The following is a 57,671-nucleotide window of genomic DNA, read 5'->3' on the forward strand; positions in this document are numbered from 1 at the left end:
TGAGCGGGCCGCTCAGCGGGATGACCTTTGCCGTCAAAGATCTGTTTGATGTTGCGGGCTATCCCACCGGCGGCGGTAACCCGCATTTACTGGCGCTCTCCGGCATTAAACGCCGCACTGCTCCGGTGGTGCAGCGCCTGCTGGATAACGGCGCACGTTTTATCGGTAAAACCCACACCAGCGAGCTGGCCTACTCGATGAGCGGCCACAATGTGCATTACGGGACGCCGCGCAACGGCGCCGCGCCGAACCATATTCCCGGCGGCTCGTCATCCGGGTCGGCGTCGGCGGTGTCGAACGGCGTGTGCGATTTTGCGCTGGGTACCGATACCGGCGGTTCGGTGCGTACCCCGGCAAGCTACTGCGGCTTGTTTGGTCTGCGCCCCACGCACGGGCGCATTTCGCTCGACGGCTGCCAGCCGCTGTGCGCCACGATGGACACCTGCGGTTTCTTCGCCCAAACGCCGGAGGTCTTTCGGGCGGTCGCTGATTGCCTGCTGGACGCGAAGCCTCCGGCAATTGCCGGCGTGGCGCTGGCGTGCCATGACACCCTCTTTTCCCGCCTGCCGTTGCGCAGCCAGCAGGCATTGTTGCCCGTTCGGCAGCGGCTTGAGCGCGCGTTTGGCGCCATCACGCCGCTGAATGCGCCGCTGCCGGACATCGATGAGATCTATCTCGCCTTCCGGCAGATTCAGGGATTCGAGGCCTGGCAGGCGCAGGGGGAGACGATAGAACGCTATGGCCTGCAGTTGGGACCGGATGTGCGTGAACGCTTCTTATGGGGAAAAGCGGTGACGCCGGCGCAGTATGAGGCCGCCTGCCAGCGGCGGGAGCACGTTACCCACTGGTGGGATGCGCTGTTGGGCGACGCGATACTGGTTCTGCCCACCGTGCCCGACGGCGCACCGCTGTTGACGGCGCAGGCTGAGGAGATTGAGACCACCCGGCGTCTTTCCCACGATTTATTGTTGATTTCGGTGATGACCCGGCGCCCGCAGGTGACGCTGCCGGTCGCCCAGGCCGGCGGTCTGCCGCTGGGCATCTCTTTTTTAGGGCCGCGCGGCAGCGATCGTCTGCTGGTGGAGCTGGCCGCTGCCTTCGCGCAAGGAGACAAAAATGAGCAGTGAGGTTCTTTTCACCCCGGTTGCCGAGGCGACGGGTTGGCGTATTAACGGTGAGCGGTTATGGGATTCATTGATGGCGCTGGCGGAAATCGGCGCGACGCCGAAAGGAGGCTGCTGTCGCCTGACGCTCACCGATCTCGACCGACAGGGACGAGATTTAGTCATCGGCTGGGCGCAAGCGGCGGGGATGAGCGTTACCGTTGATAAAATCGGTAACGTGTTTATGCGCCGGGAAGGGCGCAATCCGCTGCTGCCGCCGATTGTCTCCGGCAGCCATATCGATACTCAGCCTACCGGCGGGAAATTTGACGGCAACTACGGGGTGCTGGCGGCGCTGGAGGTCGTGCGTACGCTGAACGACCTCGATATTGAAACCGAAGCGCCGATTGAAGTGGTGTTCTGGACCAATGAAGAAGGTTCGCGTTTTGTGCCGGTGATGATGGGGTCCGGCGTTTTTGCCGGCGTATTCCCGCTGGAAACCATCTATGCCGCGCAGGATGCGCAGGGAAAAACGGTGGGCGAGGAGCTGGCGCGTATCGGCTATATCGGCAGCCAGACTCCCGGCGATCATCCGATCGGCGCCTACTTTGAAGCCCATATCGAGCAGGGACCGATCCTTGAAGATGAAGAGAAAATCATCGGCGTGGTGCAGGGCGTGCTGGGGATCCGCTGGTACGATTGCGTGGTGACGGGGCAGGAGTCACATGCCGGGCCGACGCCGATGCGTCTGCGTCAGGATGCCTTGCAGGTGGCGACGCGGATTATGCAGGAGGTGGTGGCGATTGCCGGGCGGAGCGAAGAGGGGCGCGGCACCGTCGGGATGGTGCAGGTCTATCCCAATAGTCGCAACGTGGTGCCGGGCGAGGTGACGTTCTCTATTGATATGCGCAATCTCAGCGACGCGGCAGTGGATGATATGGACCGCCAGCTGCGCGCCTTTATCGCGCGCGTGCAGCAGGAGAGCGGGCTGACGGTACAGTTGAAAGAGGTCAGCCACTATCCGGCGGCGCCGTTTCATCCCGATTGCCGGCAGGCCATTGCCGAGGCGGCGGCACAGCTTGGCTATCCATCGCGGGAGATTGTCTCCGGTGCCGGGCATGATGCGGTGTATATGAGCTATCTGGCGCCGACGGGAATGATCTTTATTCCCTGCAAAGACGGGATTAGCCATAACGAAATCGAATATGCCTCGCCGGAACACGTTGCTGCCGGCGCAAACGTGCTGCTGCAGGTCATGCTGCAATACGCGCAGGTGGCGTAACCCGGAAGCGGGATTCCCCGGCTGGCGCTACGCTTAGCCGGGCTACGGACTGCAATATACGTAGGTGGCGTAACCGCTGAGACGGCGGTTGCCCGAATAAACACAGGCGCCGCCATACGCGCGATGACAACGACAGTAACCCGGAGTCGGAATTCCCCGGCTGGCGCTACGCTTAGCCGGGCTACGGCGTTGTGCTGCCCCAGACCACGGACCGGTGGGGATGGTAGCCCGGATAAGGCGCAAGCGGCACTACCCGGGGGAGGGCAGGCCATGGAGCCTGCCTATTCCAGCTGCGCCAGCTGGTGGCACAGCACCTCGACGCCGGGCGCAATCGCATCGGGATTGATGGCGTGAAAGCCCATGCGGAAAAAGTTTTCCGGCGGCGTGGCGTTGAGGAAATGGCGCGCGCCGGGTTCAATCAGCACCCCGGCATGGGCGGCACGCCAGGTCAGCTGCTGCGTATTGATCTGTTTCGGTGTCGCCAGCCAGAAAGCATTGGCATGTTCGCTCCCGGGAATAATTCGGCACTCCGGCAGGTAGCGGTGCAGCGCATTATTCAGCCGCTCCCAGCGCTGGGCGGAGTCATAGTGGTAGCGGCGCAGGTGGGTTTCATAGTGCCCCTGGGCGAGAAAATGGGCCATCTGATACTGAATATTGGTGGGCGGGTGGCGGTAAATCAGCCGCCGCAGCGCGCGGGCTTCATCAATCAGGTCCGGGTCGGCCACCATAAATCCCAGCCGCAGGCCGGGAGAGAGCGCCTTCGACAGGCTGCTGACGTAAATCACCCGCCCGCTACGGTCGCTGGCTTTCAGTGCCGGTAGCGGGTTGAGGGTAAAGTTACTTTCCGAGTCGTAATCATCTTCAACGATCACCGCATCGTAGCGGGCCGCATGTTCCAGCAGCTGGTTGCGCCGCGCCTGGCTCATCGCCACCCCCGTCGGCACCTGGTGGCCGGGGGTGACGTAGTAGTAATCGCAGGGAGCATCGTCGAGCACGATCCCTTCTTCGTCCACCGGGTGCGGCACGATGTCGGCGTCCGCCAGCAGGAAGGTATTAATCGCTTCGCGGAAGCAGGGATTCTCCACGCCGACCCGGGTTCTGGACGACATCAGCAGGCGGGTGAGCAGGTAGAGCGCGTTCTGCGAGCCGAGCGTAATCAGGATCTCATCCGCTGCGGCGACGATGCCGCGCTTGGGCAGCACCCGGGTGCGGATCTGCTCAATCAGCATCGGGACGTCCTGGTCGATATGATCGACGACCCAGGCCGGATCGCGCACGCCGCCGTGCAGCCAGTTGGCCGCCGAACGCCAGGTGGTCAGCGGGAACTGGCGGGTATCCGGCTGGCCATAGATAAACGGATAGCGATAGTTCATCCAGCCGGCGGGTTTCAGAATCGACTCCTGCTGGCTGGGGGTGATTTGCAGTCGTGCGCCCCAGCGTGGTGCAGTACGCTCGTCATCCGGTGCACCCTGCACGGCAACCGTCGCGGCGGAATGCTGATAGTCGGGATGCAGATAGTATCCGCTGCGCGGGCGGCTGATGAGATACCCTTCGCTGACCAGACTCTCAAATACCAGCGCCGTGGTATTGCGCGACACCCGCAGCTGGCTGGCCAGCTGACGACAGGATGGCAGCGGCGTGTCGGCGGAAAAGATACCGCTCAGAATGGCGTTAACCAACGTCTCCCGCACCTGTTCCTGTAAACCGCGACGTTGGTCGAACTCGACGTGCAAAAGGTGACGGATCATGCGGGGCTCCTTAGGTGAATACTCTGTCTACCCTGCAGCAAATTCCATACCACCCTGAAAAAGTCTGACACACGGACGCAACGAAACTGGCTCTATCCGGAAAACAAAAACGCTCCCTACAGTAAAAACGCATTCATCAGTCGCGGAACGGAACTTCCGTCGGCACAAGTTTTGCAAAACCTTTTCATGTTCGGGAATGAACACGTCTGGCGAATTAATTAGGGGTGGATTGATGAACAAATCGTTGGCTTCAATGTGTCTGGGCGCCGTTATGGCACTGGCTTTCTCTTATCACGCAGCGGCAGCAGATCTCCCGGAAATTGAAAAATCCGGCACCCTGAAAGTCGCGACCGAAGATGATTACGCGCCGTTTAACTTTATGAGTAACGGCCAGGCCGATGGCTTTAACAAAGATATGCTGGAGGAGCTACGCAAGTATGCGAAATTCCACGTCGACCAGAGCATCCTGCCGTGGACCGGCCTGTTAGCGGCGGTCTCCACCGGCCAGTACGATATGGCGTTAACCGGCGCGGTGATCACCGATGACCGTCTGAAGGTCTTTGACTTCACGCCGCCATGGGCTTCGGCGCAGCACTACTTCGTAAAACGCGCCGGGGATAATTCACTCGATACCATCGCCGACCTGAGCGGCAAAAAAGTGGGCGTCCAGGCGGGCAGCGCGCTGCTGGCGCGACTGCCTGAGCTGAAAGCGATGCTGGAAAAAACCGGCGGCAAGCTCGGGCCGGTGGTGGAGTATCCCTCTTACCCGGAAGCCTACGCCGACCTTGCCAATAAGCGCCTCGATTACGTGATTAACGTGGTGATTTCAGTCAACGACCTGGCGAAAGCCAAACCGAAGGTCTTTGCCAAAGGGCTGGCGGTGTCCGGTCCGGGCTATATGGCGTGGCCGATTCCGAAAAACTCCCCGCAGCTTTTGGCTTACATGACCAAGTTTATCAACCATATGCGTGAAACCGGCAAGCTTGCGGAGCTGCAGAAAAAATGGTTTGGCGAAACCTACGATAACCTCCCGACGGAAGCGATTACCAGCCCGGAACAGTTCCATAAACTGGCTGGTTTGTAACAGTTTGCGGCGGGTCACCGCCGCGTTTTTAATCCACAGGAGGGCCATATGGATGCAATTTCCTGGCAGTTATTGATTGAAGGCGCATGGACGACCCTCTGGATTTCGGCTATCGCTATCGCCTTTGGGGTGGTGATTGGCCTGCTGATCGCGCTGGTGAGGATGCTGCGTCTCCCGATTGTCGACCAGCTGCTGGTGGTCTATATCAGCCTGGCGCGCGCCACGCCGCTGGTGACGCTGGTGCTGTTTCTGTTTCTCTCGCTGCCCACGGTGGGAATTAATCTTGATAAAAACGTGGCGGCAATCGTGGCGCTGACCCTCAACACCTCGGCTTTTAACGCCGAAATCTGGCGCAATGCGTTTCGCACCTTCCCGCGCGAGCAGCGCGAGGCGGCAGAATCCGTGGGGATGCGCCGCTGGACCTATTTTCGCTACATCATGCTGCCGCAAATGTGGATCGAAAGCCTGCCGGCGCTGGTGAACGAAATGTCTTTCCTGATTAAAGGCAGCCCGGCGATTGCGGTGATCGGCGTGGTCGATTTGACCCGCGTGACCAACCGTATCTCATCCGTCACCTATGAGCCCCTGTCGCCGATTCTCGCGGCGGGTCTGCTTTATGTCGTGATCATCGGCATGCTGCTGAAGCTGCAGGGACTGGCGGAACGTAAAGCAAAACGCCTGGCACGATAACAACAGGAGGATCTATGAGTCAGTGGGCCATTATCTGGTCAGCGCGCGACAGCTTTATTGCCGGCCTGATTGCCACTCTTGAGCTATTCATTGTGGCCGCCGTTGTGGGGTTAGCCATTGGCATTGTGCTGTGCTATTTGACCGAATATCAAAAGCGCTGGCTTAACCGCGTGATTATCGGTTTTGTTAGCCTGATGCGTGCAATTCCGTTCTTAATCCTCGCCTATCTGCTCTATTACGGCCTGCCGGAAGTGGGGATCAGTATGGACGCCTGGAGCGCAGGTCTGGTAGCGCTGATGATTTACCACGGCGCCTATTTCTTTGAAATCCTGCGCAGCCAGCGCCGGGTCTTCTCCGCCGGATATATCGAGGCCGCGGTGGCGCAGGGTTTTTCTCGCTACCAGATATACCGGCGGATTATTTTGCCGAATATCGTCTCATCGGCGCTGCCGCTGCTCGGCAACCAGCTGATTATTTGCCTGAAGGATACCGCTTTTCTCAGCATTATCACCGTTCAGGAAATTACCGCCGCGGCCAACAGCGTGCAGGCGACCTGGTTCATCCCGTTTAACGCTTTTATCGTCGCGATTGCACTCTACTGGGCGATCAGCATTTTGCTGGAGTTGCTGATTAAGCGACTGAGCGCCCTCGGAGCTAAAAGAGGAATGAGTCATGCCTGATACCACCGCAGTAAGCATTAAAAACGTCTCTAAACAGTTTGATAATATTGAAGTTCTGCGAGACATCAATCTGACCGTCGAAAAGGGGTCGGTGGTCAGTATCCTGGGGTCGTCAGGTTCCGGTAAATCGACGCTGCTGCGCTGCATGAACTGGCTGGAACAGCCGGACCGCGGGGAGATTCATATCGGCGGCCAGCGGCTGGGGATTGATGAACAGAACGGCAAAGCCATGTCCCACCGCCAGCTGTCGAAGATTCGTGAGCGGGTGGGGATGGTGTTCCAGAGTTTTAACCTGTGGCCGCACCTGACCGTGCAGCAGAATGTCAGCGAAGCGCTGCTCCACGTCAAAGGGATGAAGCGCGATGCAGCCTCTGCAATAGCCATACAGCAGCTGGAAAAGGTCGGGATGGCGCACAAGGCCGACGCCTGGCCGATTACCCTCTCCGGCGGGCAGAAGCAGCGGGTGGCGATAGCCCGTTCGCTGGCGATGTCGCCGGAGGTGATTCTGTTTGATGAGCCGACGTCGGCGCTGGATCCCGAGCTGGTCAACGAAGTGTTGGGGGTGATGAAGGCGCTGGCGGCGGAGGGCTACACCATGGTGGTGGTGACTCATGAGATGGACTTTGCCCGCCAGGTATCGGATGAAGTGGTGTTTCTCGAAAAAGGGTTGTTGATTGAGAAAGCGCCGCCGGAGAAATTTTTCACCAACCCCGACTCTGAACGCGTACGCCAGTTTCTGCAGAGCCGCCGCTAATAAGAGGGGGCCCGCTCGCCTGCGGCCGCTCTCCCCGGTGGCGCTGCGCTTACCGGGGCTACGGGGTCGTGCGATCGGATAGACCGCATAAGGCGCTGGTGCCGCTAGCCGGGAAAATCCCCGCTGGCGCTGCACTTACCGGGGCTACGGGGTCGTGCGGTCAGGTAGCCCGCATAAGGCGCTGGTGCCGCTAGCCGGGAAAATCCCCGCTGGCGCTGCGCTTACCGGGGCTACGGGGGCATGCGGTCAGGTAGCCCGCATAAGGCGCTGGCGCTGCTAGCCGGGAAAATCCCCGGTGGCGCTGCGCTTACCGGGGCTACGGGGTCGTGCGGTCGGGTAGCCCGCATAACGCGCTGGCGCCGCTAGCCGGGAAAATCCTCGCTGGCGCTGCGCTTACCGGGGCTACGGGGGCATGCGATCGGGTAGCCCGCATAAGGCGCTGGCGCCGCTAGCCGGGAAAATCCCCGCTGGCGCTGCGCTTACCGGGGCTACGGGGTCGTGCGGTCGGGTAGCCCGCATAAGGCGCTGGCGCCGCTAGCCGGGAAAATCCCCCACTGGTGCTGCGACCCGGGGAGATGTTCCGGCAGCAAGGTACATGGTTCCGTTCGTCATCAATCGGCAAAACAGGTTTGTGGCACATCAACGGAAACAGGGGGAGTCCTCTTTACAATCCCCGCTTGCGCGCAAAGAAATCGGCCGCCCGGCGCTCAGCCTGCGGTCGGCATCAACTCGATGCTACTGGTCCCGTCCCTGGCGTCCAGCCCCTGCTTTCCGACCTCCGTTTCGCCGATTTCAGCGGATACCAGAGCATCGCGTAAGTCTTGTTATTGCCGAATGACTACAGCTGCCGTCAGCGCTTTTCCCTGGCTGCAGACGGCTGGAAACAGGTAGCCCCGGTAAGCGCAGCGCCACCGGGGAGGGGGAGATAAATTGCGTTGGTCTACAATCAATCCCGGTCAATCGCGAACGGCTGCCAGGCCTGGCGCACCGGCATCACTTCTACGCGGTTGATATTCATATGATCCGGCAGGGTGGCGATGTAGAACATCTGCCCGGCGATATCCTGCGCGCTCAGAGGAGTGGTGCCGCGATACAGATTATCGGATGCCGCCTGGTCGCCTTTAGTGCGCACGAGAGTGAATTCGGTCTCGGCAATGCCCGGCGCCAGATCGGTCACCCGCACCCCGGTACCGAGTAGATCGCAGCGCAGGTTGTAGCTGAACTGCTTCACAAACGCTTTGCTGGCACCGTAGACGTGGCTGCCCGGATAGGGCCACTGACCGGCAATGGAACCGACATTGATGATACTGGCGCCGGCGCCGTGCTGAATGAGCGTCGGCAGCAGCGCGTGGGTGACGTTAACCAGACCGGTAACGTTGGTGTCGATCATCGTTTTCCAGTCCTGCAGGTCCACCTTCTGCGCCGGCTGCGGCGCCAGCGCCAGCCCGGCGTTGTTAATCAGCGTTTTGATATCGGCAAAGGCGGCAGGCAGCTCTGCCACCGCGGCGGCAACGGCCTCGCTGTCACGCACGTCCAGCTCGATAATATGTACCGGCACCAGCAGGCTCAGCCGGTCATACAATTTTTGCAGGCGCGCCAGACGACGCCCGCTCAGCACCAGCGACCAGCCCGCCTCGGCAAACACCTGTGCCGCTGCCTCCCCAAAACCGGAGGTGGCCCCGGTAATAAACACTACGTTGTTGGTGGTCATTTCACTCTCCTGTGCGCATTGTTGCCCTCACTATAAAAACGCCGTGCACGACCACACAGGGCCAGTTGTCAGGTGGCGTTGTGACACGGTGTCACAACTTTTTCGACCGACTGGCTCTATCCCTTTTTCCGCCGGGCGACCAATGATGGGGGGAACAACAATGACATCAGAGGGCAGGGTATGAAGCTGGCAATACAGAACGATGTAACGGTAAGCAACGATGACGTTCGCCAACTGGATCGCGCTTATGTTTTCCATTCGTGGTCGGTACAGGGCAACATCAACCCGCTGGTGATTGCCGGGGCCAGGGGCTGTGAACTGTGGGATTATGAAGGCAAAACCTACCTTGATTTCAGCAGTCAGCTGGTTAACGTCAATATCGGCTATCAGCACCCGCGCGTGCTGGCGGCGATGAAAGCGCAGCTGGAGGAGCTGGTGACGATTGCGCCGGCGACCGCCAACCTCGCCCGCGGCGAAGCGGCGAAACGCATCGTCGAGCTGGCGCCGGAAGGCTTCAGCAAAGTGTTCTTTACCAATGCCGGAGCCGACGCCAACGAGAATGCCATTCGCATGGCGCGGCTGTACACCGGACGCGACAAGGTGCTGTCGGCCTATCGTTCATACCACGGCAATACCGGCAGCGCGATTGCCGCCACCGGCGACTGGCGCCGCGTGCCGAATGAGTACTCCCGCGGCCACGTGCACTTTTTCAACCCCTACCTCTATCGCAGCGAATTTAATGCGGTGACGGAAGAGGAGGAGTGTCTGCGCGCGCTGGCGCATCTACGCAGAATCATTGAGTGTGAAGGCCCTGGCGCGATTGCCGCCATTCTGCTGGAGTCGATTCCCGGTACCGCGGGTATTCTGGTGCCGCCTGACGGCTATATGCAGGGCGTACGGGCGCTGGCCGATGAGTTTGGTATTGTGCTGATCCTCGATGAGGTGATGGCCGGGTTTGGCCGTACCGGCAGCTGGTTTGCCTTCGAGCAAGATGGCGTGGTGCCGGATCTGGTGACCTTTGCCAAAGGGGTTAACGCCGGGTATGTGCCTGCGGGCGGGGTGCTGATTAGCGATCCGATTGCCCGTTATTTTGACGACCATTTCTTTGCCGGTGGCCTGACCTACTCCGGCCATCCGCTGGCGATGGCGGCGATTGTGGCGACGATCGATGCCATGAAAGAGGAAAACATCGTCGAAAACGCGGCGCAGATGGGGAATCACGTCCTGCGTCCGGGGCTGGAGGCGCTGGCGGAAAAACATGCGATTATCGGTCATGTCCGCGGCCGTGGCCTGTTCCAGGCGCTGGAACTGGTCAGCGACCGCGAAGCTAAAACGCCGTTAACCGCGGCGGATATGGCGGCGATTAAGGGGGCGTTAACCGAAGCGGGTCTGCTGGCCTTTGTGGTGGAAAACCGCATTCACGTGGTGCCGCCATGCACCATCAGCGCTGAGCAGATTGCGAAAGGGCTGGCGATTTTTGACAGCGTATTCGCCCGCTTCGCCACTCTGGCGAAATAAACCAACCTTATTCCCGGCTGGCGGCGCCAGCGTCTTATGCGGGCTACCTGACCGCACGACCCCGTAGCCCCGGTAAGCACAGCGCCAGCGGGGATTTTCCCGGCTGGCGGCGCCAGCGCCTTATGCGGGCTACCCGACCGCACGACCCCGTAGCCCCGGTAAGCGCAGCGCCAGCGGGGATTTTCCCGGCTAGCGGCGCCAGCGCCTTATGCGGGCTACCTGACCGCACGACCCCGTAGCCCCGGTAAGCGCAGCGCCACCGGGGATTTTCCCGGTTGGCTGGCTATCACGCCATCCGGTGTTCGCCCTGTATCAGCGCCTCGCGATTGAAGAAGCGCTGAATTACCCCCTCGGCCATAAACGCCGCCCGATCCGACATATGCGCAATCACATCGGCATCATGACTGACCAGCAGATAGGTCATACCGTGCTCCTGTTTCAATCGGTTCAACAGATTGAGAATTTCCGCCTGCACCGACATATCCAGCGCCGAGGTGGGCTCATCTAACAGCAGGAGCTGCGGGCGCAGCAGCAGCGCGCGCGCGATTGCCACCCGCTGACGCTGGCCGCCGGAAAGCTGATGCGGATAACGACGCGCGGCGTCGGCGGGGAGCCCCACCTGTTCCAGCGCGGTGTCGACCCGCTGCCGGATGGCGTCGAGACCGTGGATTTTCAGCGGTTCGGCAAGGGTACGCCACAGCGTATGGTTGGGGTGCAGAGAGGCATAAGGATCCTGAAACACCATCTGCACGTTGCGGCGCAGCTCGCCCTGAAAACGAACTCCGGGAGCTATCGCTGTGCCAAACAGCTGAACGCCGCCGCGCCACTCGCGCTGTAGCCCGGCGAGAACCCGCAAAATCGTCGATTTTCCGCAGCCGGAGGCGCCGATCAGACTGAAAGTTTCCCCGGCCTCAACGCTGAAGCTGGCGGCGGAAACCGCCGTTTTTTCCGCAAAAATGACCTGTAATGCATCGAGATTAACGACTGCCATGCGCCGCCTCCGTAAAGTCCTGGGTTCTGTCGAGAGTGGGCAGCATCTGGCCGTAGGTGCTCGCATCGGGACGACAGGTCCACAGCGTACGGGTGTAGGGATGCATGGCCTGAGGCAGCTCGCGGGCGGGCATTTCATCGACCTGCGCGCCCTGATACATCACCAGCACCCGGTGGCAATGCTCCGCCACCAGCGGCAGATCGTGGCTAATCAGCAGCATCGCCATTTGCCGCTGCTCGCACTGTTCCACCAGCAGTTCGAGGATCTGATTGCGCAGGCGGGAATCGAGCGCCGAGGTCGGCTCGTCGGCAATCAGCACCTTCGGGTTGTTCAACAGCGCAATGGCGATCATCACCCGTTGCCCCATCCCGCCGGAGAGTTCGCCGGGGTAGCGGCTGAGTACGGGTAAATCGAGACCGACGGCAGCAACGGCGGCTTTCACCGCCTCCAGTCGCGCGCGGCGGCTCAGGCGCTGATGCAGCGTTAATGCCTCTTCCAGCTGTGCCTGAATGTTCTGTACCGGATTCAGCGCATAGCGCGGATCCTGCAGCACCATGGCGATATCGTTGCCGCGCAGCGCGCGCCAGCGGCGTTCGTTGAGGGTCAGAAGATCGTGGCCCAGCACGTTCAGCGTTTCTGCGCTGACCACGCCCGGACGACGCACCAGCCCCATCAGCGCGCGGGCGGTCATCGATTTGCCGGAACCGGATTCGCCCACCAGCGCCAGCCGCTCGTTGCCGAGCGTAAAGTTGACGTTATTCACCACCCGGGCAGAGGGGTAGTCGATGCACAGCCCTTGAACGGTGAGTCGGGTATCAGTCATGTTGCGGCTCCAGAACATCGCGCAGGCCGTCGCCCAGCAGGTTAAAGGCAAGGCTGGCTATCAGGATCACCGCTCCGGGCGCGGCGGCAATCCACCACTGATCGAAAATGACCTGCATTCCGTCGGCGATCATCGCGCCCCATTCCGCCATCGGCGGACGTGCGCCGAGGCCAAGGAAGCCCAGTCCGGCGGCGGCGAGAATAATGCCGGCCAAATCCAGCGCCAGGCGCACGATGGCGGAAGGCAGGCACAGCGGCAAAATATGGCCTATCAGCAGCCGCCAGCCGCGAATGCCCATCATCTCCGCCGCGGCCAGATAATCGCTATGACGCAGACGCTGAATTTCGCTCCGCGCCTGGCGAGCGTAGGCGGGCCAGGTGGTGAGCGCCAGCGCCAGCGCACCGTTGACCAGCCCAGGCCCCAGCATGGCGACAAAGGCAAAGGCGAGGATCAGGCGCGGCATTGACATCACCACGTCAGTAAACCGCATCAGAATACGCTCCAGCCAGCCGCCGTAATAGCCGGAAAGAATCCCCACCAGCAGGCCGGCGGGGAGCGTAATCAGAGTGACTAACGCCACCAGCCCCAGCGCCGGGCGCGCGCCGTAAATCAGGCGGGAGAGCAGGTCACGGCCATAGCTGTCGGTGCCGAGCCAGTGCCGGGCATCGGGGCTTTGCAGGCGAGCCGCCGCATCCTGCCAGTTGGGATCGAGCGGCGCCAGCCACGGCGCGAACAGCGCCACCAGCAGGAGCAGCGCGATAACGATCAGCCCGCAAAAGGCGGCGGGGGAGCGACGCAGACGACGCAAAAACAGATAAGCCGGCATCAGCGCACCCTCGGGTCGGTCAACCGCACCAGCAGGTCGGTGAGGTTATTAATGAAAACAAAGCTGGCGCCAATCAGCAACGTACCGCCCATGATCGCCGTGGTATCCCCGGCAAATAGCGCGGTAGTCAGATAGCGGCCAATTCCCGGCCACGAGAAGACGGTTTCCGTCAACACCGCGCCTTCCAGCATCGAGGTCCAGGCCAGGGCGATGACCGTCAGCAGAGTGCCGCGAATGTTGGGGAGCACATGATGCAGCAGAATCGTCATTTCGCTGGCGCCTTTGGCGCGCGCCAGCAGGATGTACTCTTTGTTCATCTCGCTGAGGCAGGCGGAGCGGGTCAGGCGGGTGATGCTGGCCAGCGAATAGTATCCCAGCAGCAGCACAGGCAGCAGCAGATGGCCGATGGCGTTTTTGAAGGCCTCTTTATCGCCGGAGAGCCAGGTATCAATCAGCACGAAGCCGGTTCGCGGTTCGACGGTATATTGATAGATATCGTCCAGTCGCCCGGGGCCCGGCGTCCACTGCAATTTGGCATAGAACAGCGCCAGCATCAGCAGCCCGAGCCAGAAGATGGGAACCGAGTTGCCGATCAAGGTCAAGGTGCGTACCGCCAGATCCCACGGGGAACCGGCGTAGCGGGCGCACAGCACGCCGGCAATCACCCCGAACAGCGCCCCGACGATCAGCGCCAGGGTGGCCAGTTCGAGGGTGGCGGGAAAGGTAGCGAGCAGGTCGTGCAGCACCGGCTGGCCGGTGGAGCTGGCCGTGCCGAGGTCGCCGTGGGCAAGGTTAACCAGATAGTGCCAGAACTGCACCGGCAGCGGGCGATCGAGTCCGAGCTGGTGGCGAACCTGATCGTAGGTCGACTGGCTGGCATGATCGCCGACGATTTGTAGCACCCGATCGACAGGTGAAAACGCGGAGAGCGCGAACGTGACGAGCAAGAGCCCGAAGAGCGTGAGTAGCAGGGTAAGCAGCCCCTGAAGCACGCGCGTGGAAAGATGTGGCATGGGAAGTCTCTTCATGCCGGGGGGCGGCTTCGCCTGACCCGGCCTACAAAAAACGAGAACCCGTGCCGGGTAAGCGTAACGCCACCCGGCAACAAGGGAAATTACTTGGTGACGTTATCGTACCAGACCATATCGGCGTTGAGGCCCTGCTGATAGCCTTTGACGTTATCGCGGACCACGATCTGCGTTTTCCCCTGATCAACAAACACATACGGCGAACTGCGCTGCAGCTCTTCCTGCATTTTTTTGTACAGATCGAGGCGTTTTGCCGGATCCGCTTCGGCGACCGCCGCCTGGGTTTCTTTATTCAGCTGCGGGATCTGCCAGCCGTTCAGACCGGCGACGGTGCTGGATTTGCCATCATTCCACGCGAAGGCGCTGGCGTTGGAGTGGGCGTCAAAATAGTCCGGGATCCACAGGCGAATAGCTGCCTGGTGCTGCCTGGCACGCACGCGGGCATACACCTGGCTGCCCGCTGCCGGCAGCAGGTCAATCTTCACGCCGCCCTGGGCAAAGCTGGCCTGCATCGACTGGGCGATAGTAATGAACGGCGGTTTGTTCTCGACATCAAGAGTGAAGTGCGCGTCCTTAATCCCCGCTTTGGCGAGAATCGCTTTGGCCTTCGCCGGGTCAAATTTGAACGGATTATTATCCAGCGCGCCCGGCAGACCAACCGGCAGGAAGCTCTGATGCACAAAATACTGGCCTTTAAGCAGATCTTTGGTGATCCCGTCGTAGTCCACCAGCCAGCGCGCGGCTTCCCACAGGGCCGGGTTTTTCAGCAGCGGGTTCGCGCTGTTGCCGGTGTTGAAGGCCAGGTAATTCTGCTCGGCGGAGGGAATGCTCAGCACGTTAACGCCGGGTTTCCCCTGCAGGGCGGCTATCTGATCGGCGCCGAGATCGCGGGCGATATCGGCATCACCCTGTTGAATCAGCAGGCGGCGAGAGGCCGGATCGGGGACGTTTTTAATAATGATGCTTTTCAGCTTCGGCGCACCGGTAGGCGAGCTGTCGTTGGCCTCCAGCACGATGGCCTGATGCGGTTGATAGACGCGCATTTTGAACGCGCCGCTGCCCGCGGAGTGCATTTTCAGCCAGCTGTTACCGAAATCGTTGCCTTTGACGTTCGGCGCCACCAGCTTTTCATCCACGATGGAGGCGATCGGCGTGGAGAGGATATTCAGCGCCACCGCCGGACTGACGTCAGCGGTCCAGTGCAGCTGCAGCGTATGGTCATCGACCTTTTTCAGCTGGCTGGCAATGTTGTCCGGCTGCCAGCCGAGGACGTTGAGGATAAAAGCGGGGGACTTATTCAGCGTCACCGCGCGGGTATAGGAGAAAATAATATCTTCCGGACGCAGCGGATTGCCCGAGGCGAATTTGGCATCAGGCTTCAGCTTGATGGTCAAGGTTTTCGCCGCCGGGTCGGCCTGCCAGCTTTCAGCCAGAATCGGGGTGATTTTTTCAGGGTTGTCGCGATCTGGCTGAACCAGGCGCTGGTAGAGGCTTGGTACCGTCTGAATACTGGAAAGCTCATTGGCTTCTGCCGGGTCGAGGCTGACGATGTCGTCAAGGCCCTGGGCAACGACCAGGGTGGAGGGCGGCGTCGCGGCATGGACGGCGGCGGAGAGTGCGGTCAGCACCAGTAAAGACAGCAGTTTTTTGGTCATGTGCAATCCCTGAAAAAATGTTGTTTTGATTATTTATGCTTCGCTACGTTAGGCCGCTTCCCCGCAGTCGTAAAGTCAAAATACGGATAAGCTTATGCATAAAAAGAATAATTCATAGCGCTGGGTTATTAATGAAAAAAAGCGGCGGCGCGCTTTCTGTCCGCTGCGCTTCTTGATATAACAATTTCATTACAATTCAACGGGGTGCGGGCATGCCGGAAATCAATCAATATGGTCAGGTGGTGAATGATGTTGTCGCAGACTGGCAGGGGGCCAGGATCCTGAAACGCACGCCGTTAAGCGGGCGCTTTTGTCGGCTTGAGCCGCTGGAGGTGCAGCGCCATGCCGCCGATCTGTTCGCCGCCTACGCGTTGGGAGATGAGAGCGACTGGACATGGCTGGCCAGCACCTGCCCGGCAAGCGTGGAAGCGACGACCCACTGGGTGGCCGGTAAAGTCAACGATGATGCGCTGGTGCCGTTTGCGGTTATCGATCTGCGGACCGAGCGGGCGGTTGGGTTGGTTAGCTATATGGCCATCGATCGGGCAATGGGGACCGTTGAAATCGGCCATGTTACCTGGTCGCGGAAGATGAAGAATACGCCGCTGGGTACGGAAGCGGTGTGGCTGTTGCTGAAAAACGCCTTCGAGCAGGGCTATCGCCGGCTGGAGTGGAAATGTGATTCGATGAATATCGCCTCACGGCGGGCGGCGGAGCGTCTGGGTTTTACCTGGGAAGGGTGTCTGCGGCAAAAAATGGTGCGCAAAGGACGCACCCGCGATAGCGACCAGCTGTCGATCATTGATAGCGAATGGCCGCAGCGTGATGCGGCGCTGCGCGCATGGCTGGCGGCGGAGAATTTTGATGGTGACGGGAGACAGGTGAAGCGGCTGGAGGATTTTCGCTAATTGCAGCCTGCTGACAAAGTGCGTGCATCCGGAATTATCTGCGTTGCTCGGTGATTTGCCCGGCGGCGCTTCGCTTGCGCGGGCCTACGGGACTGGTGCCGGTTTGCAGAGCGGGCCTACGGGACTGATGTCGGTTTGCAAACCGGATTCTACGGGATAGCTTCCGGTTTGCAGAGCGGGTTTACGGGACTGACTCGCTGTCGTAGGCCGGGCAAGGCGTCAGCCGCCGCCCGGCAGAGATGTCAGGACACTAGCCAGAGCAGGCTTGCTATCGGACCTTATATTTGTGGTGCTCCGGGATTTGCCCGGCGGCGCTTCGCTTGCGCGGGCCTACGGGACTGATGTCGGTTTGCAAACCGGGTTCTACGGGATCGCTTCCGGTTTGCAGAGCGGGTTCTATGGGGCAGACTCGCTGTCGTAGGCCGGGCAAGGCGTCAGCCGCCGCCCGGCAGAGATGTCAGAACGCGAGCCAGAGCAGGCTTGCTATCCAGCAGCCTGACGACGCACCGGCGCGCCGTTGGCCACATAATAGCGCGCCGTGCTGCGCGGCAGCGGCTGGCGGCCGCGAATGGCATCGGCTATTTTCTCGCCAATCATGATGGTGGTGGCGTTGAGGTTGCCGGTGATGATCTGCGGCATAATTGACGCATCCACCACCCGCAGACCTTCCAGACCGTGCACCCGGCCTTCGCCATCCACTACTGCCATCTCGTCGTCGCCCATTTTACAGGTGCCGCACGGGTGGAAAGCGGTCTCGGCGTGATTACGCACGAACTCATCCAGCTCGGCATCGCTCTGGCAGTCGAGGCCGGGGCTGATTTCGCGTCCGCGATATTTATCCAGCGCCGGCTGGTTCATGATGTCGCGAGTGATGCGTATCGCATCGCGAAACTCCTGCCAGTCCTGCTCGCTGGACATATAGTTGAACAGAATCGCCGGATGCTCGTGCGGGTCGCGTGATTTCAGGCGCACGTGGCCGCGGCTGGGCGAACGCATGGAGCCGACGTGGCACTGGAAGCCGTGCTCTTTCACCGCATTCGAACCGTTGTAGTTAATCGCCACCGGCAGGAAGTGGTACTGAATATTTGGCCAGGCGAACTCTTCCCGGCTGCGGATAAACCCGCCGGCTTCAAACTGGTTGCTGGCGCCGATACCAGTGCCGCCGAACAGCCATTCGGCACCGATTTTCGGCTGATTCCACCACTGCAGCGCCGGATAGAGCGACACCGGCTCTTTGCATTCATACTGCAGATACATCTCGAGATGGTCCTGCAGGTTTTCGCCGACGCCGGGCAGGGCGTGAACCAGCGGGATATCAAACTGGCGTAGCAGATCCGGGTTGCCGACACCGGAACGTTGCAGGATCTGCGGCGAAGCGATGGCTCCCGCGCACAGCAGTACTTCTTTACTGGCCGTCGCTTTTGACGGCGCGGTGCTGTCGCCCTCCAGCCATTCGACCCCAACCGCGCGCTTACCGGCAAAAATAATATGGTCGGTCAGCGCATGGGTGCGAATCGTCAGATTTGGGCGCCCGCGGGCCTGGTCAAGATAGCCGCGGGCGGTGCTGGCCCGGCGCCCCTGGGGAGTGACGGTACGATCCATCGGCCCGAACCCTTCCTGCTGATAGCCATTCAGGTCCTCGGTGCGCGGATAGCCGGCCTGCACACCCGCTTCCACCATCGCATGGAACAGCGGATTATTATTCTGCTTCGGCGTGGTGACGCTCACCGGGCCATCGCCGCCGTGATAGTCATTCGCGCCGATGTCGCGGGTTTCCGCTTTACGGTAGTAGGGCAGGCAGTCGAGATAGCTCCAGCTCTCCAGGCCTGGCGCGGCGGCCCAGTTGTCGAGGTCCATTGCATTACCGCGGATGTAGCACATGCCGTTAATCAGCGACGAGCCGCCGAGACCTTTGCCGCGGCCGCACTCCATGCGGCGGTGATTCATATACGGCTCAGGTTCGGTCTCGTAGGCCCAGTTATAGCGTCGGCCCTGTAATGGAAAAGCCAGCGCGGCGGGCATCTGGGTGCGGAAATCAAAACGATAATCCGGGCCGCCGGCTTCCAGCAGCAGGACGGTGGTGTGCGGATCTTCCGTCAGTCGTGTCGCCAGTACGTTGCCGGCAGAGCCGGCGCCAATAATGATGTAGTCAAATTGCAAACATGACCTCCTGGTTAAAATATGGAGTGAAACTGAGCCATCTCAACCTGGATGGATTTTACCTGGGTGTAGCTCTGGAGCGTCATCACGCCGTTTTCGCGGCCGATACCGGAGTGCTTATAGCCGCCGACCGGCATCTCCGCCGGGGATTCGCCCCAGCTGTTGATCCAGCAGATCCCGGCTTCAAGCTGATGAATCACGCGGTGGGCGCGATTTAAGTCCGGGGTGACCACGCCTGCCGCCAGACCGTATTCGGTGGCGTTGGCGCGGCGAATCACTTCCGCCTCGTCTTCATAGGTCAGAATCGACATCACCGGGCCAAAGATCTCTTCGCGCACGATGGTCATCTCGTCATGGCAGTCGCTAAAGACGGTCGGGGCCACCCACGCGCCGCTGGCGAAGGCGTCACCTTGCAGCACCCCGCCGCCGCACAGCAGACGCGCGCCTTCCTGCTTACCGCTCTCGATATAGCGCAGGACGTTGTCGCGGTGCGGGAAGCTCACCAGCGGGCCGAAGTTGGTCGTTTCATCAAACAGGTCGCCGGGACGAATTCGCGCCACGCGGGCGAGGATTTTCTCTTCGAACGCCGCTTTCGCGCGCGCCGGGATAAACACCCGGGTGCCGTTGGTGCAGACCTGGCCGGAGCTGTAGAAGTTGGCCATCATCGCGATATCGGCGGCGAGGTCGAGGTCGGCATCGTCGCAGACGATCAGCGGCGACTTGCCGCCCAGCTCCATGGTGACTTCCTTCAGCGACGAAGCGGCGGAGTTAGCCATCACTTTTTTGCCGCTGGCGACGCCGCCGGTGAACGAGACTTTGGCGATATCCGGGTGTTCAGTCAGATACCGTCCGGTTTCGGCGCCGATCCCCGGCAGGACGTTAAAGACGCCGTCCGGCAGGCCGGCTTCGCGGTAGATCTCCGCCAGTTTGAGGGCGGTCAGCGGGGTCACTTCGCTTGGCTTAAAAATCATCGCGTTTCCGGCGGCCAGCGCCGGCGCTGATTTCCACAGCGCGATCTGGATCGGGTAGTTCCACGCGCCGATCCCGGCAACCACGCCGAGCGGTTCGCGGCGGGTATAGATGAATGAACTGTCGCGCAGCGGGATCTGGCTGCCTTCCAGCGCCGGGATCAGGCCGGCGTAATACTCCAGCACGTCGGCGCCGGTAACGATATCGACAGCGGCGGTTTCGCTCAGCGGTTTACCGGTATCCAGCGTCTCCAGACGCGCCAGCTCGTCGTTACGCTGGCGCAGAATATCCACCGCTTTACGCAGGATCCGCGAACGCGCCATGGCGCTCATCGCCGCCCACACCTTTTGCCCCTGTTGGGCGCTTTTTACCGCCCGGTCGACGTCTTCGCGACCCGCGGCCTGGACTGTCGCCAGCACTTCCCCGGTGGCAGGGTTGAGGGTCTCGAAGGTTTTCCCGCTGGTGGCAGGGACGTAACCACCGTGGATATAAAGCTGCTGTTCGGCCATTCGGGACATGGTTTCCTCCATTATTGAGAAGTCGGTGGCAGATACTGGCTGATGAAATGGTCGGCGAGCGTTTCGGCGCGGGCTTTGTCGAGCGGTTTACCGCTCAGCGCCGCGCGTAGCCACAGTCCGTCGATTAAGGCGGCAAGGCCATAACCGGCCTCCTGCGCCTGCTGGCGCGGCAGCTCGCGCTGAAATTCATAGACGATGTTCGACAGCAGACGCCGGCTGCTGACCTGCTGCAGGCGATAGAGCATCGGTTGATGCATGCTGCTGGCCCAGAAGGCAAGCCAGGCTTTCATCGCCGCGCTGCTTATCTGGCTGTCATCGAAATTACCCGCCACGATGGCCCGCAGCCGCCGTTCGGCGCTGGCGCCCGGCAGCGCGTGCAAACGGCTCAGTACCGCCAGCCGCAGCTGGCCGGTGATATCGCGCATCGTCGCTTCCAGCAGACCGTTCTTATCCTTGAAATAGTGACTAATGATGCCGGTCGATACGCCCGCCCGTCGGGCAATTTGCGCGATGGTGGCATCGTGCATTCCCACCGCGTTTATCGCCTCGAGGGTCGCGTCAATGAGCTGCCGCTGGCGTATCGGTTGCATCCCCAGTTTGGGCATTTCGTTGGTTCCATTCATCAGATTTGTTTATCTATTAAAGCGGTTTTTGATTGGACGTTCAATATAAAATGTGTCTTAATTGTTGCGGTTTTGGATTTTAATAGTTACAAAAACAGTGGGGATACTGGATGACAGACCTTTCGCCGAGCAGAGAAAAGGACAAAATCAATCCGGTGGTTTTTTATACTTCCGCCGGACTGATTTTGTTGTTTTCCCTGATGACTATCTTCTTCAGCGATTTTTCAGCGGCCTGGATTGGCCGTACCCTGAACTGGGTTTCGACGACTTTTGGCTGGTATTATTTGCTGGCGGCCACGCTGTATATCGTGTTTGTGGTGTGCATTGCCTGCTCGCGCTTCGGTTCGGTGAAGCTCGGGCCTGAGCACTCCAAACCGGAGTTCAGCATGCTGAGCTGGGCGGCGATGCTGTTTGCCGCCGGTATCGGTATCGACCTGATGTTCTTCTCGGTCGCCGAACCGGTCACCCAGTATATGCAGCCGCCGGAAGGGGCCGGGCAGACCATGGAGGCCGCGCGCCAGTCGATGGTCTGGACCTTGTTCCACTACGGGCTGACCGGCTGGTCGATGTATGCTCTGATGGGCATGGCTCTGGGATACTTTAGCTATCGTTATAATTTGCCGCTCACCATACGCTCCGCCCTCTATCCCATCTTCGGTAAAAAAATCGATGGTCCAATTGGCCATAGCGTCGATATCGCGGCGGTGGTCGGGACAATTTTTGGGATTGCCACCACGCTGGGGATCGGGGTCGTGCAGCTTAATTATGGCCTGAACGTGCTGTTTGATATTCCGGATTCGCTGGGGGCGAAAGCGGCGCTGATTGTCCTGTCGGTGATTATCGCCACGATTTCGGTGACCTCCGGGGTCGATAAAGGGATTCGTATTCTCTCCGAGCTGAACGTGGTGCTGGCGCTGGGGCTGATTCTGTTCATCTTGTTTATGGGCGATACCGAGTTTCTGATGAACGCGCTGGTGCTGAACGTTGGCGACTACGTGAACCGCTTTATGGGCATGACCCTCAACAGCTTCGCTTTCGATCGCCCGGTCGAGTGGATGAACAACTGGACGCTGTTTTTCTGGGCCTGGTGGGTGGCCTGGTCACCGTTCGTGGGGCTGTTCCTGGCGCGTATCTCGCGCGGGCGCACCATTCGTCAGTTTGTGCTGGGGACGCTGATTATTCCGTTTACCTTCACCTTACTCTGGCTGTCGGTGTTCGGTAACAGCGCGCTGTACGAGATTATTCATGGCAATGTCGCCTTTGCCGAAGAGGCGATGGCCCATCCGGAGCGCGGCTTCTATAATCTGCTGGCGCAGTACCCGGCCTTTACCTTCAGCGCCTCGGTCGCCACCATCACCGGGTTACTGTTCTATGTGACCTCCGCTGACTCAGGGGCGCTGGTGCTGGGGAACTTCACCTCGAAACTCAAAGATATCAACAGCGATGCGCCGAACTGGCTACGGATCTTCTGGTCGGTCGCTATCGGTCTGCTGACCATCGGAATGCTGATGACCAACGGGATTTCGGCGCTGCAGAACACCACGGTGATCATGGGGCTGCCGTTTAGCTTCGTGATCTTTTTTGTGATGGCGGGGTTGTATAAATCATTGAAGGTCGAAGACTATCGCCGCGAGAGCGCCAGTCGCGATACCGCCCCGCGCCCGCTCGGCGTGCAGGATCGGTTGAGCTGGAAGAAGCGTCTGTCGCGGTTGATGAACTATCCGGGAACCCGCTATACGCGCCAGATGATGGAGACGGTGTGCTACCCGGCGATGGAGGAGGTGGCGCAGGAGCTTAAATTGCGCGGCGCCTATGTGGATCTGAAAAGTTTACCGCCGGAAGAGGGGGATAATCTGGGCCATCTCGAACTGCTGGTGCATATGGGCGATGAACAGAATTTTGTCTATCAGATCTGGCCGCAGCAGTATTCGATTCCGGGCTTCACCTACCGGGCGCGCAGCGGTAAATCAACCTACTATCGTCTGGAGACCTTCCTGCTGGAGGGCAGCCAGGGCAATGACCTGATGGACTACAGCAAGGAGCAGGTGATCACCGATATTCTCGATCAGTACGAGCGTCACCTGAACTTTATCCACCTGCACCGGGAAGCGCCGGGGAACAGCGTCATGTTTCCGGGGATGTAGGGAGCAGAAGGCTGCATGAGTAAAAAGGCGCCCCGTGGGCGCCTTTTTTCGAGCGAATGTCGCCATGCGCTCCGCTTACCAGCAGATAAATCCGCCATCAACGACCAAATCAACGCCGGTACAAAATGAGGCGGCGTCGCTGGCGAGAAACAGAGCCGGTCCCGCCATCTCTTCAACTTTTGCCATGCGCTGAATGGGCGTCTGGTTTTCAAACTCACGGGTCTGATGGACCATTTCAGGACGGGTATTCATCGGCGTTGCGGTGTAACCCGGGCTAATTGAGTTGACGCGAATCCCTTTGCCGACCCACTCCATGGCAAGGCTTTTAGAGAGATGAATCACGCCGGCTTTGGCGCTGTTGTAATGCGCCTGTTCCAGCCCGCGGTTAACGATAATTCCGGACATCGAGGCAATATTAATAATCGAGCCGCCGCCGGATTCCAGCATCAGTTCCGCTTCCGCTTTACAGGAATTCCACACGCCGGTGAGGTTGATATCAATAACCCGCTGCCACTGTTCCGTCTCCATCTCCAGCGCCGGGTTGGCGTTGGCGATACCGGCGGCATTGACGGCGATATCGAGACGACCGAAGCGGCTTTTGGCCAGCGCGACGCCGGCGCGAAGATCGCTTAGCTGGCGCACATCCCCGGTGTAAAAGCAGGCTTCGCCGCCTATCGCTTCAATATGACTCACGGTTTCGGCCAGTCCCCCGTCTTCGCGCAAATCAAAACCGACGACGCGCGCGCCCGCGCTGGCGAGCCCGTAGGCGATCATCTGGCCAATACCACTGCCCGCGCCGGTGACAAAGGCAACGCGGCCCTGCAGGTTAAACAACTGTTGAGCAAAATCTTTTGCGATCATAGTGATTACTCTTGTGGTCAAAACCCTCGCGGGTATTAAGACATAATTAAGCCGCCGTCGATGTTAATCGTCTGCCCGGTGAGATAGCGCGCATCGTCAGAGGCGAGAAAGGCCACCAGCCCGGCAACATCTTCCGGTTTTCCTGCCCGTTTCATCGGTATCCCTTCTACCCATTCCGCCATCAGCTCGCCTTTGCCATAGCGCTTTTGTTCACTGCTGAGGATTTCGCCCCACACCCGGTCGTTGTAGTCCCACATTTCACTTTCGATAATCCCGGGGCAGAAGGCGTTGACGGTGATGTTCCACGGCGCCAGCTCATGAGCCAGGCTTTGCGTAATGCCGATAACGCCCATTTTGCTGGCGGCGTAATGCGGGGTGTAGATAAAGCCCTGGCGCCCCTGGCCCGACGAGGTATTGATCAAACTTCCGTAGTTCTGTTTGACCATATATTTGGCCGCTTCGCGACAGCACAGCCAGACGCCGGTTGTATTCACGGCCAGCACTTTTTCGAAATCGGCTTTTGGCATGCGATCGAAATAATCGATGGTGATCACGCCGGCGTTTTGAATTGAAACATCAATGGTGCCGAAGCGGGCTGCGGCCTGTTGGTACAGGGACTGGACCTGGGCTTCATCGGTGACATCAATCTCCAGCGACAGAATATCGGCCTGATAACGCTGGCGTAAGGTTTCTGCGGTTTCATGGACGCGCGGTGCATTAGAGACCATCACCAGCCTGGCGCCATCGCGGGCAAAGCGTTCGGCGATGCCGGCGCCAATACCCCGGCAGGCTCCGGTAATGACGATGGTTTTATTGTCAAAATTTCTGTGCATACTTTTTTCCCTTTAGCGAAGCCGGGCGGTGACGCCCGGCGGAAGAATCGGTGCTATGCGTGAATTAACGGGATGCCGCGCCGCTGGGATGAACCGTCGCCAGCTTTTCTTCATGGCGGCGCATGAGAATGACCTTGTTCTGTAGTTTCTGCTGGAACTGATCGACGACGACGGCGGTGACAATGACCACGCCTTTAATCACCATCTGCCAGAAATCGCTGACCCCCATCATCACCATGCCGTCGGCGAGGAAGACGATCACGAAGGCGCCAATAATCGAACCGGTCACCCGGCCCCGGCCGCCCGCCAGCGCAGTCCCGCCGAGAACGGTGGCGCCGATCGCATCCATTTCGAACATGTTGCCGGTCATCGGGTGCGCGGTTTGCAGCTGTGAGGCGACTATCAGCCCGACGAACGCGGCGCAGAGGCCGGAGAAGGCATAAACAAAGATTTTGGCCTTAACAATCGGGACGCCGGCCAGACGGGCCGCGGATTCGTTGCCTCCGATGGCGTAGATATAGCGGCCCAGCGGGGTTTTCGTGGTCAGCCAGTATCCCAGTAGCAGAAAAGCGATCATCAACCAGATCGGCAGATAAATTCCCAGGACGGTACCGGAGCCGAGGGTGGAGAAACCGGTGTTGCCCAGCGCTTCCATGCCGTTGAGATTGGGGTAAGTGCTGCCGTCGTTAAACAGCAGGGCAGAACCGCGGGCGACGTACATCATTCCGAGGGTACAAATAAAGGGCGCCACGCCAAAGCGGGTAATCACGGCGCCATTAACCAGACCCACCAATACGCCAAAGATAGCCACGCACAAGATAACTTCCGGTACGTTGAAGAAGATGACGCTACCGTTCCATAAGGGCAGGCCATTGGTCAGCAGGGCACCGGCCACCATGCCGCAAATCCCGGCCACGGCACCGACTGAAAGGTCAATTCCCCCGGTCAGAATGACCAGCGTCATCCCGATGGCCAGCAGGCCGGTAATGGCCACATGCTGGGTCATGATCAGCAGATTTGAGGTAGTCAGGAAATTCGGTACCATCACGCTGAAAAACGCAACAACCAGCAGCAGAGCGATAAACGTTCTGGCCTTCAGCAGGTACATATAGATCATATATTTCTGGTTCATGATGGATTCCAGCCTGATTAATCTTGAGGTGTTGAAGCCGCGATTAATTTTTCGCGGGTGACCGCATGACGCGGTAGGTCGGCGGTAATACGGCCATCGGCCATCACCAAAATACGATCTGCCAGAGCCATCACTTCATCCAGCTCTGAGGAGGAGAACATCACGGCCAGCCCCTGTTGCGCCATTTTGCCAATCAGGTGATACACGTCCGTTTTGGCACCCACGTCGATGCCGCGCGTGGGTTCATCGAGGAAAACGACCTGCGGCTGCGTCATTAACGCCTTCCCCAGCACCACTTTTTGTTGGTTGCCGCCGCTCAGAGAGGTGATGGGAAGCTCGGGATCGCTCACTTTGATGGCAAGCTGCTGAATCATCTCTTTAACGCTGGCATGCTCTTTATGCGGATTCAGCCATTGCCAGGCGCGGCGAAACCCCTGAAGACTGAAATCGGAGAGCGTCATATTGGATTGAATGGACATCATCTGCACCACGCCTTCGCCCTGTCGGTCTTCCGGTACCAGCGCCAGCCCTTTTTTGAGTCTGGCCTGAAAAGGGGCCCTGCCGATATTTTCACCGTTGAGATGGATACTGCCATTCTGGCACGGCATCAGGCCGACCAGCCCTTTAAATAGCTCGGTACGCCCGGCGCCCAGCAGGCCGTAAATGCCGATGACTTCCCCTTTACATAAGGTAAAGGTCACATCATTAAGCTTGTAACCGCCGCTATGGTGCAGCGCGGTCAGACCGTCCACCGCCAGCACCGCTTCGCCTTTGGGGGCCGGTTGATAGTCGAAATGCTTTTTCTTATCGCCGACCATCTGTTCAATGATCCAGGGGATACTGGCATCGCTGACGGTCCGTTCGCTGATAAAACGGCCATCGCGGAAAATGGTAATGTGGTCGCCAATTTCCATCAGTTCTTCCAGACGATGAGAGATATAAATGATGGTGACGCCGCGCCGTTTAAGCTGTCCGATAACATTGAACAGGACTTTGACTTCAGACTGGCTGAGGGCGGAGGTGGGCTCATCCATAATCAATACGCGAGTATCTTTGGACAGGGCGCGCGCAATTTCGACCAGCTGCTGATGGCCAATACCCAGTTCGCCAAGCGGAGTATAGGGATCAACATCGAGCTCCAGCCGTTCCAGCAGTGATTTAGCCAGCTCGTATTGGTATTTTTCGTTGATTCTTCCTTTCTGGAAAAACTCATTAGCCATGAAAATATTATCCATGACATTCATATTCGGGAATAAATTCAGCTCCTGGAAAATAATGCTGATACCCTGTTTTTCAGCCTGGTGAGTCGAGTTTAATGAAACGGGAGAACCCTCGAGAATAATTTGTCCGGAGGAAGGAGTTTCGACACCGGCAAGCATTTTCATCATGGTGGATTTGCCCGCACCATTTTCTCCGATCAGAACGTTGACTTTATTTCGATACACCCGATAGTCGACGTTATCTAAGGCGATAACGCCTGGGTAAACGCGAGATAATCCGCGGGTTTCGATAATAACTTCAGCTTCGACTGGTTGGGGAGTGACGATTTCTTGCGCTGACATCTTATTGTCCTCCGGGGTGAATAATTTTCGCTGGTGTAATATCAGGGAAGGTTTGCGGTATATCCCAGGCGGAAAATACGCCATAGACCTCAACCATTTCGCCGGATTTTAGCTGTGCGCTGTGGATCATTTTTACGGCCTGTTCATTAATGGCCCGACCGTATTCACCAAACAGCACCTGGTCGTTAAAGTCTGCATAACTGGCACCGCTATAGCCATCGCGTAGCTGGGTCCCGCGTAGCGTCGGGCCAATTTGCACCACGATAGCGCTGCCGTTTTGCTCCTGAACGGTCATTTTTCCGCTGCGCGAGGTGGCGTCAAGCTTGATGACCTTGCCTTCAACCTTGACGAAGAAAATGCACGGATTTTCTTCCTGAGCGCGATAACCCAATGTTTTACAAGCGCTGTCGAAATCTTTGGCCGCATGCAGCGCGGTCATTAACGCTTCCGTGGAGCGAGCCTGCGCCACTACCTGCGGCACAATTTTCTCCTGCCACGTCCGATCGATATTCGCCATGTGCGGATTGGGCGGGGATTTAAGATCGGCCAGCTCTTGCTGAGAGACAATGCGGCAGCCTCCCAGTGCGACGATGGCCAATGCCAGCCAGGTTTTTTTATACATGAGACTCTCCTGTGCGCCCCGCAAGGGGCGCAACAACCCGAACTCAGGACTTGATATTGAAGTCCTGAACTTTGTCTGCGTTATCTTTAGTGATCAGGATGCCGCGGAACATGACGCGCTGTTTCGCCGGTTTCACCCCTTTTTGCAGGAAGTTATCGAGGTCGGTCACCCCTTGCGCGGCGATGGACTGGGCCTGCAGCATCACGGTGGCCTGTAGGGTTCCCGCTTTAACCGCATCACGCTCGTCATTGCTGCCGTCGATGCCGACCACCACCACGTCCGTACGGTTTGCTGCTTTTAGCGCGGCGATAGCGCCCAGAGCGACGGGGCCATTACCGCAAATCACCCCTTTAACGTCCGGATGAGCCTGCAGGATGCTGTCCATAATGCGTTTGCCGTCGATTAACGTTCCTTTGGCATCCTGTCTGGCGACGCTGACCATGTCTGGATACTGGTCGATAACCTGATGGAAAGATTTAGAGCGGGTCACGCAGTTATTATCGGCAAGATTGCAGGTGAGCTCTGCGTATTTTCCTTTCTCCGCCATTTTCTCAACAAATACGTTGGCGACTTCCGAACCCGCCTGGAAGTTATTGTGCGTAATTTGCTCAAGTGCCACATCATCGACAGGAATTTCCCTGTTGATTAATACCACGGGAATGCCTGCTGTTTTGGCTTTTTCAATGGCGGCGACGCTGGCGGTTGAGTCGGCGTTATCGAGAATAATACCCTGAACTTTTTTACCAATGGCGGTATCAATAAGTTCGTTCTGTTTTTTGACATCTTCGCCATGTGACAGAACCGTCGTTTTATATCCCAGCTGTTTGGCTTTTTCACTGGCGCCTTTGGCTTCAGAGGCGTAATACGGATTATCCAGCGAGTTGACCATAATCATAATGGTGCCTTTTTCTACCGCCTGAGCGGAAAATGAAAAAGCGGTCAGGGTTGCAGCAGTTAACAACGTTAAACGTAATTTCATGACAATGTTCTCTCTATGTTGTTATTGTCGGGTACGGTGAAACAACGCAAGGCCTGAAAATCAGTTGTATGGTCCGGAGCTCTCCTTATGTTGATGATTCAGGTTCGTCGCGCAGCAGGATCCCTGGTGGGGCGTCAGGCAGACGGGGCCGGTTTCCATAATGTTCTGTCCACCGCATGGCGCCATTCCTGCCATCTTTTCTGTAAACGCAGATGGCGCGCCATATCGGGGCGAAATTCGCTGTGTTCGGTTAAGAACGCGCTTAAATCAGTCAGCGTACCGGGATGAATCGCTTTGCGGGCCAGCAGGGCCGCGCCAATTGCCGATAGCTCGGGGACATCGCTGCGCATCACCGGGCAACCCAGCAGATCGGCCTGGTATTGCATCAGCCAATCATTTTTTGTCGGCCCGCCATCGACCATCAGTGCTGTCAGGTGGAAGTCGTCATGCTGGCGCATGGCAACCACCACATCAGCAATCTGATAAGTGATGGATTCCAGCGCGGCGCGAATCAGGTGGGCGCGCTTGACGCCGCGGCTGAGTCCGCAGATAACCCCGCGCGCGCTGTCGTCCCACCAGGGAGCGCCAAGACCGGTCAGCGCGGGGACAAAATAGACGCCCAGCGTGGAATCGACGGAAGCCGGCAGGGTATTGAGCTCGTGGGCCAGTTCGCGCTCGGAGAGCTCGCTTAATCCCGTACTATCAGCCATCCAGGCCACCGCATCGCCGGTATGGGGAATGTTGCCTTCCAGGCCATAAATGATGCTGTCGCCATCGTGCCAGGCGATGGTGGTGGCCAGTGCGGCAATATCGCATTGGGCTGACTTCACCGGCGCCATGACCGACGATCCCGTGCCATAAGTGGCCTTAACGCAGCCCAGTTCACCGAGCGCGTGACCGAACAGCGCGGCATGTGAATCGCCGACCATCGCCATCACCGGGATGCCGTCAGGAATGGCGGCCAGACCGCGGGTATAACCGAATAACCCGCTGGAGGGTTTAATCTCAGGCAGCGCGGCGCGAGGGATCTGGAACAGCGCCAGCATTTCGTCATCCCATTGACCGGTATGTAAATTAAGTAACTGCGTCCGCGCGGCGTTGGAGTAGTCGCAGCGGAATGCTGCGCCTTGCGTCAGGTTCCACAGCAGCCAGCTATCGATGGTACCGAGGCAAATCTCGCCGCGCTCTGCCATCGCCCGGCCTTCCGGCAGCGACTCCAGCAGCCAGCGCATTTTTGAGGCGGAAAACAGCGGGGCAATCGGTAGCCCGGTGGTGGATTTAATTTGGGATTCTTTACGATCGCGGCGCAGCGCCTCACAGAAACCCGCGCTACGGGTACATTGCCAGGTGATGGCTGCGTTAATCGGTTTGCCGCTCTGACGATACCAGCCGATGGCGGTTTCACGTTGGTTGCTGATGGCTAATGCCGCCACGTTTTCTGCGCCAACGTGGTCGATAGCGTTGGCTATCACCTCCAGTGAGGCCTCGACTAACGCCTCTCCGGATTGCTCTACCCAGCCATCGCGCGGTGTCTGGATAGCTAACGGTTGAGAAAACTTCACAATAACGTTGCCATGGCCGTCAAGCACCACCGCTTTGGCGTTGGTGGTACCTTCATCGAGCGCAATGATGAACTCTTTCTGTGTTGCCAGCATTAGATAGTCTCCTGAGTCACACGTCGTCCTGGCGCGAAGGGAAGGGCGAGCATTCCTCGTTATCGCATTGCTGCTTAGCAGGCCATGATGTGACATTTCGTTATCACTTTTTTAATCACTGAATATATATTCGATAGTGATTATTTATTTAATACCTTAGCCAGAAAGTTTCTCTGGGGCCAGAGGGAAAGTTATCAATTGTGCTGGCAATCACACTTATCTGGATCGTGAAATGTGCAGGGGATGTTGAGGGGGTACGGCGCTTTAACTATTTATTAAATTGAAATATAAGCATTTATTTGATGTGCCTTTGCGTCTTCCTGAAGGGCGCAAAGGCATGAGAAAAGATGTTTTAGCGGCTGATTACGCGGTGACGAGCAGCCGGGCGGTAGGATAATCGGTGATTAAAATGTCAATATAACCGCCGGAGAGGGCGCCCTTGATGGCGGCGACTTTATCACTACCGCCGGCCAGCGCGACGACATTGGGGCATTTTTTGACTTTCTCCAGCGCCATGCCGATAACAGGATCTTCATCATCACGTAACACCGCCTGCCCGTTTTTATCGTAGTAGTGCAGGCAAATATCCCCGACTGCTCCGCGCTCCGCCAGCACCTGCAGCATATCTTCGTGGTAATAGTTGCCTGATGTTTTGAGCAACTGCGAAGGTTCGAGAATACCAATCCCGACGATAGCGATATCGACTTCATCAAAACGTGAAATCACATCGGCCACATCCTGGCTGGCAATCAGCCGGTTTTTCTCTTCCACCGAGCCTTCAATGCTTTGCGAAGGTAGCAGCCAGGCTTCACAGTTCAGCCGTTGCGCCAGCGTCTGAGTGAGGATCGTTGCCTGCACATTGCCATTAGGCCCCACACCGCCCAGCAGTTGAATCACGCCGCTGGCTTTCAGGTTCTGCGCGTGAACCTCATCAACCATGGCCCGAATGGTCGAGCTCCAGGAGGAGACGCCAATCAGATCTTTTGGTCGTAGCCGCGTTTCAAGATAGTGGGCCGCCGCTGAACCGATGGCGCGTTTAATGGTGTGGTCGCTGGCATCCTCTTCGGTGTCCACCACGATGGCCTGCTTGATGCCGTAGCGATCCTCAATGCCTTTTTCGAGATTCAGGAAAATATTTGAGGGCTGTACGACGCTAATTTTGACCACCCCTTCTTTTTGGCAGCGGGTGATAGCGCGGGAGACAAATGACTGAGAAAGCGAGAGAAGTTGAGCAATGTCGGACTGCTTGCGTCCTTCAAGGTAGTAAAGAGTGGCAATCTTAACTAATAGCCGTTGTTCATCCTGCTTAGCCATATATATCCCCGAAAATCATTAACGTGCAGCCATTATGTTAGAGCCTGTAATCATACGCGAAAAAAAAAGACATTTAAGTGTGATGAGACTCTAACTTTTATCAATCCTCTAAAACAGCTATGGACAAAAACAGAACAGTGGTTGCATAATTGAATAAATAATCATATGTGAATATATATTCATTGTGGTTTCAGATCAACTGAAAAATTATCCAGGCGCAGGTATGCCTGATGGTGAGGAGGCAGAATGTTCCTGAGTCTGGTGCAGCGGCGAAAGCGCTGCGATGCGCTGCCAGGGGATATCTGGTTTTTTTTAGTCCCTTACGGAATAAATATTCCAAGTTGAAATTAAATTCAGAGGTATTAAATGAATCCCTATAACTACGATGTTCAGGTACTTGAGCGTCAGGCTCGCGCGGTACGCCGCCACATTATCAGATTGAACGCCAACAGCCCTGCCGGCGGTCATACCGGCGCTGACCTGTCGCAGGTGGAGCTCTTAACCGCGCTGTACTTCCGCATTTTGAACGTTGCGCCGGACCGCATTGCCGATGAAGGGCGTGACATCTATATCCAGTCGAAAGGTCATGCGGTGGGCTGCTACTACTGCGTGCTGGCCGAGGCGGGATTCTTCCCGGTCGACTGGCTGAGCACCTATCAGCATGCCAACTCCCACCTGCCTGGCCATCCGGTTCGCCAGAAGACGCCGGGCATCGAGCTGAATACCGGGGCTTTAGGACACGGTTTGCCCGTGGCGGTGGGACTGGCGTTGGCCGCGAAAAAGAACCACAGCGCCCGCCGCGTCTTCCTGATCACCGGCGATGGTGAACTGGCTGAGGGGAGTAACTGGGAGGCCGCACTGGCCGCAGCACATTACGGTCTTGATAATCTGATCATTATTAATGACAAAAACAACCTGCAGCTGGCCGGGCCAACCCGCGAAATCATGAATACCGATCCGCTTGCCGAAAAATGGAAGGCCTTTGGTATGACCGTCACCGAATGTCAGGGAAATAATATGGCCTCGGTTGTCGCGACGCTTGAAGGATTAAAGCAGGAAGGAAAACCCAACGTCATTATTGCGAATACCACGAAAGGCGCCGGCATCTCCTTTATCCAGGGGCGTCCGGAATGGCACCACCGGGTGCCGAAAGGTGAGGAGATTGCGCTGGCGCTGGAGGAACTGAAAGATGAGTAATGCAGAACACCTGGCAAACGTGATGGTTCAGGCGTTTATCGATGCCGTAGAAAATGGAGTTGATCTGGTGCCTGTTGTCGCCGACTCAACATCAACCGCAAAAATAGCGCCGTTTATTAAACAGTTCCCTGACCGGCTGGTTAACGTCGGCATTGCCGAGCAAAGCATGGTCGGGATGGCAGCCGGGCTGGCGCTGGGGGGGAAAGTGGCGGTGACCTGCAATGCCGCGCCATTTTTGATTTCCCGCGCCAATGAACAAATCAAAGTCGATGTCTGTTACAACAACACCAACGTCAAATTATTTGGTCTGAACGCGGGAGCCAGCTATGGCCCGTTGGCGAGCACGCACCACGCGATTGATGACCTTGCGGTGATGCGGGGATTCGGCAACATTGAGATTTATGCGCCGTCATCGCCACGGGAATGTCGACAGATAATCGACTACGCCCTGCAACATCAGGGGCCGGTTTACATCCGTCTCGACGGCAAAGCGTTGCCGGAGCTGTATGCTGAAAACTATCGCTTTGTCCCCGGAGCCGTAAACACGCTGCGTGAAGGCCACGATCTGGCGCTGGTCGCTACCGGTTCGACGGTGCATGAAATTGTCGAGGCTGCCCAAGCGCTGGCAGAATCAGGGATTCAGGCGCAGGTGGTCAGCGTACCTTCGATTCGCCCTTGCGACACGCCAGCGTTACTGGCCGCGCTGAAGGGAAGCAACGCGGTGATTACGGTTGAAGAGCATAATGTGAACGGTGGTCTGGGAAGCCTGGTCGCAGAGGTTATGGCGGAGGCTGGTATCGGTATTCCGCTGAAACGGCTGGGTATTCCTGATGGCGAATATGCGGCGGCGGCGGATCGTGGCTGGATGCGCCAGCACCACGGTTTTGATGCCCAGGCTATTATCGCCCTCGCGAAAACGATGTGTTGAGCCAGCATGGCGTTTCCCCCGTGCGGCTCTGACCGCGCGGGTTCTTCCTTTATTACCGGTATTGCGTTTGGCAAAGCGTGATGACGCAGGGCTCAACCGCCATCCAATGCACCTGGTACATCTGCTGCTCAGTCCACAAAGTGACGACCTCGCCCTGAATGTCGGTTATCCGAAAGTGCATAAACCCTGTCCCTGACTGTTGCGTGAGAGGCAGGGCCTTAAACCCGCTCTCTTTCGCCGAAAAAGCCAGCGTCAGAGCCAATTCGAAGGGCAGTCCGCTCGCCTTCAGCACCGCGCGTTCGGTCGGGCTGATAATACTGCTCTCCAGCTCCGTCGCCAGCGCGGGGGTGAGCACGTTTTCGATGTCGATACCAACCGGTCGGGCGGCGACGACGGCCAGCGCGCGGGTGTCGCAGTGGCTGATGCTGCCAGACCAGGGGACAGGCCACAGCGGCTGCCGCTGGTCACCTGTTCCGGGAACGCCTTTTATGCCAACAGCTTTCAGGGCGCAGGCCGCCGCGATACGCCCGGCAAGATGTTCCATCTGCCGTTTCCGGCCGCAATTTTCGAGCTGCTGATGGTGGGGGAGCCACAGGATATCGTGAGGCGCAAAGGTGGCCGGGTCGAAATCAATCTGATGCAGCCGATGGCCGGCAAAAAGAAAAGTCGAGTGTGTCGTTTGCATAGGGTCATCCTACGTCAGGATGCAGGCGAGGGGATAGCTTTGTCGTGGTCCTGTCAGGAGGCCAGATAGCCAGGCCGTCCTCCGGGGGAGAGAACGGCCTGGTCTTCAGGCGCGTAATCAGAACTGCGTGTTGACGCTCATATACCAGGTCCGGCCCGATTCGTTATAGGTCTCGGCGCCCGCGCCGTACATATAACCGGTATCGCCGCCGGTGGTCTGGGCATTACCCGCGCGCCAGTGGCGCTTGTCGAAGACGTTATCCACGCCGCCGGTCAGGCTGACGTATTTGGTGACGTCCCAGGTCGCGCTCAGGCCGAGGATGCTGTACGGACTCACCTCGTTCTTCTCGCTGCCGGTTACCGGCTGACCTTTGTAGTTATACTTCTTCGGTTCCTGCTTGCCGTACCAGGTGAAGGTCGACTGCACGGAAACATCCTGGTATATCTGCCAGCTCAGCGTTGAGTTCAGCGTATACTCCGGAATAATCGACAGACGATCGCCGGTCTCTTTGTTCTTACTCTGCAGCATATAGGTGATGTTGTTGGTCCAGTTAACGGTTTCGCTAACCGGGACGTTCAATGTCCCTTCCAGGCCTTCTACCACCGCTTTCGGTACGTTTTCCCACTGGTAAATATCGGTTTTCACTTTACCGGTACCGGTCTGGGAGATCGGCGCATAGCCGGCTTCAATCTTGTTGCGGTAGTCGTTACGGAACCAGGTCACCCCGGCCAGCCAGCCGTCGCGTTTAAACTCAAGGCCGATCTCTTTGTTGATGCTGGTTTCCGCTTTCAGGTCTTCGTTACCCATCATATAGCAACCGGTGCCGGTTGCACTGGCGTAACAGCCCTGGCCTTTACTGTACAGAATGTAGTTCGGGTTGGTCTGGTACAGGCTTGGCGCTTTATAGGCGCGGCCGATGCCCATTTTCAGGGTGAAGTCATCCCCGAGCCCCTGGGACAGGTTAAGCGACGGGCTCCAGTTGTTCCCCACAATGCTGTGGTGGTCAAAGCGCAGCGCCGGGGTCAGCATGGTGGAGTCGGTCAGCTCGATGTTGTCTTCGGCAAACAGCGAGAAGATCTCCGCCTGAGAATACGGGCTGCGGCCAGTGCTGGTTGAACCCGGAATGTCGCCGCCCATAAAGGTCTGGGTGTTGGAGGCCAGATCCTTCATCCGCTGCTGGTTCCATTCGGTACCCAGCGTCAGGTTCTGATTGACCCACAGGTCGAACGGAACGCTGACTTCACTGTGCAGCATCACGTCGGACAGGTCGATATCAGAGAATTGATCGCTGCTGAAAATCCCTTCCGTACCCCCGGCCAGGCCTTCGCCTTTACGCGAGTTGCGGGTGTGCTCGTACTGCGCCCAGTTGCTGGTGGTGATGCCGTTATCCCAGCCGCCGTTCCAGGTCACCGAGTAGGTCTGGCGATAGAGACGGTTGGTCTCTTTGCCGTAGTTCTTTTTCACCAGATCGTTAGTATTGGTGTTCTGCGTATCCCCGGCGTACAGGTTGCCCTGGCGGCTGTAGCCCGCCTCAAACTCCAGCGAGTTCATCGGCGCAAAATCCCAGCGCACGACGCCGTTGATATTTTTGTTCTCTACCCCTTCACGGCCGGCCGGTAGCGTATCGGCGTAAATACCGGTACGTTCTGACTGATGGCCCTGGTTGATATCCCAGGCATCGGCCTGGGTTTTATCGAGGTTGCCCAACAGGCGGAAGCTGAAATCGCCGCCCAGCGGGCCGTTCAGACTGAAGTTGGTGCGTTTGGTGGAGCCTTCATCTTTGTGCTCCGGGGCGTTCATGTAGGTGTTCCACGAACCGTGCCACTCGTTATCACCTTTTTTGGTGATGATATTGACCACGCCGCCTGCGGCGCCGTTGCCGTAGCGGACCGCAGCCGGTCCACGAATGACTTCAATGCGCTCAATCAGCTCCGGTGGGACCCAGTTGGTATCGCCGCGGGTATCGCGCTCGCCGCGCCAGCCCAGGCGGATGGAGTTACGGCTGGTGACCGGTTTGCCATCAATCAGGATCAGGGTATTTTCCGGGCCCATGCCGCGGATATCAATCTGGCGGTTATTCCCGCGCTGGCCGCTGGTGGAGTTGCCGGTCAGGTTAACGCCCGGCATGGTGCGGATAATTTCGGAGACATCGCGAGCGGGGGGACGTTTACGAATTTCCTCGGCGGTGATCGTCGATACGCCCGGCGCCTGCAGGTTTTGTTCGGCGGCAGTGACCACCATCGTCTCTTCGGTGGCCGCTTTTTTACTGTCGAGGGTCTCTTCCGCACACAGCGGGAAGGCAACCCCATAAATTCCCAGATTGACCAGCAAGGTCAAGGATTTGATCTTGTTATTCATTTTACGTCCTGCTTTCCGTTGCCGCATGCCCCTGGAACCCCTTCCCACCGGGAGGGGAGGCGGCAGAAATGTGGTCAGTAGAGGGCGAAGGCATTCCATCGCTGACCAAATGGCCCTTTCTGACATGTGTAATTAGAAGTGACTCTTCCCAAAGTGCGGTAATACGCTATTGCAAATGCAAATAGTTATCAATAATATTATCAATAAAAATTACGTTTATTGAGAAAAATCACGGTAAACATAGGGTTAATGACGGAATGTTAATGACAGGAAGTGATGACTGGTGGCAGGGGATCTTCGGTCCGCAGGCCGAGACCGTTGGCGATAGCTACCGGGTGACCTTCTGGTGGCGGGATCCGGCGGGCAGCGAAGAGACCTCGTTGACGAAGCGGGTGTGGATTTACATCACCGGCGTCACCGACCATCATCAAAATGCCGTACCGCAAACCCTCAAGCGCGTGCCCGGCACCGATGCCTGGCAATGGCAAACCACGCTGTCTCCCGCCTGGCGCGGCAGCTACTGCTTTATTCCCTCCGATCGCGATGACGATTTTGCCCCTGAGATTTTCAACGGCGGCAGCCCGGACCGCACGCTGCTGCGGGAAGGCTGGCGCAGACTGCTGCCGCGGGCGATAGCCGATCCGTTAAACCCACAAAGCTGGAAAGGCGGGCGCGGCCACGCCGTTTCGGCGCTGGAGCTGCCGCTGGCACCGGAACAACCGGGCTGGTCGCTGCGTAATGCGCCTTATCAACCGCCGGTGTGCATTGAATGGCACAGCGCCCGACTGGGTAATACGCGGCGGATATGGGTTTACACCACCGGAGAGGCCGTTGCCGCAGAGCGTCCGCTGGCGGTGCTGCTTGATGGCCAGTTCTGGGCCGAGAGTATGCCGGTTTGGTCCGCACTGGCCGGGCTGACGCGCGAGGCAAAGCTGCCGCCAGCGGTCTACCTGCTGATTGATGTCATCGATAACGAACACCGGAGTCGGGAGCTGCCCTGTAACGCCGATTTCTGGCTGGCGGTGCAGGAAGAACTATTGCCTCGGGTACAGCAAATCGCGCCTTTTAGCGACCGCGCCGATCGTACCGTGGTCGCCGGTCAGAGTTTTGGCGGCCTGGCGGCGATGTTTGCCGCGCTCTACTGGCCGCAGCGCTTTGGCTGCGTGCTGAGCCAGTCTGGCTCCTACTGGTGGCCGCATCGCGGCGGCGCGCAAACCGGCCTGCTGATCGAACGCCTGAGCCAGGGAGTGCTCCGCCCCCACGGGCTGCGAATCTGGCTGGAAGCCGGGGAGCGTGAGCCGCTTATTTTTCGCGCCAATCAGGCGCTTTTAACACAACTACAGCAGACACAGCAGACGATTTTCTGGCGTCAGGTTGACGGCGGGCACGATGCGCTTTGCTGGCGCGGTGGGCTGACGGCTGGGCTCATCCAGCTCTGGCAGCCGTTGAGCCGCGCGCAATAACAAAGTGCGCTTCAGACTCAACATCCTTCCGCATACCCCGAGGCGCTAGCCAGGGCGAAAGCCGACAGGAGGATGGCGAGTAAAGACAGGAGTTTGGTATGCAATTCAGCAACCCCTTCGATAATCCGCAAGGGCAGTTTTACATTTTGCGCAACGAACAACAGCAGTACAGCCTGTGGCCGCACCACTGCGCGCTGCCGCAAGGCTGGGTAGTGGAATGCCCGCCGCAGTCCTTAGAGGCGTGCAACAGCTGGCTGGCGGCGAACTGGTCAACCCTTACCCCTGCCCACTATGCAACCTCAAGGAGCCGGACATGAGCACTCGTTTACCGCTGGTCGCGGCGCAGCCTGGGATCTGGATGGCGGAGCGCCTCTCTACGCTGCCCGGCGCATGGAGTGTCGCCCACTATGTCGAGCTGCGCGGCAACCTGGACCCGGCGCTGTTGGGACGGGCGATCGTCACCGGTCTGACGCAGGCCGACACCCTCAGCATGCGCTTTTGCGAAGATAACGGCGAAGCCTGGCAATGGGTCGATGAGCAGCGCGCTTTTGCCGAACCTGACTATTGCGATCTGCGCGAGGCGCGCGATCCGCACGACGCCGCGCTGGCGATAATGCAGGCCGACCTCGGGCAGAATTTACGCGTGGATGGCGGCAATCCGCTGGTTTGTCACCAGCTGCTGCGCGTGGCGGATGACTGCTGGTACTGGTATCAGCGTTATCATCATTTGCTGGTAGATGGCTTCAGTTTCCCCGCTATTACCCGCCAGATCGCGGCAATTTATCGCGCCTGGCAACGTGGGGAGGCGACGCCGGCGTCGCCATTTACCCCTTTCGCTGAGGTTGTTGAAGAGTATCAGCGCTACTACGGCAGTGAGGCCTGGCAGCGCGATAAAGCGTTCTGGATGGAACAGCGCAAAGCCCTGCCGTCACCGGCGTCGCTCTCTGCTGCGCCGCTGGCGGGGCGGGCGACCAGTAGCGATATCTGGCGTCTGAAGCTGGATCTGGATGCCAGCCTGTTCAGCCGCCTGGCCGCCGGCGCACCGCAGTGCCAGCGAGCCGATCTGGCGTTGGCGCTGACCACCCTGTGGCTCGGCCGTTTATGCAGCCGCATGGATTATGCGGCGGGCTTTATCTTTATGCGGCGGATGGGATCGGCGGCATTGACCGCAACCGGTCCGGTACTGAACGTCCTGCCGCTGGCGATACATATCGATGGGCAAGAAACCCTGGCGGAGCTGGCGCTGCGTCTCAGCGCCCAGCTGAAAAAGATGCGCCGCCACCAGCGCTACGATGCCGAACAAATCGTGCGCGATAGCGGCAAAGCGGCGGGCGATGAACCGCTGTTTGGCCCGGTATTAAATGTCAAAGTCTTTGATTATGTTCTCGATATTGACGGTATCGACGCGGTGACCCACACCCTGGCGACCGGTCCGGTCAACGATCTGGAACTGGCGCTATTTCCGGATGAGTCCGGCGGACTGTCGCTGGAGGTGCTGGCGAACAAAGCGCGCTATGACGAAGCAACGTTGCGCGCTCACGTGGCGCGTTTATCCGCGCTGCTGACCCAGTTTGCCGCCGATCCGGCGCTACGCTGCGCAGAGGCCAATCTGCTTTCGGCCGACGAGACGGCGCAGCTGGCGCAGGTCAATGATACCGGCGTGGCGCTGCCGACGACGACGCTCAGCGCCCTGGTGGCTGAACAGGCGGCGAAAACGCCGGATGCCCCGGCGCTGGCGGATGCCACCCGGCAGTTCAGCTATCGGGAGATGCGTCAGCAGGTGGTGGCGCTGGCGCGGCTGCTGCGTGAGCGCGGCGTCAAGCCCGGCGACAGCGTGGCGGTGGCGTTGCCGCGTTCGGTGTTCCTCACCCTCGCGCTGCACGGCATCGTCGAGGCCGGCGCGGCCTGGCTGCCGCTGGATACCGGGTATCCGGACGACCGCCTGCGGATGATGCTGGAGGACGCGCGTCCTACGCTGCTGATTACTGCAGAAGATCAGCTGTCCCGCTTCAGCGATATTCCGGGTCTTGAAACCCTGTGTTATCAGCAGCCGCTTGCGGCGGATGATGACACGCCGCTGGCGCTCTCACAGCCGGAGCATACGGCGTACATCATCTTTACCTCCGGCTCCACCGGGCGCCCGAAAGGGGTGATGGTCGGGCAAACCGCGATCGTTAACCGTCTGCTGTGGATGCAAAATCACTATCCGCTTACCGCCGGGGATGTGGTGGCGCAGAAAACGCCGTGCAGCTTTGATGTGTCGGTATGGGAGTTCTGGTGGCCGTTTATCACCGGCGCACAGCTGGTGATGGCCGAACCGGAAGCCCATCGCGATCCGCAGGCGATGCAGCAGTTCTTTGCCCGCTACGGAGTGACCACCACCCACTTTGTGCCATCAATGCTGGCGGCGTTCGTGGCTTCGCTGGATGCTGAAAACGTAACGACCTGCCGGACGCTGAAGCGCGTCTTCTGCAGCGGGGAAGCACTGCCAACCGACCTGTGCCGCGAGTGGGAAGCGTTGACCGGCGCGCCGCTGCATAACCTCTATGGCCCGACCGAAGCGGCGGTGGATGTGAGCTGGTATCCGGCCTGCGGGGCGGAGCTGGCGGCGGTCACCGGCAACAGCGTACCGATCGGCTGGCCGGTATGGAATACCGGGCTGCGTATTCTCGATGCCACTCTGCGGCCGGTTCCGCCGGGCGTCGCCGGGGATTTATATCTGACTGGCATACAGTTGGCTCAGGGGTATCTGGGCCGCCCGGATCTGACCGCTTCGCGCTTTATCGCCGACCCGTTTGCCGCCGGTGAGCGGATGTATCGCACCGGCGACGTGGCGCGCTGGCTGGATAACGGCGCGGTGGAGTACCTCGGGCGCAGCGATGACCAGCTGAAAATTCGCGGACAGCGTATTGAGCTGGGCGAAATCGACCGCGTCATGTCCGCGCTAGCGGACGTTTCCCTGGCGGTAACCCACGCCTGCGTTTTCAATCAGGCAGCGGCGACCGGTGGCGATGCCCGCCAGTTGGTCGGCTACCTGGTGTCAGAGTCCGGCCTGCCGCTGGATACGGCAGCGCTGAAAACGCGCCTGGCCGAACAGCTGCCGCCGCATATGGTGCCGGTGGTGTTGATTCAGCTAGCGGAACTGCCGCTGAGCGCCAACGGCAAACTGGATCGCAAAGCGCTGCCGCTGCCGACGTTGGGCACCGCGCGCGGCGGTCGTCCGCCGGAGCCGGGTATTGAAGCCACGGTCGCGGAGGCCTTCAGCCGGCTGCTGGGCTGCGAAGTGAACGACATTGAAGCCGATTTCTTCGCCCTCGGCGGTCATTCTCTGCTGGCGATGCGCCTGGCGGCGCAGCTTAGCCGCGAGCTGGGACGTCAGGTGACGCCCGGGCAGGTGATGGTGGCCTCGACGGTGGGGAAACTGAGCGCGCTGCTGGCGTCCGATCTCAGCGATGAGCAAGCGCAGCGCCTGGGCTTTGATGCGATTCTGCCGCTGCGCGTCAGCGACGGACCAACGCTGTTCTGTTTCCATCCGGCATCGGGTTTTGCCTGGCAGTTCAGCGTGCTGGCCCGCTATCTCAGCCCGCGCTGGTCGATTACCGGCATCCAGTCGCCGCGACCGGAAGGGCCGATGATGAGCGCGGCAAACCTCGATGAAGTGTGCGAGCAGCATCTGCAGACCTTGCTGGCGCAGCAGCCGCACGGGCCCTATTACCTGTTTGGCTATTCCCTCGGCGGGACGCTGGCGCAGGGCATTGCTGCCCGTTTGCGTCAGCGCGGCGAAGCGGTGGCGTTCCTCGGCTTGCTGGACACCTGGCCGCCGGAGACGCAGAACTGGGCGGAGAAAGAGGCTAACGGTCTGGACCCGGAGGTACTGGCCGAGATTGAACGTGAACGAGAGGCCTTCCTTGCCGCCCAGCAGGGGCAGGCTTCCGGCGAACTGTTCCGTGTCATCGAGGGCAACTATGCCGATGCGGTACGCCTGCTGACCACCGCGCATAGCGCGAAGTTTGATGGCAAAGCGACGCTGTTTGTGGCTGAAAAAACGCGCCAGGCGGGGATGGATCCGCAGGCGGCGTGGGGACCGTGGGTGGGTGAGCTGGAGGTCTTTAGCCAGAACTGCGCCCACGTGGATATTATCTCCCCGCAGGCCTTCGAATCGATTGGTCCGGTAGTGCGGGAGATTTTGGGCTAGCCCGGAGAAGATTGCCGGGTGGCGGCTGCGGCCTTACCCGGCCTACGGGACTATGCATATCCAGCGGAAGGAGACAGAACGGTAGGCCCGGTAAGCGTAGCGCCCCCGGGCGAATCCCCGATGGTCCGGTAGTGCGGGAGATTTGGGGTCGCTGCGGGGAATATTACCGGGGTGGCGGCTGCGGCCTTACCCGGCCTACGGGACTATGCAGGGCCCGCGGAAGGAGACAGAACGGCAGGCCCGGTAAGCGTAGCGCCCCCGGGCGAATCCCCGATGGTCCGGTAGTGCGGGAGATTTGGGGTCGCTGCGGGGAATATTACCGGGGTGGCGGCTGCCGCCTTACCCGGCCTACGGGACTATACCGAGCCCGCGGAAGGAGACAGAACGGTAGGCCCGGTATGCGTAGCGCCACCGGGCGAAGTCCGCAGTGAGGGGATTTACCGGCGCCCCAGCGGCACGACCAGCGGCGTATGGGCGACCGGATCGTCAATGATCATGCAGCGCAGGCCGTAAATCTGCTCGATCAATTCGGCGGTGACAATCTCTTTCGGCGCCCCCTCGGCAATGATTTTACCCTCGCGCAAGGCAATCAAATGCGTTGCGTAGCGGCAGGCCTGGTTGAGGTCGTGCAGTACCGCCGCCAGGGTATACCCCTTTTCGCGGTTGAGCTCGCTCAGCAGCTCCAGCAGATCGATTTGATGGCTGATATCCAGCCAGGTGGTGGGCTCATCGAGCAGCATAATGGCCGTTTCCTGCGCCAGCACCATGGCAATCCAGGCCCGCTGCCGTTGGCCGCCGGAGAGCGTATCGACGCTTTGTCGTGCCAGATCGGTTATTCCGGTCGCCCTCATGGCGCTGTTGACCGCGTCATCATCCTCTTTACGCCAGCGGGTAAACAGCGGCTGATGCGGATAGCGGCCGCGCGCCACCAGCTCCTGAACGGTAATATCCCCCGGGGGGGTGGCATTTTGCGCCAGCAGACCGATGCGTTTCGCCACCTCTTTGCTGGCATAGCGCTGGATCTGCTCACCGTCGAGATAAACATGGCCGCTGGCCGGCGTCATCAGGCGACTCAGGGTTCGCAGCAGCGTCGATTTCCCGCAGCCGTTAGGGCCAATGATTGCGGTGAAATGGCCGTCAGGAATGGTCACATTCAGCGATTCGGCGATGGTCTTTTTGCCGTACGCCAGGGTTAGCTGGTCGCCGCGCAAACGGGTCGTTTCGGCGGTCATTTTTTGCGGGACTCCTGAATTAACAGCGCGATGAGATAGATGCCGCCGAGGCTGACGGTCACCACTCCCACCGGTAATTGATAAGGCATAAACAGGCGCTGGGCGCTGTAGTCAGCCAGCGCCAGCAGCAGCGCGCCGCAGAGCGCCGATTGGGTTAATCCCCAGCGCGCGGTGCCACTCAGGCGGCGGGCGATATGCGGCGCGACCAGGGCGATAAACGAGATCGGTCCGGCTAACGCGGTGGCGGCGGCGGTCAGTACCACGCCCACCAGCATCATCAGCAGGCGCGAACGTTCCACCCGCACGCCGAGCGCGCAGGCGGTATCGTCGCCCATCTCCAGCAGGCGCATGCGCCGGGCAAGCAGTGCCGCCGCTATCAGCATCAGCACAATCAGCGGCGCGGAGGGCCAGGTTTTTCCCCAGGTCAGGCCATTGAGCGAGCCGGCATTCCACAACCCGGCGGAGAGAGCGGTCTCCAGCGAGGCGCGCAGCAGCAGCCAGGTATTGAAGGCCACCAGCATGGCGCGAACGCCGATGCCGATAATAATCAGGCGAAACGTTTCAATGCCGTTGCGCCAGGCCAGCAGCCAGACCACCAGCGCGGTCAACACGCCGCCGGTCATCGCCGCCAGCGCAATCGCCGTCAGGTTCTGGCCGAACATCACCATCGCCACCAGCACGCCACTCCAGGCGCCGGTGTTGAAGCCCATCACATCGGGGCTGCCCAGCGGGTTGCGCATCAGCGACTGAAAAATGGCGCCGCTGACGCCAAGTCCCGCACCGATCAGCAGGGCCATCAGCACCCGCGGCAGTCGCCATTCGGTGACCACCATGGTGATATTACGCGGCGCATCGCCCAGCAGAGCGGAAAGCACCTGCTCGACGCTTAACGGCACCAGACCGCTGCCGAGGCCCCAGAGGGAGACCAGCAGGCTGGTAGCCAGCAGAATCAGACAGCTGAGCAACAGTCGGCGAGAAGGGGCTATCATATTGCACCTCCGCGCGGCTGACGGCGCACCAGCCAAATCAGCACCGGCGCGCCGATAAAGGCGCTGACCACCGATACTCGCAGTTCACCGGGGACCAGCAGGCGACCCAATACATCGGCAAACAGCAGCAGAGCAGGGGTTGCCAGTAAGGTGACCGGCAACGACCAGCGATGGTCAGCGCCCACCAGCCAGCGCGACATATGCGGCATCATCAGGCCGATAAAGGCGATGGGGCCAACTACCGCCGTGGCACTACCGCAGAGCACGGTAATCGCCAGCAGGCCGATAACCTGAGTGCGGGCGACCCGGCTGCCGAGCGCGGTGGCGGTATCGTTGCCGAGACTCAGACTGTTCAACGCCCGGCTTAACAACAGCGTCACAGCGGCGGCAATCACCACCGGCAGGAGGACGATTTTCAGCGTCTGCAGCGTGCGAATATCCAGCGAACCGGCCTGCCAGAAGCGCAGCTGGTCGTAAACATCGGGGTTGAGCAGCGCAATGCCGTTGGAGAGCCCTTCCAGCACGGCCGCCAGCGCCACGCCGGCTAGCGTCAGACGTACCGGACTGAGCTGACCGCCGCCCTGACTGCCGGTAAAGGCCACCAGCAGCGAGGCGCCAAACGCGCCGCAAAACGACATCAGCAGCTGTTCCTGCGGGGAGTGGATGCCAAACAGCGCGGCACCCAGCACAATCGCGAAGCTGGCGCCGGAGTTCACGCCGAGAATGCCGGGATCGGCAAGGGGATTACGCGTCAGAGTCTGCATCAGCGATCCTGCCAGGCCCAGCGCGGCGCCGGCCAGTAGTCCCGCCAGGGTTCGCGGCAGCCGGGCGTCCAGCACGATAGTACAGTCGGCGCTCTGACAGGTACCGGAAAAAGCCTCCACGACGACGCTCACTGGAAGAGGTTTGGCGCCAATCAGCAGGCTGAGAGCGATAGCAAAGGCTAAAACGAGTAACAGACCAGGTACGGCAACGGCGCGCACCGTGGTCGTAGAAAACGACATAATTCACATCCCTGACATGATAATGATAGTAATTATCGTTATCGATTCTATTCAGTTATGTTAGCATGGCGGCCCACAAGAATGGTATACGCAAAATCATTCAGAATGCATCGCGGCGGCAAACGCACGCTTGCCTGGAAGTATCGCTAACCGTATGACCGGGTTAAGGAAGTGCAGCCAATAAGTACGCTGCCTGAACGATCGCGCGTTGATGGAAAATAATAACAAGGCGCTGTAATGAACCGACAATCCCGGCTGCTGAACCTCAGTCTGCTGCAAACCCATCCGGCGTTTCGCGCCGTCTTTATCGCCCGTTTTATCTCGATCCTGTCGCTTGGCCTGCTGGGCGTGGCGATTCCGGTACAAATCCAGATGATGACCCACTCCACCTGGCAGGTCGGGCTCTCGGTCACGTTGACCGGCTGCTCAATGTTTGTTGGCCTGATGGTCGGCGGCGTGCTGGCGGATCGCTATGAGCGGAAACGTTTGATTCTGCTGGCGCGGGGAACCTGCGGCGTGGGGTTTGTCGGTCTGTGCCTCAACGCGCTGCTGCCTGAGCCGTCGCTCATCGCTATCTATCTGCTGGGTATCTGGGACGGTTTTTTTGCTTCGCTGGGCGTGACGGCGCTGCTGGCGGCGACGCCGGCGCTGGTCGGGCGTGAAAACCTGATGCAGGCCGGGGCGATCACCATGCTGACGGTGCGCCTGGGATCGGTGATTTCGCCGATGATCGGCGGTCTGCTGCTGGCCACCGGCGGCGTGGCCTGGAACTATGGCCTGGCGGCGGCGGGCACCTTTATCACCACCCTGACCCTGCTGCGCTTGCCGCTGCTACCGCCGCCACCGCAGCCGCGGGAACACCCGCTGAAGTCGCTGCTGGCGGGGCTGAAGTTCCTCTTCAACAGCCCGCTGATTGGCGGGATTGCTCTGCTGGGCGGTCTGCTGACGATGGCGAGCGCGGTACGGGTGCTTTATCCGGCGCTGGCCGACGGCTGGCAGATGTCGGCCTCGCAGATTGGCTTGCTATATGCCGCTATTCCGCTGGGGGCAGCGCTTGGGGCGTTGACCAGCGGTCAGCTGGCGCAAACGGCAAAACCGGGCGCTCTGATGCTGATGACGACGGTCGGCTCATTTGTGGCCATCGCGCTATTTAGCCTGATGCCGTTCTGGGCATTGGGCGCGCTGTGTCTGGCGCTGTTTGGCTGGCTGAGCGCGATCAGCTCGCTGTTGCAGTACACCCTGATTCAGACCCAGACGCCGGAAGCGATGCTCGGGCGGATTAACGGTCTGTGGACCGCGCAGAACGTTACTGGCGATGCCATTGGCGCCGCGTTGCTGGGTGGGCTGGGGGCGATAATGACGCCGGTCGCGTCGGCGAGCGCCAGCGGTTGGGTGCTGGTGATTGTCGGCGTAATTCTGATTGGGCTGCTGGGGGAGCTGCGTCGTTTCCAGCGTCCTGAAACGGTCAGCGAGGTCTGAAACCGCTAGCCCGGATAGCGGCGTCAACGCCTTATCCGGGCCACAGAGCGATGATTGGCGGCAGGGCGTAGCGCCTGCCGGGCATGAAGGTTAGCCGAAGAGGGTGGCGAGACGCTGCAGTACCAGCATGGCGCTGTAGTAATCGAGACGGAATGTTTCTGTACCGAGCGGATAGACGCGCTTGTTCTCTACCGCCGGGAGGTGCGCCAGCAGTGGGTTGGCGTAAATCGCATCGGCATCTTTTCCGTCACCGGCGAACAGGAACAGGCTGTTGCCATTGAGGCCTGCGGCTAAATTTTCGCCGCCCAGCTGGATAATGTCATGGCGTTTCCCCTGGCTCTGGCTGGCATGCAGACCGGCGGGTAAGGTCGCCAGTTTAAAGCCCAGCTGTTCAAGCATCTGACCTTGAGCGGATTCCGGCGTCCACAGGTTGGCGCTGTGGGCGGCGACGGTATAGACCAGCGCGCTGACCGGCTGCGGCGGGAGTTTCATCTGTTGCTTCAGGGTGGCGAGCTGCTTATCAAATTCAGCAATACGCGCGGTCGCCTGTTTTTCCTGGCCGGTGATGTGCCCCAGTTCGGTCAACAGCGCCTGCCAGCTTTTGTCATCGTAATTAATGATAAGCGTTGGAGCGATGGTGGAGAGCTGGTCATACAGCGCGAGGGCGGAATCCCCGCCGGTAGCGCTAATCAGAATCAGATCCGGCATTTGTGCGGCTACGGCCTCGGCGCTGGGTTCGCCGATGTACAGGCGCGCGAGCTTACGTTCTTTCGCGACGGCGCTCCACTGACGCAGAAATCCCCGATCGTCGGCCACGCGGTTGTTCGGCGTGGTTGCGCCGCTGGCGACCACCGGCGCGTCAATCGCCAGTAAGGATCCGGTGAGGGTGACACTGGTGGAGACGATGCGCAGGGGTTTGCTTTCCAGCGTATGTGCGCCGCGGCTATCGGTCACCTGACGAGGCCAGTCGGCTGCCAGAGCTGAGGTAATTCCTAAAAGCACCAGCCCGCAGGCCAGCAGGGTACGGCGACATAATGTGGACAAATTCACGAATTCGCATCCTGATTCAGTTGGGATAAATGCGTCTCATTTTCAACTTTGTCGTGCGCGGATGCAAGCCTAAGTCGCACAACATGCCGTTTGTACGGTTGACATGGCAGGCAATACCTTTTAGGTTAGCCAACCAAAATATAAATGATAATTATTCGTAATATCTTTATCGTTTTTGGAGGATGATATGGAAACGTCACTGGCCGAGGATGTACAGGAACAAAAAATGACCCTGTTGCCGGAAAGCTTCTTCTTTATGTCGCCGTACCGCAGTTTTCGTACCGCGGGCTGTTTTAGCCGTTTTTCCCACTCTGCCGCCGATGGCGCGCTGCTCGATGGGGAGTTTCAGCGGAATATGGCGGCCGCGTTCACTGACGCGAAGGCTGCCGGGATCCGTAAGCCGGTGATGGTCGGCGCTATCCCGTTTGATACCAACCAGCCTTCCGAACTGTTTATTCCAGAGAGCTGGGAGAATTTCTCCCGCACCGGTAAACAGCAGTCGGCGCGCTACTTCACCGCCCAGACGCCAATGGATGTCGTGGAGCGTCAGGAGATTCCTCAACAGGATGCGTTTATGGCGATGGTAGAGCGGGCCGCCGGGCTGACCGCGACGCCGGAAGTGGACAAGGTTGTCCTGTCACGCCTGATCGATATTACCACCCGCGAGCGCGTGGACAGCGGCGCGCTGCTCGAGCGCCTGATCGCGCAGAACCCTGCCAGCTTTAACTTCCACGTGCCGCTCTCCGACGGCGGCGTGCTGCTGGGCGCCAGCCCGGAGCTGCTGCTGCGCAAAGAGGGCGATCATTTCAGCTCCCTGCCGCTGGCCGGCTCGGCCCGCCGCCAGCCGGATGACGTACTGGATCGCGAAGCGGGTAACAAGCTACTGGCTTCCGGAAAAGATCGCCACGAGCACGAACTGGTGACCCAGGCGATGAAGGCGGTGCTGACGCCGCGCTGCCGTGAACTGTCGCTGCCGGATTCCCCACAGCTGGTCACCACGCCAACGCTATGGCACCTGGCGACGCCGATTGAAGGTACCGCGCTGGCGCAGGAGAACGCGATGTCGCTGGCCTGCCTGCTGCATCCTACCCCGGCTCTGAGCGGTTTCCCACATCAGGTGGCGAAACGACTGATTGCCGAGCTTGAACCGTTCGACCGCCAGCTATTTGGCGGCATTGTTGGCTGGTGCGATGACGAAGGTAACGGCGAATGGGTGGTGACGATTCGCTGCGCTCGCCTGCATCAGCGTACGCTGCGTCTGTTTGCCGGCGCGGGGATTGTTCCGGCCTCCTCTCCGCTGGGAGAGTGGCGTGAAACCGGCGTCAAACTGACGACCATGCTGAATGTGTTTGGCTTGAATTAAGAGGCAATGATGATTGCATTTAACCGCTGGCCGGAAAGTTTTGCCGCCCGCTACCGCGAAAAGGGCTACTGGCAGGATTTGCCGCTAACCAACCTGATTACCCGTCACGCCGACAGCGACGCCATCGCCATTATCGACGGTGATAAGCAGCACAGCTATCGTCAGTTCAATCAGCAGGTGGATAACCTGGCCTCGTCGCTCCAGCGTCTGGGGCTGAAGCGCGGCGAAACCGCGCTGGTGCAGCTGGGCAACGTTGCCGAATTCTACATCACCCTGTTTGCGCTGCTGCGTATCGGGGTGGCGCCGGTGAATGCGTTGTTCAGCCATCAGCGCAGCGAGCTGAATGCCTACGCGACGCAAATTGAGCCCGCGCTGCTGATTGCCGATCGCGAGCATGCGCTGTTTGCCGATGATCATTTCCTGAATGGCTTTGTTGAGCAGCATGCGTCAGTACGGGTTGTGCTGCTGCGCAACGATTGCGGTGAATACGATCTGGCGGCGGCGATCGCGCGGCCGGCGGAGAACTTTATCGCGAATCCGACACCTGCCGATGAAGTGGCCTTTTTCCAGCTCTCCGGCGGCAGTACCGGGACGCCGAAGCTGATACCTCGCACCCATAACGACTACGACTACAGCATCCGTCGCAGTAACGAAATTTGCGGCATCAGCGCGGAAACCCGCTACCTCAACGCGCTGCCCGCCGCCCACAACTACGCGATGAGCTCGCCGGGTTCCCTCGGCGTGTTCCTCGCCGGTGGTCGGGTGATTCTGGCCGCCGATCCGAGCGCGACGCTCTGCTTCCCGCTGATTGAACAACATCAGATTAACGTCGCTTCACTGGTACCGCCGGCGGTCAGCCTGTGGCTACAGGCGATCCGCGAAGGGGCCGGGAATGCGCAGCTGCGTTCGCTGACGCTGCTGCAGGTTGGCGGCGCGCGCCTGTCGGCAACGCTGGCGGCGCGGATTCCGGCGGAGATTGGCTGCCAGCTTCAGCAGGTCTTCGGCATGGCGGAAGGGCTGGTGAACTACACCCGCCTCAACGACAGCCCGGAGCGCATCATCAATACCCAGGGTTGCCCGATGTGCCCGGACGATGAGGTCTGGGTGGCAGATGCCGACGGCAACCCGCTACCACGTGGCGAGGTGGGACGTCTGATGACCCGGGGTCCATACACCTTCCGCGGCTACTACAAAAGTCCACAGCATAACGCCGAAGCGTTTGATGCCGACGGTTTTTACTGTTCCGGCGATCTGATCTCGATCGACGAAGACGGGTACATCACCGTGCAAGGGCGTGAAAAAGATCAGATCAACCGCGGCGGCGAGAAGATCGCGGCGGAGGAAGTTGAAAACCTGCTGCTGCGCCATCCGGCGGTGATCCATGCCGCGCTGGTCAGCATGGAAGATAGCCTGCTGGGCGAGAAAAGCTGCGCGTATCTGGTGGTGAAAGAGCCGCTGCGTGCGGTAGCGGTACGCCGTTTCCTGCGCGAACAGGGCGTCGCGGAATTTAAACTGCCGGACCGTGTGGAGTGCCTGGATGCGCTGCCGCTGACGCCGGTGGGCAAAGTCGATAAAAAACAATTACGCCAGTGGCTGGCTTCACGCGAGCCGGGCTGAAGGAGAAGAGAGAATGGCCATCCCGAAATTACAGGCTTACACGCTGCCGGAAGCCAGCGACATCCCGGCGAATAAAGTGAACTGGGCTTTTGAGCCATCCCGCGCTGCGCTGCTGATCCACGATATGCAGGAATATTTCCTCAACTTCTGGGGCGAAGACAGCGCCATGATGGCGAAAGTCGTTGCCAATATTGCCGCGCTGCGTGATTTCTGCAAACAGAATAACATTCCGGTGTTTTACACCGCGCAACCGAAAGAGCAAAGCGATGAAGATCGCGCCCTGCTTAATGATATGTGGGGGCCGGGCCTGACCCGTTCGCCGGAGCAGCAGCGCGTGATTGCCGCGCTGGCGCCGGATGAACACGACACCGTACTGGTGAAGTGGCGCTACAGTGCGTTTCACCGCTCGCCGCTGGAAGAGATGCTCAAAGAGAGCGGCCGCGATCAGCTGATTATCACCGGCGTCTATGCCCATATCGGCTGTATGACCACCGCTACCGACGCCTTTATGCGCGATATTAAGCCGTTCTTCGTCGCCGATGCGCTGGCTGACTTTAGCCGTGAAGAACATCTGATGTCGCTGAAATATGTTGCCGGTCGTAGTGGCCGGGTAGTGATGACCGAAGAGCTGCTGCCGCTGCCGGCATCAAAAACGGCGCTGCGTGCGCTGGTGCTGCCGCTGCTCGATGAATCCGACGAGCCTATGGATGACGAAAATCTGATCGACTACGGTCTGGACTCGGTACGTATGATGGCGCTGGCCGCCCGCTGGCGCAAAGTGCACGGCGATATTGACTTCGTGATGCTGGCGAAAAACCCGACCATTGACGCCTGGTGGGCGCTGCTCTCCCGTGAGGTGAAATAATGGCCGCGCTGGATTTTCAGGGGCAAACCGTTTGGGTCACCGGCGCCGGCAAAGGGATTGGTTATGCAACGGCGCTGGCGTTTGTTGAAGCCGGCGCCCGGGTGAGCGGTTTCGATCTCGCTTTTGAGGGCGATGACTATCCGTTTGCCACCCACACCCTGGATGTTGCCAATGCGCAGCAGGTGGCCGAGGTGTGCGGGCATCTGCTGAAAGGCATCGATCGGCTGGATGTGCTGGTTAACGCCGCGGGGATTCTGCGCATGGGCGCGACCGATGAGCTGAGTCTGGAGGCATGGCAGCAGACTTTCGCCGTCAACGTCGGCGGCGCGTTTAACCTGTTCCAGCAGACGATGGGCCAGTTCCGTCGCCAGCAGGGCGGGGCCATTGTCACCGTTGCCTCCGATGCCGCGCATACGCCGCGCATCGGCATGAGCGCCTACGGCGCCTCAAAGGCGGCGCTGAAAAGTCTGGCGCTGACCGTGGGCCTCGAGCTGGCGGGCAGCGGCGTACGCTGCAACCTGGTTTCGCCGGGCTCCACCGACACCGATATGCAGCGCACGCTGTGGGTGAGTGAGGATGCCGAGCAGCGCCGTATCCGCGGTTTCGGCGAGCAGTTTAAGCTCGGGATCCCGCTGGGTAAAATTGCGCGTCCGCAGGAGATTGCCAGCACGATTCTGTTCCTCGCTTCCGATCACGCCAGTCATATCACGCTGCAGGATATCGTGGTGGACGGCGGCTCGACGCTGGGGGCGTAAATGGCCTGGAAACGTCAGTTGACGCTGGAGGCGCTTAATGCCACCAGCGAGAATACGATGGTTGCTCACCTGGGGATTGTCTACACCCGGCTGGAAGAAGGGCTGCTGGAGGCGAGTATGCCGGTTGATGCGCGTACGCATCAACCGTTTGGTCTGCTGCACGGCGGCGCCTCCGCGGCGCTGGCGGAGACGCTGGGGTCGATGGCCGGCTGGCTGATGACCGAAGAGGGGCAGTGCGTGGTGGGGACCGAGCTGAATGCAACCCACCATCGGGCGGTCTCGAGCGGTCGCGTGCGCGGTGAGTGTCGCCCTCTGCACCTCGGGCGTCAGAACCAGAGCTGGGAGATTGCGGTGTTTGACGAGCGGGGCCGCCGCTGCTGTACCTGCCGCCTGGGGACCGCGGTCCTCGGCTGAGGCGCTCTGCTCCCGGCTGGCGGCGTGAACGCCTTAGCCGGGCTACGGATTAACAACCGTCTGTGATTTTGTCGCCCGGGAGGCGCAATATTTCATCTCCGGGAGCGTCCTCCGTGTGGCAATACTCTGCGGCCGACTCCCCGGTGGCGCTGCGCTTACCTGGGCTACGGGACCCGGGCTATGCTCTCTGCTTTCCCGGCTGGCGGCGTGAACGCCTAGCCGGGCTACGGATTAACAACCGTCTGTGGTTTTGTCGCCCGGGAGGCGCAATATTCCATCTCCGGGAGCGGCCTCCGTGTGGCAATACTCTGCGGCCGACTCCCCGGTGGCGCTGCGCTTACCGGGGCTACGGGACCCGGGCTATGCTCTCTGCTTTCCCGGCTGGCGGCGTGAACGCCTTAGCCGGGCTACGGATTAACAACCGTCTGTGGTTTTGTCGCCTGGGAGGCACAATATTTCATCTCCGGGAGCGGCCTCCGTGTGGCAATACTCTGCGGCCGACTCCCCGGTGGCGCTGCGCTTACCGGGGCTACGGGACCCGGGCTAAGCTCCCTGTTTTCCCGGCTGGCGCTATGCTTAGCCGGGCGACGGGTCGGTGCACTAAGGTTGCCTGGAGCAGGCGTTTACGCCGCGATCCGGGGGTTGTCTGACCACGTATCATGTAGCGCTTTCTTGCTGACGATACATTCCATTTTCCCCCCAGAAGTGATCTCGCTAGCAATGTGAGATAAATCCCTGTCTTTGTACGACATCTGTACGGTTTCAATGTTGTTAAACCCGGCGTTGTGTTCTAGAAACAAAATGTAACATCCTGATTACCTTACCGGTGGAACGCAACGATGAATCATTCAGGGAAATACCTCATCTGGACATTGCTCTCGGTTGTCGGAGCCTTTGCCCTCGGCTACATCGCCTTAAACCGAGGTGAACAGATTAATGCGTTATGGATTGTCGTCGCGGCAGTCTGCATTTATCTGATCGCCTATCGTTTCTACGGTCTCTACATCGCCAAAAATGTGCTGGCGGTTGACCCGACGCGCATGACCCCCGCCGTACGGCATAACGACGGCCTTGATTATGTCCCGACCGATAAAAAAGTGCTGTTCGGTCATCATTTTGCGGCGATTGCCGGTGCGGGGCCGCTGGTAGGACCGGTGCTGGCGGCGCAGATGGGCTATCTGCCGGGGATGATCTGGATCCTCGCCGGGGTGGTGCTGGCCGGCGCGGTGCAGGACTTTATGGTGCTGTTCGTCTCTACGCGCCGCGACGGGCGTTCTCTCGGTGAGCTGGTGAAAGAAGAGATGGGGCCAACCGCCGGAGTGCTGGCGCTGGTGGCCTGCTTTATGATTATGGTGATTATCCTCGCCGTACTGGCGATGATTGTGGTGAAAGCGTTGACCCACAGCCCGTGGGGCACCTATACCGTGGCCTTCACTATTCCGCTGGCGATCTTTATGGGGATCTACATTCGCTACCTGCGTCCGGGACGCATCGGCGAAGTGTCGGTGATTGGCCTGGTGATGCTGGTGTTCGCGATTGTTTCCGGTGGATGGGTGGCGGAAAGCCCGACCTGGGCGCCGTGGTTTGATTATACCGGCGTACAGCTGACCTGGATTCTGGTGGGCTATGGTTTTATTGCCGCCGTTCTTCCGGTGTGGCTGCTGCTGGCGCCGCGTGATTACCTGTCGACCTTCCTGAAAATCGGCACCATCGTCGGGCTGGCGATTGGTATTCTGATTATGCGCCCGACGCTGACCATGCCGGCGCTGACCAAATTTATTGACGGCACCGGCCCGGTGTGGTCCGGCAGCATGTTCCCGTTCCTGTTTATCACCATCGCCTGCGGTGCGGTCTCCGGCTTCCATGCGCTGATTTCATCCGGAACCACGCCTAAGATGCTGGCGAATGAGGGCCAGGCCTGCTTTATCGGCTATGGCGGTATGCTGATGGAGTCCTTTGTCGCCATCATGGCGCTGGTGGCGGCCTGCGTTATCGATCCGGGCGTCTACTTTGCGATGAACAGCCCGATGGCGGTGCTGGCGCCGGCTGGCACCACCGATGTGGTGGCCTCTGCCGCGCAGGTGGTCAGCAGCTGGGGCTTTAGCATTACGCCGGACACGCTGCGCCAGATAGCCAGCGAAGTGGGTGAGCAGTCGATCATCTCGCGAGCCGGCGGCGCACCGACGCTGGCGGTGGGGATGGCCTACATCCTGCACGGCTCGTTGGGCGGTCTGATGGATGTCGCCTTCTGGTACCACTTCGCCATTCTGTTTGAAGCCCTGTTCATCCTGACGGCGGTAGATGCGGGCACCCGTGCGGCGCGCTTTATGCTGCAGGATTTACTGGGCGTGCTCAGCCCGGGCCTGAAGAAAACCAACTCGCTGCCGGCCAACCTGCTGGCAACCGGGCTTTGCGTGCTGGCATGGGGATACTTCCTGCATCAAGGGGTTGTTGACCCGCTCGGCGGCATTAACACGCTGTGGCCGCTGTTTGGTATCGCTAACCAGATGCTGGCGGGGATGGCATTGATGCTGTGTGCGGTGGTACTGTTTAAAATGAAGCGCGAACGCTATGCCTGGGTCGCGCTGCTGCCGACGGCCTGGCTGTTGATTTGTACCCTGACCGCCGGCTGGCAAAAGTCGTTCAGTCCGGATACCAAAGTCGGCTTCCTGGCGATTGCCAATAAGTTCCAGGCGATGATCGATAGCGGCAATATTCCTGCCCAGTACACCGAATCACAGCTGGCGCAGCTGGTCTTTAACAACCGGCTGGATGCGGGATTAACCATCTTCTTTATGGTGGTCGTGGTGGTGCTGGCGTTCTTCTCCATCAAAACCGCGCTGGCGGCGTTGAAAGAGGACAAACCGACGGCGAAAGAGACGCCTTATGAGGCGTTACCTACCGCTGCACAGCCGATGGCGGCTCAGGCGAAGCGCGCACATTAAACCCCACCCCCTTTCCGCATGCCGGAAAGGGGGACCATGAGAGAGCACTATGTTTGATACCCTTTCGAAAGCCGGGAAGTATCTGGGTCAGGCGGCGAAAATGATGATTGGCGTGCCCGATTACGATAATTATGTCGAGCATATTCGCCAGACGCATCCTGAGCAAACGCCGATGACCTATGAAGAGTTCTTCCGCGAGCGACAGGATGCACGCTACGGCGGAAAAGGCGGCGCGAAATGTTGTTAAGCCCTTCCTTCAGGCATTAAGTCCCCCATCAACATCCAGACCGGTGCCGGAGATTTGTCCGGCCGCCGGGCTGGCCAGAAAGGTCACTGCGGCGGCAACGTCATCCGGCTGACCGTAATGTCCGACGGCAATAAGCTGACGCTGCGAGTCGGCCTGCTCCCCGTTCGCCGGGTTCATATCGCTATCGGTCGGCCCGGGATGCACCAGGTTTACGGTAATACCGCGCGGCCCGAGATCGCGGGCGAGGCCACGGGTCAGCGAGTTGAGCGCAGATTTGGTCATGGCGTAGACCGCGATGCCCGGCGAGGCGACGCGGTTGGCGAGGCAACTGCCGATATTAATAATGCGCCCTCCTGCGGGTAGATGCGGCAGCGCTGCCTGGATGGCGATCACCACGCCACGGATATTGACGTTGATCAGCGCGTCGATATCTTCCAGCGACAGCGACTCCAGCGGGCCACCGCGGGCAATCCCGGCGTTATTTACCAGAATATCCAACCCACCCAGGGTCTCGACCGTGCGCGTGACGGCCTGCTGAATCGCCTGGGCGTTCGCGCTGTCGGCCTGAATCGCCGCGCCGCGGCGGCCGAGTGCCACAATCTCGTCGGCAACCGCCTGTGCTTTATCGGCGGATTTTTCATAAGTGATAACCACATCGGCGCCCGCCTGCGCCAGCGACAGCGCAATGGCGCGGCCAATTCCGCGACTGGCG

The 57,671-nt window shown here is 59.5% G+C and carries 47 protein-coding genes (2 of these 47 only partly in view); 22 read left to right on the top strand and 25 right to left on the bottom strand.

Annotation, left to right across the window (positions count from 1 at the left end; all coding sequences use genetic code 11):
* Positions 1-1,127, top strand: partial view of an amidase gene (locus tag MC50_RS15275; RefSeq protein WP_032696448.1) — the 3' portion only. It extends 58 nt beyond the left edge of the window; only the last 1,127 of its 1,185 coding nucleotides appear in the window; its start codon lies beyond the left edge, outside the window; its stop codon occupies positions 1,125-1,127.
* A complete protein-coding gene (locus MC50_RS15280) occupies positions 1,117-2,385 on the top strand; it encodes a Zn-dependent hydrolase (protein ID WP_047664319.1) in 1,269 nt (422 codons plus the stop codon). Before MC50_RS15275 ends, MC50_RS15280 begins: the two co-directional genes overlap by 11 nt.
* Before the next feature lie 281 nt (positions 2,386-2,666).
* Here MC50_RS15280 and pdxR read toward each other — a convergent pair whose 3' ends face one another.
* Positions 2,667-4,133 (bottom strand): MocR-like pyridoxine biosynthesis transcription factor PdxR, encoded by a 1,467-nt coding sequence (gene pdxR, locus MC50_RS15285; RefSeq protein ID WP_047664322.1) that lies wholly within the window; start codon positions 4,131-4,133, stop codon positions 2,667-2,669.
* 232 nt (positions 4,134-4,365) lie between these two features.
* Here pdxR and MC50_RS15290 point away from each other — a divergent pair, with 232 nt between their 5' ends.
* From MC50_RS15290 to MC50_RS15305, 4 genes are read left to right on the top strand one after another with little or no spacing between them, the layout of a single operon-like run.
* Entirely contained in the window at positions 4,366-5,217 is an 852-nt protein-coding gene (locus MC50_RS15290) for a transporter substrate-binding domain-containing protein (RefSeq protein WP_032689009.1), read from the top strand.
* Between the two features lie 48 nt (positions 5,218-5,265).
* The gene (locus MC50_RS15295; RefSeq protein ID WP_032689008.1) at positions 5,266-5,907 is read left to right on the top strand and encodes an amino acid ABC transporter permease; all 642 of its coding nucleotides are present in this window, start codon (positions 5,266-5,268) and stop codon (positions 5,905-5,907) included.
* Positions 5,908-5,921: 14 nt separating this feature from the next.
* Entirely contained in the window at positions 5,922-6,587 is a 666-nt protein-coding gene (locus MC50_RS15300) for an amino acid ABC transporter permease (protein WP_047664323.1), read from the top strand.
* Positions 6,580-7,341 (top strand): amino acid ABC transporter ATP-binding protein, encoded by a 762-nt coding sequence (locus MC50_RS15305; RefSeq protein WP_032689006.1) that lies wholly within the window; start codon positions 6,580-6,582, stop codon positions 7,339-7,341. The genes MC50_RS15300 and MC50_RS15305 overlap by 8 nt, the downstream gene beginning before the upstream one ends.
* Positions 7,342-8,287: 946 nt before the next feature.
* Here MC50_RS15305 and MC50_RS15310 read toward each other — a convergent pair.
* The gene (locus MC50_RS15310; RefSeq protein WP_004859254.1) at positions 8,288-9,052 is read right to left on the bottom strand and encodes an SDR family NAD(P)-dependent oxidoreductase; all 765 of its coding nucleotides are present in this window, start codon (positions 9,050-9,052) and stop codon (positions 8,288-8,290) included.
* Between the two features lie 180 nt (positions 9,053-9,232).
* Here MC50_RS15310 and MC50_RS15315 point away from each other — a divergent pair, with 180 nt between their 5' ends.
* Positions 9,233-10,570: an aspartate aminotransferase family protein gene (locus MC50_RS15315; RefSeq protein WP_032689004.1), complete on the top strand. Its 1,338-nt coding sequence runs from the start codon at positions 9,233-9,235 to the stop codon at positions 10,568-10,570.
* 286 nt (positions 10,571-10,856) lie between these two features.
* Here MC50_RS15315 and MC50_RS15320 read toward each other — a convergent pair whose 3' ends face one another.
* The 5 genes from MC50_RS15320 to MC50_RS15340 form a co-directional block, all read right to left on the bottom strand.
* Positions 10,857-11,561: an ABC transporter ATP-binding protein gene (locus MC50_RS15320; protein WP_047664326.1), complete on the bottom strand. Its 705-nt coding sequence runs from the start codon at positions 11,559-11,561 to the stop codon at positions 10,857-10,859.
* A complete protein-coding gene (locus tag MC50_RS15325) occupies positions 11,548-12,384 on the bottom strand; it encodes an ABC transporter ATP-binding protein (RefSeq protein ID WP_047664328.1) in 837 nt (278 codons plus the stop codon). Before MC50_RS15325 ends, MC50_RS15320 begins: the two co-directional genes overlap by 14 nt.
* Complete coding sequence (locus MC50_RS15330) at positions 12,377-13,210, bottom strand: ABC transporter permease (RefSeq protein WP_032688988.1); 834 nt, start codon at positions 13,208-13,210, stop codon at positions 12,377-12,379. The genes MC50_RS15325 and MC50_RS15330 overlap by 8 nt, the downstream gene beginning before the upstream one ends.
* Entirely contained in the window at positions 13,210-14,223 is a 1,014-nt protein-coding gene (locus MC50_RS15335; RefSeq protein ID WP_102990857.1) for an ABC transporter permease, read from the bottom strand. The genes MC50_RS15330 and MC50_RS15335 overlap by 1 nt, the downstream gene beginning before the upstream one ends.
* A 101-nt stretch (positions 14,224-14,324) precedes the next feature.
* Positions 14,325-15,893 (bottom strand): ABC transporter substrate-binding protein, encoded by a 1,569-nt coding sequence (locus tag MC50_RS15340; RefSeq protein ID WP_046852970.1) that lies wholly within the window; start codon positions 15,891-15,893, stop codon positions 14,325-14,327.
* A gap of 212 nt (positions 15,894-16,105) precedes the next feature.
* Between MC50_RS15340 and MC50_RS15345 the strand changes: the two genes are divergently transcribed.
* Positions 16,106-16,801, top strand: coding sequence for a GNAT family N-acetyltransferase (locus MC50_RS15345; RefSeq protein ID WP_032688986.1), 696 nt, complete (start codon positions 16,106-16,108; stop codon positions 16,799-16,801).
* A gap of 483 nt (positions 16,802-17,284) precedes the next feature.
* On the opposite strand, the gene betA is transcribed toward MC50_RS15345, so the two are convergent.
* From betA to betI, 3 genes are read right to left on the bottom strand one after another with little or no spacing between them, the layout of a single operon-like run.
* Positions 17,285-18,961, bottom strand: a complete 1,677-nt coding sequence (betA, locus tag MC50_RS15350; protein WP_047664331.1) for a choline dehydrogenase — start codon at positions 18,959-18,961, stop codon at positions 17,285-17,287.
* Positions 18,962-18,975: 14 nt separating this feature from the next.
* Positions 18,976-20,448 carry a betaine-aldehyde dehydrogenase gene (gene betB / locus MC50_RS15355; protein WP_032688983.1) on the bottom strand — a complete coding sequence of 491 codons (1,473 nt, stop codon included), beginning with the start codon at positions 20,446-20,448 and terminating at the stop codon, positions 18,976-18,978.
* Positions 20,449-20,459: 11 nt separating this feature from the next.
* Positions 20,460-21,053 (bottom strand): transcriptional regulator BetI, encoded by a 594-nt coding sequence (betI, locus tag MC50_RS15360; protein ID WP_032688981.1) that lies wholly within the window; start codon positions 21,051-21,053, stop codon positions 20,460-20,462.
* Between the two features lie 128 nt (positions 21,054-21,181).
* Here betI and MC50_RS15370 point away from each other — a divergent pair, with 128 nt between their 5' ends.
* Positions 21,182-23,215, top strand: coding sequence for a choline transporter (locus MC50_RS15370; RefSeq protein WP_032688979.1), 2,034 nt, complete (start codon positions 21,182-21,184; stop codon positions 23,213-23,215).
* 75 nt (positions 23,216-23,290) lie between these two features.
* Here MC50_RS15370 and MC50_RS15375 read toward each other — a convergent pair whose 3' ends face one another.
* The 8 genes from MC50_RS15375 to MC50_RS15410 form a co-directional block, all read right to left on the bottom strand.
* A complete protein-coding gene (locus tag MC50_RS15375) occupies positions 23,291-24,076 on the bottom strand; it encodes an SDR family oxidoreductase (protein ID WP_047664334.1) in 786 nt (261 codons plus the stop codon).
* Positions 24,077-24,111: 35 nt separating this feature from the next.
* Positions 24,112-24,909 carry an SDR family oxidoreductase gene (locus tag MC50_RS15380; protein ID WP_032696439.1) on the bottom strand — a complete coding sequence of 266 codons (798 nt, stop codon included), beginning with the start codon at positions 24,907-24,909 and terminating at the stop codon, positions 24,112-24,114.
* 64 nt (positions 24,910-24,973) lie between these two features.
* Positions 24,974-26,041 carry an ABC transporter permease gene (locus tag MC50_RS15385; RefSeq protein WP_047664337.1) on the bottom strand — a complete coding sequence of 356 codons (1,068 nt, stop codon included), beginning with the start codon at positions 26,039-26,041 and terminating at the stop codon, positions 24,974-24,976.
* Between the two features lie 17 nt (positions 26,042-26,058).
* On the bottom strand, positions 26,059-27,603 hold the full coding sequence (locus MC50_RS15390; protein ID WP_004859306.1) for a sugar ABC transporter ATP-binding protein: 1,545 nt from the start codon (positions 27,601-27,603) through the stop codon (positions 26,059-26,061).
* Between the two features lies 1 nt (position 27,604).
* Positions 27,605-28,225 (bottom strand): DUF2291 family protein, encoded by a 621-nt coding sequence (locus MC50_RS15395; protein ID WP_046852967.1) that lies wholly within the window; start codon positions 28,223-28,225, stop codon positions 27,605-27,607.
* Positions 28,226-28,268: 43 nt separating this feature from the next.
* Positions 28,269-29,204 carry a D-ribose ABC transporter substrate-binding protein gene (locus tag MC50_RS15400; protein ID WP_032688971.1) on the bottom strand — a complete coding sequence of 312 codons (936 nt, stop codon included), beginning with the start codon at positions 29,202-29,204 and terminating at the stop codon, positions 28,269-28,271.
* 134 nt (positions 29,205-29,338) lie between these two features.
* Positions 29,339-30,859 carry an FGGY family carbohydrate kinase gene (locus MC50_RS15405; protein WP_032688969.1) on the bottom strand — a complete coding sequence of 507 codons (1,521 nt, stop codon included), beginning with the start codon at positions 30,857-30,859 and terminating at the stop codon, positions 29,339-29,341.
* A gap of 363 nt (positions 30,860-31,222) precedes the next feature.
* Positions 31,223-32,173 (bottom strand): sugar-binding transcriptional regulator, encoded by a 951-nt coding sequence (locus tag MC50_RS15410; protein ID WP_032688967.1) that lies wholly within the window; start codon positions 32,171-32,173, stop codon positions 31,223-31,225.
* A gap of 366 nt (positions 32,174-32,539) precedes the next feature.
* On the opposite strand from MC50_RS15410, the gene MC50_RS15415 reads away from it, so the two are divergent.
* Both MC50_RS15415 and MC50_RS15420 read left to right on the top strand, forming a co-directional pair.
* Positions 32,540-33,370 carry a transketolase gene (locus tag MC50_RS15415; protein ID WP_047664339.1) on the top strand — a complete coding sequence of 277 codons (831 nt, stop codon included), beginning with the start codon at positions 32,540-32,542 and terminating at the stop codon, positions 33,368-33,370.
* Positions 33,363-34,298, top strand: coding sequence for a transketolase family protein (locus tag MC50_RS15420; protein ID WP_047664342.1), 936 nt, complete (start codon positions 33,363-33,365; stop codon positions 34,296-34,298). The genes MC50_RS15415 and MC50_RS15420 overlap by 8 nt, the downstream gene beginning before the upstream one ends.
* 52 nt (positions 34,299-34,350) lie before the next feature.
* On the opposite strand, the gene entD is transcribed toward MC50_RS15420, so the two are convergent.
* The gene (gene entD / locus MC50_RS15425; RefSeq protein ID WP_047664345.1) at positions 34,351-34,983 is read right to left on the bottom strand and encodes an enterobactin synthase subunit EntD; all 633 of its coding nucleotides are present in this window, start codon (positions 34,981-34,983) and stop codon (positions 34,351-34,353) included.
* Positions 34,984-35,100: 117 nt separating this feature from the next.
* Positions 35,101-37,341, bottom strand: a complete 2,241-nt coding sequence (locus MC50_RS15430; RefSeq protein WP_032700598.1) for a TonB-dependent siderophore receptor — start codon at positions 37,339-37,341, stop codon at positions 35,101-35,103.
* A gap of 257 nt (positions 37,342-37,598) precedes the next feature.
* On the opposite strand from MC50_RS15430, the gene fes reads away from it, so the two are divergent.
* The 3 genes from fes (at position 37,599) to entF (ending at position 42,999) form a co-directional block, all read left to right on the top strand.
* Positions 37,599-38,804, top strand: coding sequence for an enterochelin esterase (gene fes, locus MC50_RS15440; protein ID WP_032696433.1), 1,206 nt, complete (start codon positions 37,599-37,601; stop codon positions 38,802-38,804).
* Positions 38,805-38,902: 98 nt separating this feature from the next.
* Positions 38,903-39,121, top strand: a complete 219-nt coding sequence (locus tag MC50_RS15445) for an MbtH family protein (RefSeq protein ID WP_032688956.1) — start codon at positions 38,903-38,905, stop codon at positions 39,119-39,121.
* Positions 39,118-42,999, top strand: coding sequence for an enterobactin non-ribosomal peptide synthetase EntF (gene entF, locus MC50_RS15450; protein WP_047664349.1), 3,882 nt, complete (start codon positions 39,118-39,120; stop codon positions 42,997-42,999). The genes MC50_RS15445 and entF overlap by 4 nt, the downstream gene beginning before the upstream one ends.
* 437 nt (positions 43,000-43,436) lie before the next feature.
* Here the strand turns inward: entF and fepC are convergent, their stop codons facing one another.
* From fepC to fepD, 3 genes are read right to left on the bottom strand one after another with little or no spacing between them, the layout of a single operon-like run.
* A complete protein-coding gene (gene fepC, locus MC50_RS15455) occupies positions 43,437-44,231 on the bottom strand; it encodes an iron-enterobactin ABC transporter ATP-binding protein (protein ID WP_047664350.1) in 795 nt (264 codons plus the stop codon).
* On the bottom strand, positions 44,228-45,220 hold the full coding sequence (gene fepG, locus MC50_RS15460; RefSeq protein WP_032700596.1) for an iron-enterobactin ABC transporter permease: 993 nt from the start codon (positions 45,218-45,220) through the stop codon (positions 44,228-44,230). The genes fepC and fepG overlap by 4 nt, the downstream gene beginning before the upstream one ends.
* Complete coding sequence (fepD, locus tag MC50_RS15465) at positions 45,217-46,224, bottom strand: Fe(3+)-siderophore ABC transporter permease (RefSeq protein WP_032700595.1); 1,008 nt, start codon at positions 46,222-46,224, stop codon at positions 45,217-45,219. The genes fepG and fepD overlap by 4 nt, the downstream gene beginning before the upstream one ends.
* Before the next feature lie 237 nt (positions 46,225-46,461).
* Between fepD and entS the strand changes: the two genes are divergently transcribed.
* Positions 46,462-47,703 (top strand): enterobactin transporter EntS, encoded by a 1,242-nt coding sequence (gene entS, locus MC50_RS15470; RefSeq protein WP_102990856.1) that lies wholly within the window; start codon positions 46,462-46,464, stop codon positions 47,701-47,703.
* Positions 47,704-47,793: 90 nt separating this feature from the next.
* Here entS and fepB read toward each other — a convergent pair whose 3' ends face one another.
* Entirely contained in the window at positions 47,794-48,753 is a 960-nt protein-coding gene (fepB, locus tag MC50_RS15475) for a Fe2+-enterobactin ABC transporter substrate-binding protein (protein WP_047664352.1), read from the bottom strand.
* A gap of 187 nt (positions 48,754-48,940) precedes the next feature.
* On the opposite strand from fepB, the gene entC reads away from it, so the two are divergent.
* The 7 genes from entC to MC50_RS15510 all read left to right on the top strand — a co-directional run bounded on the left by entC (position 48,941) and on the right by MC50_RS15510 (position 56,959).
* Positions 48,941-50,116: an isochorismate synthase EntC gene (gene entC / locus MC50_RS15480; protein WP_032688948.1), complete on the top strand. Its 1,176-nt coding sequence runs from the start codon at positions 48,941-48,943 to the stop codon at positions 50,114-50,116.
* Positions 50,117-50,125: 9 nt separating this feature from the next.
* Positions 50,126-51,733 (top strand): (2,3-dihydroxybenzoyl)adenylate synthase EntE, encoded by a 1,608-nt coding sequence (gene entE / locus MC50_RS15485; protein WP_032700594.1) that lies wholly within the window; start codon positions 50,126-50,128, stop codon positions 51,731-51,733.
* 13 nt (positions 51,734-51,746) lie between these two features.
* The gene (gene entB / locus MC50_RS15490; protein WP_032688945.1) at positions 51,747-52,598 is read left to right on the top strand and encodes an enterobactin biosynthesis bifunctional isochorismatase/aryl carrier protein EntB; all 852 of its coding nucleotides are present in this window, start codon (positions 51,747-51,749) and stop codon (positions 52,596-52,598) included.
* The gene (entA, locus tag MC50_RS15495; protein WP_032688943.1) at positions 52,598-53,353 is read left to right on the top strand and encodes a 2,3-dihydro-2,3-dihydroxybenzoate dehydrogenase EntA; all 756 of its coding nucleotides are present in this window, start codon (positions 52,598-52,600) and stop codon (positions 53,351-53,353) included. Before entB ends, entA begins: the two co-directional genes overlap by 1 nt.
* A complete protein-coding gene (gene entH / locus MC50_RS15500) occupies positions 53,354-53,767 on the top strand; it encodes a proofreading thioesterase EntH (RefSeq protein WP_032688942.1) in 414 nt (137 codons plus the stop codon).
* 839 nt (positions 53,768-54,606) lie between these two features.
* Positions 54,607-56,712: a pyruvate/proton symporter CstA gene (gene cstA / locus MC50_RS15505; protein ID WP_032688941.1), complete on the top strand. Its 2,106-nt coding sequence runs from the start codon at positions 54,607-54,609 to the stop codon at positions 56,710-56,712.
* 49 nt (positions 56,713-56,761) lie between these two features.
* Positions 56,762-56,959 (top strand): YbdD/YjiX family protein, encoded by a 198-nt coding sequence (locus tag MC50_RS15510; protein WP_032688939.1) that lies wholly within the window; start codon positions 56,762-56,764, stop codon positions 56,957-56,959.
* A 9-nt stretch (positions 56,960-56,968) separates the two neighbouring features.
* Here the strand turns inward: MC50_RS15510 and MC50_RS15515 are convergent, their stop codons facing one another.
* Positions 56,969-57,671, bottom strand: partial view of an SDR family NAD(P)-dependent oxidoreductase gene (locus MC50_RS15515; protein WP_032688938.1) — the 3' portion only. It continues 41 nt past the right edge of the window; 703 of the gene's 744 nt are visible here — the last part of the coding sequence; the start codon falls outside the window, past its right edge; it ends in the stop codon at positions 56,969-56,971.

It is taken from the genome of Klebsiella planticola, from assembly GCF_000783935.2.
Taxonomy (GTDB): Bacteria; Pseudomonadota; Gammaproteobacteria; order Enterobacterales; family Enterobacteriaceae; genus Klebsiella; species Klebsiella planticola.

Coding starts and splice junctions, on each gene's coding strand:
- MC50_RS15280 (WP_047664319.1), top strand. CDS start 1,117: ATGAGCAGTGAGGTTCTTTTCACCCCGGTTGCCGAGGCGACGGGTTGG.
- pdxR (WP_047664322.1), bottom strand. CDS start 4,133: ATGATCCGTCACCTTTTGCACGTCGAGTTCGACCAACGTCGCGGTTTA.
- MC50_RS15290 (WP_032689009.1), top strand. CDS start 4,366: ATGAACAAATCGTTGGCTTCAATGTGTCTGGGCGCCGTTATGGCACTG.
- MC50_RS15295 (WP_032689008.1), top strand. CDS start 5,266: ATGGATGCAATTTCCTGGCAGTTATTGATTGAAGGCGCATGGACGACC.
- MC50_RS15300 (WP_047664323.1), top strand. CDS start 5,922: ATGAGTCAGTGGGCCATTATCTGGTCAGCGCGCGACAGCTTTATTGCC.
- MC50_RS15305 (WP_032689006.1), top strand. CDS start 6,580: ATGCCTGATACCACCGCAGTAAGCATTAAAAACGTCTCTAAACAGTTT.
- MC50_RS15310 (WP_004859254.1), bottom strand. CDS start 9,052: ATGACCACCAACAACGTAGTGTTTATTACCGGGGCCACCTCCGGTTTT.
- MC50_RS15315 (WP_032689004.1), top strand. CDS start 9,233: ATGAAGCTGGCAATACAGAACGATGTAACGGTAAGCAACGATGACGTT.
- MC50_RS15320 (WP_047664326.1), bottom strand. CDS start 11,561: ATGGCAGTCGTTAATCTCGATGCATTACAGGTCATTTTTGCGGAAAAA.
- MC50_RS15325 (WP_047664328.1), bottom strand. CDS start 12,384: ATGACTGATACCCGACTCACCGTTCAAGGGCTGTGCATCGACTACCCC.
- MC50_RS15330 (WP_032688988.1), bottom strand. CDS start 13,210: ATGCCGGCTTATCTGTTTTTGCGTCGTCTGCGTCGCTCCCCCGCCGCC.
- MC50_RS15335 (WP_102990857.1), bottom strand. CDS start 14,223: ATGCCACATCTTTCCACGCGCGTGCTTCAGGGGCTGCTTACCCTGCTA.
- MC50_RS15340 (WP_046852970.1), bottom strand. CDS start 15,893: ATGACCAAAAAACTGCTGTCTTTACTGGTGCTGACCGCACTCTCCGCC.
- MC50_RS15345 (WP_032688986.1), top strand. CDS start 16,106: ATGCCGGAAATCAATCAATATGGTCAGGTGGTGAATGATGTTGTCGCA.
- betB (WP_032688983.1), bottom strand. CDS start 20,448: ATGTCCCGAATGGCCGAACAGCAGCTTTATATCCACGGTGGTTACGTC.
- betI (WP_032688981.1), bottom strand. CDS start 21,053: ATGCCCAAACTGGGGATGCAACCGATACGCCAGCGGCAGCTCATTGAC.
- MC50_RS15370 (WP_032688979.1), top strand. CDS start 21,182: ATGACAGACCTTTCGCCGAGCAGAGAAAAGGACAAAATCAATCCGGTG.
- MC50_RS15375 (WP_047664334.1), bottom strand. CDS start 24,076: ATGATCGCAAAAGATTTTGCTCAACAGTTGTTTAACCTGCAGGGCCGC.
- MC50_RS15380 (WP_032696439.1), bottom strand. CDS start 24,909: ATGCACAGAAATTTTGACAATAAAACCATCGTCATTACCGGAGCCTGC.
- MC50_RS15385 (WP_047664337.1), bottom strand. CDS start 26,041: ATGAACCAGAAATATATGATCTATATGTACCTGCTGAAGGCCAGAACG.
- MC50_RS15390 (WP_004859306.1), bottom strand. CDS start 27,603: ATGTCAGCGCAAGAAATCGTCACTCCCCAACCAGTCGAAGCTGAAGTT.
- MC50_RS15395 (WP_046852967.1), bottom strand. CDS start 28,225: ATGTATAAAAAAACCTGGCTGGCATTGGCCATCGTCGCACTGGGAGGC.
- MC50_RS15400 (WP_032688971.1), bottom strand. CDS start 29,204: ATGAAATTACGTTTAACGTTGTTAACTGCTGCAACCCTGACCGCTTTT.
- MC50_RS15405 (WP_032688969.1), bottom strand. CDS start 30,859: ATGCTGGCAACACAGAAAGAGTTCATCATTGCGCTCGATGAAGGTACC.
- MC50_RS15410 (WP_032688967.1), bottom strand. CDS start 32,173: ATGGCTAAGCAGGATGAACAACGGCTATTAGTTAAGATTGCCACTCTT.
- MC50_RS15415 (WP_047664339.1), top strand. CDS start 32,540: ATGAATCCCTATAACTACGATGTTCAGGTACTTGAGCGTCAGGCTCGC.
- MC50_RS15420 (WP_047664342.1), top strand. CDS start 33,363: ATGAGTAATGCAGAACACCTGGCAAACGTGATGGTTCAGGCGTTTATC.
- entD (WP_047664345.1), bottom strand. CDS start 34,983: ATGCAAACGACACACTCGACTTTTCTTTTTGCCGGCCATCGGCTGCAT.
- MC50_RS15430 (WP_032700598.1), bottom strand. CDS start 37,341: ATGAATAACAAGATCAAATCCTTGACCTTGCTGGTCAATCTGGGAATT.
- fes (WP_032696433.1), top strand. CDS start 37,599: ATGTTAATGACAGGAAGTGATGACTGGTGGCAGGGGATCTTCGGTCCG.
- MC50_RS15445 (WP_032688956.1), top strand. CDS start 38,903: ATGCAATTCAGCAACCCCTTCGATAATCCGCAAGGGCAGTTTTACATT.
- entF (WP_047664349.1), top strand. CDS start 39,118: ATGAGCACTCGTTTACCGCTGGTCGCGGCGCAGCCTGGGATCTGGATG.
- fepC (WP_047664350.1), bottom strand. CDS start 44,231: ATGACCGCCGAAACGACCCGTTTGCGCGGCGACCAGCTAACCCTGGCG.
- fepG (WP_032700596.1), bottom strand. CDS start 45,220: ATGATAGCCCCTTCTCGCCGACTGTTGCTCAGCTGTCTGATTCTGCTG.
- fepD (WP_032700595.1), bottom strand. CDS start 46,224: ATGTCGTTTTCTACGACCACGGTGCGCGCCGTTGCCGTACCTGGTCTG.
- entS (WP_102990856.1), top strand. CDS start 46,462: ATGAACCGACAATCCCGGCTGCTGAACCTCAGTCTGCTGCAAACCCAT.
- entC (WP_032688948.1), top strand. CDS start 48,941: ATGGAAACGTCACTGGCCGAGGATGTACAGGAACAAAAAATGACCCTG.
- entE (WP_032700594.1), top strand. CDS start 50,126: ATGATTGCATTTAACCGCTGGCCGGAAAGTTTTGCCGCCCGCTACCGC.
- entB (WP_032688945.1), top strand. CDS start 51,747: ATGGCCATCCCGAAATTACAGGCTTACACGCTGCCGGAAGCCAGCGAC.
- entA (WP_032688943.1), top strand. CDS start 52,598: ATGGCCGCGCTGGATTTTCAGGGGCAAACCGTTTGGGTCACCGGCGCC.
- entH (WP_032688942.1), top strand. CDS start 53,354: ATGGCCTGGAAACGTCAGTTGACGCTGGAGGCGCTTAATGCCACCAGC.
- cstA (WP_032688941.1), top strand. CDS start 54,607: ATGAATCATTCAGGGAAATACCTCATCTGGACATTGCTCTCGGTTGTC.
- MC50_RS15510 (WP_032688939.1), top strand. CDS start 56,762: ATGTTTGATACCCTTTCGAAAGCCGGGAAGTATCTGGGTCAGGCGGCG.